The sequence below is a fragment of the Rhodovulum kholense genome, from assembly GCF_003053725.1.
Lineage (GTDB): Bacteria > Pseudomonadota > Alphaproteobacteria > Rhodobacterales > Rhodobacteraceae > Rhodovulum > Rhodovulum kholense.
Genome location: NZ_QAYC01000006.1, coordinates 111529 through 166944, shown reverse-complemented (window position 1 = coordinate 166944; position 55416 = coordinate 111529). Strand labels below are relative to the sequence as shown.

57 protein-coding genes and 2 pseudogenes (1 of these 59 only partly in view) are annotated in these 55416 nt (G+C 67.6%); 20 read left to right on the top strand and 39 right to left on the bottom strand.

Annotation, left to right across the window (positions count from 1 at the left end; genetic code table 11):
- Positions 1-420, top strand: the 3' end of a protein-coding gene (locus tag C8N38_RS10145) for an AraC family transcriptional regulator (RefSeq protein WP_158272335.1). Its footprint begins 594 nt before the window's first position; 420 of the gene's 1014 nt are visible here — the last part of the coding sequence; its start codon lies off the left edge, out of view; it ends in the stop codon at positions 418-420.
- Between the two features lie 45 nt (positions 421-465).
- Here C8N38_RS10145 and cysE read toward each other — a convergent pair whose 3' ends face one another.
- Both cysE and C8N38_RS10135 read right to left on the bottom strand, forming a co-directional pair.
- Complete coding sequence (cysE, locus tag C8N38_RS10140; protein ID WP_108026945.1) at positions 466-1287, bottom strand: serine O-acetyltransferase; 822 nt, start codon at positions 1285-1287, stop codon at positions 466-468.
- 149 nt (positions 1288-1436) lie between these two features.
- A complete protein-coding gene (locus tag C8N38_RS10135) occupies positions 1437-1745 on the bottom strand; it encodes a DUF7742 family protein (protein WP_108026944.1) in 309 nt (102 codons plus the stop codon).
- On the opposite strand from C8N38_RS10135, the gene C8N38_RS22295 reads away from it, so the two are divergent.
- Positions 1744-1863: a hypothetical protein gene (locus tag C8N38_RS22295; protein ID WP_371412527.1), complete on the top strand. Its 120-nt coding sequence runs from the start codon at positions 1744-1746 to the stop codon at positions 1861-1863. The two genes, C8N38_RS10135 and C8N38_RS22295, sit on opposite strands and share 2 nt — an antisense overlap.
- A gap of 293 nt (positions 1864-2156) precedes the next feature.
- On the opposite strand, the pseudogene C8N38_RS22290 reads toward C8N38_RS22295, so the two are convergent.
- From C8N38_RS22290 to C8N38_RS21875, 18 genes and pseudogenes are all read right to left on the bottom strand, one after another.
- A pseudogene (locus C8N38_RS22290) lies at positions 2157-2468 on the bottom strand (DUF2793 domain-containing protein); the annotation flags it as partial.
- The gene (locus C8N38_RS10125; protein ID WP_108026942.1) at positions 2461-6360 is read right to left on the bottom strand and encodes a baseplate multidomain protein megatron; all 3900 of its coding nucleotides are present in this window, start codon (positions 6358-6360) and stop codon (positions 2461-2463) included. The gene C8N38_RS10125 and the pseudogene C8N38_RS22290, both read right to left, overlap by 8 nt.
- Before the next feature lie 3 nt (positions 6361-6363).
- The gene (locus tag C8N38_RS10120; RefSeq protein ID WP_108026940.1) at positions 6364-6807 is read right to left on the bottom strand and encodes an NlpC/P60 family protein; all 444 of its coding nucleotides are present in this window, start codon (positions 6805-6807) and stop codon (positions 6364-6366) included.
- Complete coding sequence (locus tag C8N38_RS10115) at positions 6804-7691, bottom strand: DUF2163 domain-containing protein (protein WP_108026938.1); 888 nt, start codon at positions 7689-7691, stop codon at positions 6804-6806. The genes C8N38_RS10120 and C8N38_RS10115 overlap by 4 nt, the downstream gene beginning before the upstream one ends.
- Positions 7691-8323, bottom strand: coding sequence for a DUF2460 domain-containing protein (locus C8N38_RS10110; protein WP_108026936.1), 633 nt, complete (start codon positions 8321-8323; stop codon positions 7691-7693). The genes C8N38_RS10115 and C8N38_RS10110 overlap by 1 nt, the downstream gene beginning before the upstream one ends.
- Positions 8324-8338: 15 nt before the next feature.
- Positions 8339-9007, bottom strand: coding sequence for a phage tail tape measure protein (locus C8N38_RS10105; RefSeq protein WP_108026934.1), 669 nt, complete (start codon positions 9005-9007; stop codon positions 8339-8341).
- A gap of 3 nt (positions 9008-9010) precedes the next feature.
- Complete coding sequence (locus C8N38_RS10100; RefSeq protein ID WP_108026932.1) at positions 9011-9205, bottom strand: rcc01693 family protein; 195 nt, start codon at positions 9203-9205, stop codon at positions 9011-9013.
- The gene (locus C8N38_RS10095) at positions 9195-9527 is read right to left on the bottom strand and encodes a gene transfer agent family protein (RefSeq protein WP_108026930.1); all 333 of its coding nucleotides are present in this window, start codon (positions 9525-9527) and stop codon (positions 9195-9197) included. The genes C8N38_RS10100 and C8N38_RS10095 overlap by 11 nt, the downstream gene beginning before the upstream one ends.
- A gap of 2 nt (positions 9528-9529) precedes the next feature.
- A complete protein-coding gene (locus C8N38_RS10090) occupies positions 9530-9943 on the bottom strand; it encodes a phage major tail protein, TP901-1 family (protein WP_108026928.1) in 414 nt (137 codons plus the stop codon).
- A 23-nt stretch (positions 9944-9966) separates the two neighbouring features.
- Positions 9967-10377, bottom strand: coding sequence for a DUF3168 domain-containing protein (locus C8N38_RS10085; protein WP_108026926.1), 411 nt, complete (start codon positions 10375-10377; stop codon positions 9967-9969).
- Positions 10374-10715 (bottom strand): head-tail adaptor protein, encoded by a 342-nt coding sequence (locus C8N38_RS10080; protein ID WP_108026924.1) that lies wholly within the window; start codon positions 10713-10715, stop codon positions 10374-10376. The genes C8N38_RS10085 and C8N38_RS10080 overlap by 4 nt, the downstream gene beginning before the upstream one ends.
- Positions 10715-11311 (bottom strand): head-tail connector protein, encoded by a 597-nt coding sequence (locus tag C8N38_RS10075; protein ID WP_108026921.1) that lies wholly within the window; start codon positions 11309-11311, stop codon positions 10715-10717. Before C8N38_RS10075 ends, C8N38_RS10080 begins: the two co-directional genes overlap by 1 nt.
- A gap of 160 nt (positions 11312-11471) precedes the next feature.
- Positions 11472-12659, bottom strand: a complete 1188-nt coding sequence (locus C8N38_RS10070; protein ID WP_108026917.1) for a phage major capsid protein — start codon at positions 12657-12659, stop codon at positions 11472-11474.
- A 39-nt stretch (positions 12660-12698) separates the two neighbouring features.
- Complete coding sequence (locus C8N38_RS10065; protein WP_108026914.1) at positions 12699-13265, bottom strand: HK97 family phage prohead protease; 567 nt, start codon at positions 13263-13265, stop codon at positions 12699-12701.
- A 20-nt stretch (positions 13266-13285) separates the two neighbouring features.
- Entirely contained in the window at positions 13286-13528 is a 243-nt protein-coding gene (locus C8N38_RS10060) for a GTA head formation protein, RCAP_rcc01685 family (RefSeq protein WP_075785209.1), read from the bottom strand.
- A gap of 2 nt (positions 13529-13530) precedes the next feature.
- Positions 13531-14706 (bottom strand): phage portal protein, encoded by a 1176-nt coding sequence (locus C8N38_RS10055; protein ID WP_108026911.1) that lies wholly within the window; start codon positions 14704-14706, stop codon positions 13531-13533.
- Positions 14707-14852: 146 nt separating this feature from the next.
- Positions 14853-16154, bottom strand: a complete 1302-nt coding sequence (locus C8N38_RS10050) for a DNA-packaging protein (RefSeq protein WP_245895671.1) — start codon at positions 16152-16154, stop codon at positions 14853-14855.
- Entirely contained in the window at positions 16123-16479 is a 357-nt protein-coding gene (locus C8N38_RS21875) for a hypothetical protein (protein WP_245895657.1), read from the bottom strand. The genes C8N38_RS10050 and C8N38_RS21875 overlap by 32 nt, the downstream gene beginning before the upstream one ends.
- 377 nt (positions 16480-16856) lie before the next feature.
- On the opposite strand from C8N38_RS21875, the gene cutA reads away from it, so the two are divergent.
- Positions 16857-17165 carry a divalent-cation tolerance protein CutA gene (gene cutA / locus C8N38_RS10045; RefSeq protein WP_108026905.1) on the top strand — a complete coding sequence of 103 codons (309 nt, stop codon included), beginning with the start codon at positions 16857-16859 and terminating at the stop codon, positions 17163-17165.
- Between the two features lie 47 nt (positions 17166-17212).
- On the opposite strand, the gene C8N38_RS10040 is transcribed toward cutA, so the two are convergent.
- Both C8N38_RS10040 and C8N38_RS10035 read right to left on the bottom strand, forming a co-directional pair.
- The gene (locus C8N38_RS10040) at positions 17213-17473 is read right to left on the bottom strand and encodes a DUF6455 family protein (RefSeq protein ID WP_108026902.1); all 261 of its coding nucleotides are present in this window, start codon (positions 17471-17473) and stop codon (positions 17213-17215) included.
- 5 nt (positions 17474-17478) lie between these two features.
- Positions 17479-17748 carry a DUF6455 family protein gene (locus C8N38_RS10035; RefSeq protein ID WP_108026899.1) on the bottom strand — a complete coding sequence of 90 codons (270 nt, stop codon included), beginning with the start codon at positions 17746-17748 and terminating at the stop codon, positions 17479-17481.
- Between the two features lie 182 nt (positions 17749-17930).
- Here C8N38_RS10035 and C8N38_RS10030 point away from each other — a divergent pair, with 182 nt between their 5' ends.
- A complete protein-coding gene (locus C8N38_RS10030; RefSeq protein WP_108026896.1) occupies positions 17931-18170 on the top strand; it encodes a hypothetical protein in 240 nt (79 codons plus the stop codon).
- Between the two features lie 24 nt (positions 18171-18194).
- Here the strand turns inward: C8N38_RS10030 and C8N38_RS10025 are convergent, their stop codons facing one another.
- Positions 18195-18791: a lytic transglycosylase domain-containing protein gene (locus C8N38_RS10025; RefSeq protein WP_425440035.1), complete on the bottom strand. Its 597-nt coding sequence runs from the start codon at positions 18789-18791 to the stop codon at positions 18195-18197.
- A gap of 176 nt (positions 18792-18967) precedes the next feature.
- Here C8N38_RS10025 and ssb point away from each other — a divergent pair, with 176 nt between their 5' ends.
- Complete coding sequence (gene ssb / locus C8N38_RS10020) at positions 18968-19447, top strand: single-stranded DNA-binding protein (RefSeq protein WP_075785201.1); 480 nt, start codon at positions 18968-18970, stop codon at positions 19445-19447.
- Positions 19448-19485: 38 nt separating this feature from the next.
- Complete coding sequence (locus tag C8N38_RS10015) at positions 19486-20568, top strand: site-2 protease family protein (protein WP_108026893.1); 1083 nt, start codon at positions 19486-19488, stop codon at positions 20566-20568.
- A gap of 45 nt (positions 20569-20613) precedes the next feature.
- Here C8N38_RS10015 and lipA read toward each other — a convergent pair whose 3' ends face one another.
- Both lipA and C8N38_RS10005 read right to left on the bottom strand, forming a co-directional pair.
- A complete protein-coding gene (lipA, locus tag C8N38_RS10010) occupies positions 20614-21564 on the bottom strand; it encodes a lipoyl synthase (protein ID WP_108026890.1) in 951 nt (316 codons plus the stop codon).
- Between the two features lie 81 nt (positions 21565-21645).
- Positions 21646-22581 carry a LysR substrate-binding domain-containing protein gene (locus C8N38_RS10005; RefSeq protein ID WP_108027064.1) on the bottom strand — a complete coding sequence of 312 codons (936 nt, stop codon included), beginning with the start codon at positions 22579-22581 and terminating at the stop codon, positions 21646-21648.
- Between the two features lie 299 nt (positions 22582-22880).
- Here C8N38_RS10005 and C8N38_RS21870 point away from each other — a divergent pair.
- A pseudogene (locus tag C8N38_RS21870) lies at positions 22881-23103 on the top strand (IS5/IS1182 family transposase); the annotation flags it as partial.
- A 274-nt stretch (positions 23104-23377) separates the two neighbouring features.
- Here C8N38_RS21870 and C8N38_RS22285 read toward each other — a convergent pair.
- The 6 genes from C8N38_RS22285 to katG form a co-directional block, all read right to left on the bottom strand.
- Positions 23378-23506 carry a transposase gene (locus C8N38_RS22285; protein ID WP_425440034.1) on the bottom strand — a complete coding sequence of 43 codons (129 nt, stop codon included), beginning with the start codon at positions 23504-23506 and terminating at the stop codon, positions 23378-23380.
- A 143-nt stretch (positions 23507-23649) separates the two neighbouring features.
- The gene (locus C8N38_RS10000; protein WP_108026886.1) at positions 23650-24789 is read right to left on the bottom strand and encodes a sensor histidine kinase; all 1140 of its coding nucleotides are present in this window, start codon (positions 24787-24789) and stop codon (positions 23650-23652) included.
- Positions 24790-24792: 3 nt separating this feature from the next.
- Positions 24793-25257, bottom strand: coding sequence for a response regulator (locus C8N38_RS09995; protein WP_108027062.1), 465 nt, complete (start codon positions 25255-25257; stop codon positions 24793-24795).
- A complete protein-coding gene (locus tag C8N38_RS09990; protein WP_146176254.1) occupies positions 25254-27539 on the bottom strand; it encodes a PAS domain S-box protein in 2286 nt (761 codons plus the stop codon). The genes C8N38_RS09995 and C8N38_RS09990 overlap by 4 nt, the downstream gene beginning before the upstream one ends.
- Positions 27540-27593: 54 nt before the next feature.
- Complete coding sequence (locus C8N38_RS09985) at positions 27594-28235, bottom strand: response regulator (RefSeq protein ID WP_245895667.1); 642 nt, start codon at positions 28233-28235, stop codon at positions 27594-27596.
- Positions 28236-28600: 365 nt separating this feature from the next.
- Positions 28601-30808 carry a catalase/peroxidase HPI gene (gene katG / locus C8N38_RS09980; RefSeq protein ID WP_108026877.1) on the bottom strand — a complete coding sequence of 736 codons (2208 nt, stop codon included), beginning with the start codon at positions 30806-30808 and terminating at the stop codon, positions 28601-28603.
- A gap of 297 nt (positions 30809-31105) precedes the next feature.
- Between katG and C8N38_RS09975 the strand changes: the two genes are divergently transcribed.
- Together C8N38_RS09975 and C8N38_RS09970 are read left to right on the top strand one after the other, a co-directional pair.
- Positions 31106-31801, top strand: coding sequence for a M48 family metalloprotease (locus C8N38_RS09975; protein WP_108026874.1), 696 nt, complete (start codon positions 31106-31108; stop codon positions 31799-31801).
- A gap of 85 nt (positions 31802-31886) precedes the next feature.
- Positions 31887-32630 carry a helix-turn-helix transcriptional regulator gene (locus C8N38_RS09970; RefSeq protein WP_108026871.1) on the top strand — a complete coding sequence of 248 codons (744 nt, stop codon included), beginning with the start codon at positions 31887-31889 and terminating at the stop codon, positions 32628-32630.
- 301 nt (positions 32631-32931) lie between these two features.
- Here C8N38_RS09970 and C8N38_RS09965 read toward each other — a convergent pair whose 3' ends face one another.
- A complete protein-coding gene (locus C8N38_RS09965) occupies positions 32932-33471 on the bottom strand; it encodes an RSP_2648 family PIN domain-containing protein (protein ID WP_108026868.1) in 540 nt (179 codons plus the stop codon).
- Positions 33468-34676 (bottom strand): RSP_2647 family RNA methyltransferase, encoded by a 1209-nt coding sequence (locus C8N38_RS09960; RefSeq protein ID WP_108026865.1) that lies wholly within the window; start codon positions 34674-34676, stop codon positions 33468-33470. Before C8N38_RS09960 ends, C8N38_RS09965 begins: the two co-directional genes overlap by 4 nt.
- A 120-nt stretch (positions 34677-34796) precedes the next feature.
- Between C8N38_RS09960 and edd the strand changes: the two genes are divergently transcribed.
- Both edd and eda read left to right on the top strand, forming a co-directional pair.
- On the top strand, positions 34797-36602 hold the full coding sequence (gene edd, locus C8N38_RS09955; protein WP_108026862.1) for a phosphogluconate dehydratase: 1806 nt from the start codon (positions 34797-34799) through the stop codon (positions 36600-36602).
- A 63-nt stretch (positions 36603-36665) separates the two neighbouring features.
- Positions 36666-37307 (top strand): bifunctional 4-hydroxy-2-oxoglutarate aldolase/2-dehydro-3-deoxy-phosphogluconate aldolase, encoded by a 642-nt coding sequence (eda, locus tag C8N38_RS09950; RefSeq protein WP_108026859.1) that lies wholly within the window; start codon positions 36666-36668, stop codon positions 37305-37307.
- A 19-nt stretch (positions 37308-37326) separates the two neighbouring features.
- Here the strand turns inward: eda and ade are convergent, their stop codons facing one another.
- A complete protein-coding gene (gene ade, locus C8N38_RS09945; protein WP_108026856.1) occupies positions 37327-39024 on the bottom strand; it encodes an adenine deaminase in 1698 nt (565 codons plus the stop codon).
- Between the two features lie 152 nt (positions 39025-39176).
- Positions 39177-41279 carry a hypothetical protein gene (locus tag C8N38_RS09940; protein WP_108026853.1) on the bottom strand — a complete coding sequence of 701 codons (2103 nt, stop codon included), beginning with the start codon at positions 41277-41279 and terminating at the stop codon, positions 39177-39179.
- Between the two features lie 420 nt (positions 41280-41699).
- Here C8N38_RS09940 and C8N38_RS09935 point away from each other — a divergent pair, with 420 nt between their 5' ends.
- The 8 genes from C8N38_RS09935 to C8N38_RS09900 all read left to right on the top strand — a co-directional run bounded on the left by C8N38_RS09935 (position 41700) and on the right by C8N38_RS09900 (position 49564).
- Positions 41700-42503: a type 2 periplasmic-binding domain-containing protein gene (locus tag C8N38_RS09935; protein ID WP_146176253.1), complete on the top strand. Its 804-nt coding sequence runs from the start codon at positions 41700-41702 to the stop codon at positions 42501-42503.
- A 210-nt stretch (positions 42504-42713) separates the two neighbouring features.
- On the top strand, positions 42714-44309 hold the full coding sequence (locus tag C8N38_RS09930; RefSeq protein WP_108026847.1) for an ABC transporter substrate-binding protein: 1596 nt from the start codon (positions 42714-42716) through the stop codon (positions 44307-44309).
- A 34-nt stretch (positions 44310-44343) separates the two neighbouring features.
- Entirely contained in the window at positions 44344-45333 is a 990-nt protein-coding gene (locus C8N38_RS09925; protein WP_108026844.1) for an ABC transporter permease, read from the top strand.
- Positions 45326-46147: an ABC transporter permease gene (locus C8N38_RS09920; protein ID WP_108026841.1), complete on the top strand. Its 822-nt coding sequence runs from the start codon at positions 45326-45328 to the stop codon at positions 46145-46147. The genes C8N38_RS09925 and C8N38_RS09920 overlap by 8 nt, the downstream gene beginning before the upstream one ends.
- Positions 46144-46923, top strand: coding sequence for an ABC transporter ATP-binding protein (locus tag C8N38_RS09915; protein ID WP_108026837.1), 780 nt, complete (start codon positions 46144-46146; stop codon positions 46921-46923). The genes C8N38_RS09920 and C8N38_RS09915 overlap by 4 nt, the downstream gene beginning before the upstream one ends.
- Positions 46920-47699 (top strand): ABC transporter ATP-binding protein, encoded by a 780-nt coding sequence (locus C8N38_RS09910; RefSeq protein ID WP_108026834.1) that lies wholly within the window; start codon positions 46920-46922, stop codon positions 47697-47699. The genes C8N38_RS09915 and C8N38_RS09910 overlap by 4 nt, the downstream gene beginning before the upstream one ends.
- Entirely contained in the window at positions 47696-48817 is a 1122-nt protein-coding gene (locus tag C8N38_RS09905; RefSeq protein ID WP_108026831.1) for an aminotransferase class V-fold PLP-dependent enzyme, read from the top strand. Before C8N38_RS09910 ends, C8N38_RS09905 begins: the two co-directional genes overlap by 4 nt.
- 3 nt (positions 48818-48820) lie before the next feature.
- Complete coding sequence (locus C8N38_RS09900; RefSeq protein WP_108026828.1) at positions 48821-49564, top strand: HAD family hydrolase; 744 nt, start codon at positions 48821-48823, stop codon at positions 49562-49564.
- Positions 49565-49574: 10 nt separating this feature from the next.
- On the opposite strand, the gene C8N38_RS09895 is transcribed toward C8N38_RS09900, so the two are convergent.
- From C8N38_RS09895 to C8N38_RS09880, 4 genes are all read right to left on the bottom strand, one after another.
- Positions 49575-50081: a hypothetical protein gene (locus tag C8N38_RS09895; RefSeq protein WP_108026825.1), complete on the bottom strand. Its 507-nt coding sequence runs from the start codon at positions 50079-50081 to the stop codon at positions 49575-49577.
- A 72-nt stretch (positions 50082-50153) separates the two neighbouring features.
- Entirely contained in the window at positions 50154-51041 is an 888-nt protein-coding gene (locus tag C8N38_RS09890; protein WP_108026822.1) for a hydroxymethylglutaryl-CoA lyase, read from the bottom strand.
- Positions 51034-52980: a DUF2118 domain-containing protein gene (locus C8N38_RS09885; RefSeq protein ID WP_108026819.1), complete on the bottom strand. Its 1947-nt coding sequence runs from the start codon at positions 52978-52980 to the stop codon at positions 51034-51036. The genes C8N38_RS09890 and C8N38_RS09885 overlap by 8 nt, the downstream gene beginning before the upstream one ends.
- Before the next feature lie 61 nt (positions 52981-53041).
- Positions 53042-54646: a carboxyl transferase domain-containing protein gene (locus C8N38_RS09880; protein ID WP_108026816.1), complete on the bottom strand. Its 1605-nt coding sequence runs from the start codon at positions 54644-54646 to the stop codon at positions 53042-53044.
- A gap of 124 nt (positions 54647-54770) precedes the next feature.
- Here C8N38_RS09880 and C8N38_RS09875 point away from each other — a divergent pair, with 124 nt between their 5' ends.
- On the top strand, positions 54771-55370 hold the full coding sequence (locus C8N38_RS09875; RefSeq protein WP_108026813.1) for an OmpW/AlkL family protein: 600 nt from the start codon (positions 54771-54773) through the stop codon (positions 55368-55370).
- Positions 55371-55416: the final 46 nt, after the last annotated feature.

Sequence of the window (55416 nt, the reverse complement as noted above, 5' to 3'; positions counted from 1 at the left end):
GCGTCGGACATCATGCCAGCGGCCGCCGATCCCGTGGCCGGGGTGCGCGCCGCCATCCGGCTGGAGCTTTTGCGCGGGCGTCCCGGGCTCGACAGCGCCGCGGCCCGGCTCGGTCTGTCGCGGCGCAGCCTTCAGCGGCGGCTCGACCTCAGCGGTGAGACATGGAGCGCTCTGCTCGACACGGAACTGGTTCGCGAGGCCCAGAACCTGATGGCCAGCGACGGCCCCATCGCCGAGATCGCCGATCATCTGGGCTATGCCGACCCGGCGCATTTCACCCGGGCCTATCGCCGCTGGACCGGCTTTTCACCGCGCGCCCATCGCCGGATGCTCCTCAGCGCCGCCGCGCCCGCACCTGTACCAGATCAAACCGCTGATGGCTGCCCCGCGCGTTTCAGGCGGGAAGACAGGCAAGCCTGAGCGTCAAACCTCCCCGCTCGGGATCATCGGACCCGCACCCGTTTTTCAGTCCTCGCTGCAGCCGCAGCCGCCAAGCCGGTGATCCATCATGACCGAGGGCTGGTCGCAGCCCGCCTCGCCCACGATCCGCGCGGGCACCCCGGCAACGGTCGAACAGGGCGGCACGTCCTGCAACACCACAGACCCCGCCGCGATCCGCGAGCAATGGCCGACATGGATGTTGCCCAGAACCTTGGCCCCGGCCCCGATCAGCACGCCGTCGCCGATTTTCGGGTGACGGTCGCCATCGTCCTTGCCGGTCCCGCCCAGCGTCACCGAATGCAGCATCGAAACGTTGTCGCCCACCACGGCGGTCTCGCCGATCACGATGGAATGGGCATGGTCGATCATGATCCCCTGCCCCATCCGCGCCGCCGGGTGAATGTCGACGCCAAAGCACTCCGAAACACGCATCTGCACCAGATAGGCCATGTCCTGTCGGCCCCGCCGCCAAAGCCAGTGCCCCACCCGATAGGCTTGCAGGGCCTGGTACCCCTTGAAGAAGAGGATCGGCTGGATATAGCGATGGCAGGCCGGATCGCGGTCGTAGACCGCCGTCAGATCTGCCCGCGCCGCCCGGCCGAGCCCCGGATCGTCGGCATAGGCCGCATCGGCGATCTCGCGCAACAACTGCTCGGACATGTCGCCGGAGGAGAGCTTCATCGCAAAGCGGTAGGCCAGCGCGTCGTCGAACCCGGCATGGTGCAACAGGCTCGAATGCATCAGCCCGCCCAGCAGGGGTTCGGCGCGCACGGCCTCCTCGGCCTCGTCGCAGATCCGTTTCCAGACCGGGTCGAGTTCGGCAAGGCGCGGCTTGATCTCGGGCATGGGCGTTCCCTTTCGTGTGCGCCCCATCCTACAGCAGATCCGGCCCCGCTTCCAAGATCAAGCCGCACACGCGCGCAGACGTGACCGCGCCCGGCCCGCCCGGACGCCGAACCGACCTGCCGGCGCCCGTTTTCGCGGCGGCCTTCGGTTCAGCCCGGCTGCGGGAAGGCCGCCTTCCAGTCCCGCCAGGCCGCCAGCGCCGCGAAAACCTGCGCCAGGCAGCGACAATACTCCGGCTCGTCCAGTGAGGGTTCGGGCGGCAGCGCCCCGCGCTGAACCAGTGCCATCAGCGATCCGTTTCCCCAGCGCGGATGGCCGCGCCCGAACCGCTTGCGATAGGCATCCGCCGCCTCGGCCCGCAAGAGCATCGCCTGGATCGCCCCGGCACGGTCGGCCTGCGGCAAGGCATAAAGCGCCCGCGCCGCGGCCACTGCATCTCCATGAAGCACTGGACGCATCCCGCCGCCTCAGACGCTGGCCGGAATCGTCAGTTCGGCGAAATGGACGGCAAGCCGCACGGTGCCGCCGGAAAAGTCGCCGCCCTCGGGCGTCAGGGTCAGCGGCATCGGCGCGTAGCCCGTCAGGGGCGAGCCCAGAACCCCGTGCACATAGGAATTGAGCCCCAGGCCCAGGCCCGCGCCGAATCGGTTGTCCGATCCGTCCGCGCCCAGCCGCCAGGCGGAAAGCGTGCCCGAGATCGCCTCGATCACCCGCCCGGTCACGCCGAAAACGGTCGCATGGGACGGGATCACCACCCCCGTGTCCTGCGCCCCTCCGGGCGTCAGGACATGGTCGAACTCCAGCACCCGCAGCGCAATACCTGCGCCCGAGGCCGAAACCGCCGCGCCGATGGCGGCCCAGGCGCTGCCGGTCCAGCGCATGTCCGCGCCCGCATCGACCACATAGGCCCGCCAGCCGGGCAGCGGGGCGACGAAGACCCAGCCGCCATTGTCCTGCACCGCGATCCGGCCGTCCTTTCCCTCCCAAAGGCCCTCGCCCCCGGCCGGAACGCCCCAGGCCTGACCGTCCGGCGCCCCCATTGGCGGGGCCGAAACGGTGACGCTTTGCAGCCGAAGCTGCACCAGCGCGTCGAGCCGGGTCAGCGCCTCGTTCACGGTCACATGTTTCTGAGACTGCGCCGCCTGCAGCAGCGGAAGCGACAGGTTCGGGGTGTCAGCCATCGATCTCGATCCTCCGATAGGGTCCGGGTCCGAACTGCTCGGACAGTTGCGCCACCTCGAGGGCGTAGGGCGCTGTCATCCCGTCTGCCGCCTGCATGGCCGCGGTATAGGTCCAGCCTGTTGCGGCGACAGTTTCGGTCCGCAGCACCGCACCTTCGCCGGACTTCACCAGCACCGTATAAAGCTCGCGCTCTTCGCCCAGCGGCACCTCGACCGAGGCCCAACTGTCGCCGTCCACCCGCGTGCGGCGTACCCAGCTCAGCTTCAGATCGCCGCCGGGCGCTCGCACCGCCTTAAGATGACAGGGGGCATAGGGCCGAAGCCCGATCCCGTCGAAGGCCAGCCGGATATGGTCGTAGCTCGGGTCGTCATAGGCCCGCGTCCCGGGGCCGATCCGGTAATGCCGTGCAAGCCCCCGCGCCGACGCGGCAAGCGCGATCTGAGGCACCCGCGCATCAAGCAGCACGACGGTGCTTCCCACGGGCCAGATCTCGGGCATGTCGGCCTCGGTCCCGGCCTGCCCGCGAAGCCTCAGCCTCAGCTCGTAGGTTCGCGGCCCGATCAGTTCGGCTTCGGCGAACTGGAATACCTCCCAGCCCCCGGGTCCGCCCGCCCCGATCGCCGCGACATTGGCCCCGGCCAACAGATCGGCCTCGCCGACCGAGGCGAGACTGCCCGCCGCAAGCTTGACCCGAAGCGCGGGCCCCCGGTCCCAACGGCCGGGTTCGGCTGCCGCAAGCGGCGTCTCGGTCAGTCCGATCACTGCGGACCGGTCGAGCGTCGCGTTCAACGTGTAGCCCGCATCCTCGATCGCCGTGTAGACGTCGACCGTACCGGGCCAGGGGGTCGCGACCGCCGCGACATGGGGCGCATGGGGGACTTCCTCGCCGGTCAGAAGCGGCAAATCGAGGAAAACCGCATGCACCGGCACCGGCGCAACAAACGCGGCCTGGGCCACGCCGCGATCCTCGAAGCGCGGCGGCAGGTAAAGTCCCCGCTCGACCCGCACTGCCTCGATCTGCCGCGTATCCGCCAGATCGACCCGGTCGATCCGGTAGTCGCCGGATGGCAACTGCATCACATCGCCCGCCCCCACGGACAGCGTCGACAGCGGCAAGGCCAGCCGCACCCGATCGCGCGCCACTCGCGATTCCGACAGCCAGCGCTCGACGACGGCCTGCCCCTCGGCCGCAGTCAGAACCAGCGGCACTTCGCTGACAGAGACCGACCGGCTGGCCTCGTCGGGAAAGATCGCCTCGGCCGCCCGGGTCTCATAGGCGCCGTCGGCCTCGACAAAGGACAGGCGCACCCGTCCGGCGGTCTCGGCCCCCGGGGTCCGGCTGTGTTCGATATCGCCGGCCAGATCACCGGTCCGGGCCAGCTCGGCGGGGTCGAGGACGACCCCGGCCCGCCCGTCGCGATTGAAGAACACGATCCGGCCGTCGCGCTCGGCAGCCTCGATGCCATAGGCCAGCATCAAGGGCTGCAACGCCGACCGTGCCCCGGCCAGGTCGCTGACCGCATAGCCCCGTACCAGCCCGTAGACATCGGACACATCCAGATCGGTCACCCCCGAGGCGGTGCAGATCTCGCGGATCACGGCATCCAGAGCCTGCGCCGAAGCACGCCCGTTCAGCCAGTGCCCACGCCCGTAATTGTCGCCATCCGACCAAAGCGTCCGGTTCCCGGGAAACTGCGGATAGGGCCGCGCGTCCCAGGCCCAGACAAGCGCCCGCGACAGATCCACCATCGGCCCGCCGTAAAGCGGCGAAACCGGGTTCACCGCCGGGTCGGCCCAATAGCCCAGCAGCGCCCGCAGATACTGGTGCTGGATCAGGTCGTCGCGCGCGCCGGTCGAATAGGGCGGCAACGCGCTTTCCGAGGATTTGGCGTCGCTGAAAAGGTTGGGCGCGTTGGTCCCCTTGTCGACCGCCGGGCACCCGAGTTCTGTGAACCAGATCGGTTTCGATTGCGGAACCCAGGCCGTCGGCGTCGCACTGCGAACCCCATCGATCCGGTCGTGATGGGCGCGCTGCCACCAGCTGCGGATGTCCTTGTAGCGCCAGACCCAGGGCTCGCCATGGGTGCCATCGGTGATCGCGCTTCGGATCTGCGCATCGCGGGCGGCCTGCGAGGCATAATACCAGTCGAACCCTTCTCCACCCTCGATATTCGCGCGCAGATAGTCCAGATCGTGGATCGCGCCCCAGGCGGCATCGGCATGATCGTCGCCGTCGCGCCAGTCCGACAGGGGCATGTAGTTGTCGATCCCGATGAAGTCGATCGCCGGGTCCGCCCAGAGCGGATCGAGATGGAAATGCACGTCGCCCGGAGCGGTCTCGGGGTGATAGCCGAAATATTCGCTCCAGTCGGCGGCATAGCCGATCTTGCAGCCGGGCCCGAGGATGGCACGCACGTCCCCGGCCAGCGCACGCAGGGCATCAACCGCCGGAAATCGCCCGGACCCGCCGCGGATCGTCGTCAGACCGCGCAGCTCGGACCCGATGCAGAAGGCCGACACGCCCCCCGCCAACGCGCAAAGATGGGCATAGTGCAGGATGAAGCGTCGATAGCTCCAGTCATCGGTTCCGGCATAGGCAACGCTCTGTCCCGAGGCCGTAAAATCCTCCGGCCGTGCCGTGCCGAAGAACAGCGCAACCTCGTCTTCCGCGAACCGCGTGCCATCCGTGGTGAAGGGATGGGCAGGAGCGAAATTCAGCGTGATGCGGCCGCGCCAGGGCAAGGGCGGCTGACCTGCCGCGCCCGTATAAGGGTCGATCAGCGCATTGCCCGGCAGCTGGTCCATGAGGATGAACGGGTAGAAAACCGGGGCCTGACCGCGCGCCTTCAGCGCCTGGATCGCCTCGATCACGCTGGCATCGGCAGGTGTGCCACCATAGATCGGTCGCCCGTCGACATGGGGCACGATCTCGGCCGCGCTCCGGCTCAGACCCGCCACCCGCCAGGGCATAGGGTTGCCGTCGAAGCCGGTCTGTTCGACCTTCGGCCGAAGCCGCGCGACCGGCGCGCGCAGATCCGAAGCGAACCAGCTCACCACCAGCGAAACCGAGCCCACGTTGGGCAATTCGCCCTGCAGCATGTCAAGCGATGTGGCGATGTCGGTCTTGCCGCTTGGCGAATTGACGTTCGCCGATACCGCCTGACCCGGCCCGTAAGAGAAATGAACCGGCGTTGTCGCCAGGGCATATTCGCCGGTGCCCGGGATCAGCGACACGCCCTGCACCAGCGCGGGCAGATCGTCCGTCGTTCCCGCCGCCCGCCGCACGACCTCGAAGGACAGTTGCGGCACGCGGTTGCCGAAGCGCGCCAGCTCCATGTCCTCGATTACCACATAGGCGATGCCGCGATAGGCCGGAGCCCGGCCCGGCCCTTCGACCGCCTCGATCAGCGCATCGGGCAGCTGGTCTTCGGACCCGTCATAGACGCGCAGAGTCAAGGATTGCGGCTCGATCTCGGCGCCATCGGCCCAGATCCGGCCGACCCGGGCGATCTGGCCCTCGCAGAGTGCGATCCCCAGACTGACCGAATAGCTGTATTCCTTGACTTTGGGCTTGCTCGGCGCGCCTTTTCCGCCGCCATGCGTGCTGACCGTCTCGCGGAAGCGCGAGGCCCAGATCACCTGACCCGCCACCCGCGACCGCCCCCATAGCCGGCCGACGGCCGCGCCCTCGCTGGCGCCGGTCAGGCGAAACCTCTCGACCTTGCCGGTCTCGACCGCCTGCGATCCGCTGCCCAGAAGCTGCTGGTCGATCACCCGGCCCAGCGTGGCGCCCACGGCCCGTCCAAGAACCGCGCTCGACAGCCCCAGAACCGACCCGCCCAGCGCCGAGCCGGCTGCGGCTCCGGCCGCCGACAAAACGATCGTCGCCATGGGTCAGATCCCCTCGGGAAAGGCAAAGCGGGCCACGATCCGCCGCGCCCAGGGCTGGGAAAGCGAGCTTTCGACCACCCCGCGCCCCGAATAGGCGTGGATGAAACTCGGCGCCTCTTCGACCCGTCCCTGAACGCCCAGATGTTTGGCAACAGTGTCGTCGCGCATCCGGAACAGGATCACATCGCCCTCGGCAGCCTCTTCCAGCGGTTTGGCGATCAGATGCCGCCCGGCCGCGCGCCACAGGATCTCTTCGCCCTGAGGCTCGGACCAGTCCGGCGTATAGGGCGGCACTTCTTCCGGCTCGCGACCGTAAAGCGACCGCCAGACACCGCGCAGAAGCCCGAGGCAATCCGCCCCGGCGCCGCGCACCGATCCCTGATGCCGGTAGGGCGTCCCGATCCAGCGGCGCGCCTCATTGGCGGCGCGTTCTCCCATGATGGTCATGATTTCAGACTTCCCCCGTCGTTCAGCCCCGAGCGGGTCGGATAGCTCATCAGCCAGTCCTCGCCCGGAATATGCGGAAACCCTCTGAAGTTGAGGAAATTATCGAACTTGTCCCGGCAGGTCTCTGCCCGCCGGTCGCAGCCCGCGACCAGCCGCAGACTGTCGCCCGCCAGGACGGTGCCGCGGATCTCGGTCCAGAGCTCGATCACCCGGACCCCGCTTTCCTCGCGGTCTCCCTTGATCGCGCCCACCAGCCCCGCCGCTGGCCCCGACACCACCTCAAGTCGCCCCTGTTCGAACCAGCGCGGCGCAAAACCCGACAGTCCGGCGATCCGGAACAGGCGTCGTCCGGTCACGCTTGCCACAGGAACGACAGTCGAGAAATCGGGATGAGCGGTGTCGAAGCGGCAGGCCGCATCGCCCAGAACCGCCCCGCAGGGCGCCTGATAGACCAGACCCTGCGGCTGGTTCAGCCCCTCGGCCAGACCGCGCAGTTCGGCCTCGAAGGCGCCGGCCGTCCGGGTCATCTCGCCCAGCGTGCCGGTAAAGATCAGCGCATGCTGGACGGGATCGCGCCAGTTCACCATCCAGATCCTCAGCGCCGCGCCGTCATAGCGCCCGGCCGAAATGTCCTCTTCGGTGATCGCCTCCGAACTCAGCGCCGAGACTGCCGCCGAGTTGTCGACCGAAAGGCCGGTGGTCTGGCTCAGCGCCCGTGCCGTCATGCCGGTATCGGCGCGGAAGGTGATGCCCGCGAAGGCCAGATCGCGGTCGTGATCGGTAAAGCCCATGACCACGCCGTCCTGGCGCGTCAGCGCCCAGGCCCTGGCAAGCGTCGTTGCGCCACTTTCCAGATGGGCCTGCAATGTCGCCGACAGCGGCATCAGATCCGCAGCTCCACGACCGGGACCGAGGGGACTTCGCCCGCCCGGAAACTCTCGACCGAGGTCTGGATCCGATCGGTATCGAACCGCACCGGCACGTCGAACTCGAACCCGGCGGTCACCACCGCGCCCATCGCCGGGGGCTCGGCCAGCGTCACGATCCCGGTCGAGGCCTCGACGCCGAAATCGACCGGGGCGAACAACGTGCGTCCGTCGACCGCGACGGTCACCGTACCGGCCACCGGCTTGGCGATCGGGCGCACATAGGACTGGCCGCCCGAAGCATAGGTTTTCCTCAACTGAAACTGGACGGTGTCGGCATCGCCGATCCCGATCACCTGATCGCCGGAACCAACCTCGCCCGACGGACGGCAAGACTTGTAGTCGGACCAGTCCTTCCAGCGGAAGCCGTAAAGCTGGCCGCGCCGTGCCTCGAAGAAGGCGACCAACTGCTCGACATCGTCGAGCGAACTCATTGCGACACCGGCATCGTAGCGCCGCCGCGCATGTTCCCAGGGGGTGTTGCGTTCCTCATAACCATTGGCCAGCGTCACGATCTCTGTTCGGCGCTCCGGACCGCCGACCGACCCGAAACTCAGATTGGCCGGGAAGCGGACTTCATGAAATGCCATGGGCTCTGTCCTCCTTCACCTGTTTCGCTGGCCGCGCGACAGCAGGCGGCTCATTTCGGCCGCGATTTGGCTTTGGCTGCGCGCGAAGCCCTGAACGTCAGGCGTGCTGATGTTCATGACGATCTGAATCGGGCGCGACGACCCGCTCCCGTCCGACCGGACCCCCAACCGGCCATCGGCCCCGCGCGACAGCGGCAGGATCGCTTCCGGCCCCGCCTCGCCCATCAGTCCGGTCGCGCCCCGCATCGGGAAATAGGTCGCCTGGCCGACGATGCCGCCCGAGGCAAAGGGAATGACCCGACCTTGCGAGAAGGGCGCACCCCGGGCAAAGGGAAGTGCGGCGCCCAGAAGCCCCTCGATACCGCCGGCAAGCAGGCCGCCCAGCTGGTTCTGCACCGGCTTGACCGCCGCAGCATAGGTCGCATTCGCAACCGAGTTTGCGACCGATTTCAATGCATCCGACAGTTTCATCCCGTCGAAGACCAGCCCGTCGAAAGCCCCCCTCAGGCCGCGACCGATGGCATTCGACAACGAACTGACCTCGCGGTTCGTCAGCGTCAGCGAGTCCCGCATCCGCACAAGTTCCACCTCGAAGGCCGCGGCCGTACCGCTCGCTCCCCCCAAGGTCGTCTCCAGCGCGTCCAGTTGCGCCTCGAAAGCCTCGATATCCTCAGGCTCGGCCATGGCCTATCCTTCGTCCCGCAGTTTATCCGGAAAGGCGCGGGCCAGTTCCTCCAGCCGCGCACGGCTCATGGGGGCAGGCCCGCCTTCGGCCCCCAGCATCAACATCAGTTCCGCGGGTGTGAGCTCCCAGAACTCGGAGGGTCTCAGACCGAGACCGCGAATGCCCGCCCGCATCAGGCCGCCCCAGTCAAAGCCCATCTTGCTTTGCCTCCGGCAAGGTGAAGGCCCGGGCCAGAAGCTGCGCGGCGGCCTGGGCCGCGGCGATCGGACCGCCGCCGATATCGGCTTCGGCAAGGTCGGCGGTCGTGCCCTTCCAGCCGCCTCCCCGAAGCCCGGCCAGCAACAGCGCAATCACGTCGCGCGTCGCGAAATGCCCTTCCTCGTAGCGCTCGATCAGGGTCAGCAGGGTGTCGGCGCCCAGCGCCGCCTCCAGCTCGGCCAAGGCACCAAGCGTAAGCTTGAGAACCTGCCGTTCTCCGTTGACCATCAGCGCGACTTCGCCTGCATGGGGGTTTGGCATGCTTACATCGCCGTAAAGTTGAGGACACCGGCCGAAGCAAGCGTCATTTCATAGGTGGCTTCGCCATTGTGGCTGCCGGCATATTCCAGGCTGCTGACCTGAAACCGTCCCTCGACAATCCCGAAGTCCGGGATCACCAGCTGGAAGACCGGCATCAGACCCTCGAAGAAGACCTCGCGGGCGCGAGCGTCGGTCTCGGCATCCTTGAAGACCCCCGATCCGGTGATGGCGGCCGACTTGACCCCCGCGCCCGACAAGAGCTCGCGCCACCCGCCCTGGCTTTCCAGACTGGTCACGTCCACCGGCTCGGCGTTGAAGCTGATGCGCGAGGCCCGCAGACCCGCAAAGGTCGAGAAATCTCCCGCGCCCGAGATATCGACCTTGATGAGAAGATCCTTGCCGTTCTGCGCCGTCATTTCGCGTACTCCAGGTATGTCATTCAATCGTCCTCGACCCGGACGGAAAACCGCAGGTCGATGCGGCGCTGATCCTGCGCGCCGACACGTCGGGCGCGGGCGCGGTCGAACCAAAGTCCGACCACCCTGCCCCGAGCCAGCGCCAGCGGCGCCTCGGTCAGGGCATCGGAAATGGCTCCGGCAGCGGCCTTCGCCCGGGCGAAGCCGGCCTCTTCGCTGACGACCGAGATCGTCACAAGATGCAGCGCGCCGTTTGCGCCCTTGTCGGAGGCATCGCGGACCTCTTCCGGTCCGAGACTTACATAGATCGGCGGAAGACGGCCCGCGGGCACGGCGTCATAGACCGCCTCGCCCACGATCGCGGACACGGCGGCATGCCCCGAAATCCGCTGAAAGATCGCGGCCTGCAAGGCGGCCGCCACGCCATAGCTCATGCCGCCAACTCCTCTTCGGCAAGGCAGGCCAGATAGTGCCCGCGCGCGTCATGCTCGGTCACCGCACGGATGCGGAAGAGCCGCTGTCCCTCGCGGAACCTCTGACCGGCGACGGGCCGTTCCGGCGCGCCCGGAGGCGCGCCGCGGACCACGATCCGGTACAGCACCCGCGACAAGGCCAGCTCTTCGCCGACCTGCTCGCCCCCGCTGCGTACGGCAACCTCGGCCCACAGCGTGCCGCGGGTCACCCAGGTTTCGGAAAAGCCTCCGGCACCATCGGCGACCTGCACCGGCACCTCCAGCGCCAGGCGGCGGCTCAGGATCGGCGACCGCGCCATCACGCGCCCCCCGGTGTCAGCCGCAGCCTGCGCCAGCGGTCGGTCAGGGCTGCGATCCCGAAGGGCATCGCGCCGCCGCCGACGGTCTGCTCCAGCCGGTTCTCGTAATAATGGGCTGCCAGCAGCAGCACGGCATGACCCAGATCCTCGGGCACCGCCGCCCAGTCGGGACCGAAGCCCGCCTCGAAATCGATCTCGGCGCTGCCCTCGAAGGGAATGCCGGGCATCGCGCCGCCCGTGCCCCGCACCACCGGCAGATGCGCATCGGCCAGCAAGTGATAGCGCTCGGGGGCGACCGGCACCGCCACGCCGCCTCGGTCGACGATCCGGATCTCGGTCACCGCCCGCACCGGAGCGACCGGCAAGGACTGACTGCCGCCCCGGCGCCAGCCATAAAGCACATAGCTGAAACTTCGGGAAATCAGCACCTTGCCGGTCCGCGCCTCGATGGCCGCCAGCGCCGCGCGCAGCAGCGTCTCCAGATAGGCATCCTGATCCCCGGCATCGGCAAAGCCGGTTCCGAGGCGCAGATGCGCCTTGAACTGCGCAAGCGGAAGCGCCGCAGCCGCCACCGTCGTCTGCTCTATCAGCATCATCTTTTCCGTCTCTCCGCTGTCGCTCGACGCGAGGTTGACGCGCGCCGGCCCGTCCCGCTCCGATGGAGGGAGCACCGGGGCGGGCCCCGGGGGGCCGGCGCGCATCTCACCGGCCCGGTACCGGGGCCGGGTTTGCTGGTGGGGACCCGATCCGCCGGTGTCAGGCGACCGAGAACTTCAGCACCTTGATTGCGGCGAAGTCGCTGACATCGCCGCCCACGCGCTTGGTGGCGTAGAAAAGCACATGCGGCTTGGCCGAGAAGGGATCGCGCAGCACCCGCAGATCGGGGCGCTCGGCGACGGTATAGCCGGCCTGGAAGTCGCCAAAGGCAATGGCCGTCGCGTCCGGCGCGATGTCGGGCATGTCCTCGGCGATCAGCACCGGATAACCCAGCAGCCGCGCGGGCTCGGCCGCGGCCAGACCGTCCGACCACAGGAACCGCCCGTCCGCATCCTTCATCTTGCGCACCGCGCCCGCGGTCTTCGAGTTCATCACGAAGCTGCCATTCGCCCGATAGACCGCGCCCAGCGAATAGACCAGATCGAGGATCGCGTCCGAAGGCGCGCCCACGTCGAAATCGCCATCGGCGCCGGTCGCGACATAGCCCAGGCTTCCCCAACTCCAGCTCGCCTCGGCGACCTTGGGATGGCTGAGAAACCCGCGCGGCTTGTCGGTCCCGTCGCCCAGAATGAAGGCCGCGGCCTCGGCCCGCGAGAACTTGTCGGCAATCCGGCCAGCCAGCCAACCCTCGATATCGAAGGCACTGTCGTCCAGCAGGCGCTGGCTGACCTTCGGCATCGCCGACAGTTCGTGCAGCGGGATCGTCACCCGCTCGATCTGTGGCGTCCCGGTCTCGACCTGGCTGCCGGTCTCGCTCGACCAGCCCGAGCCGGTATCCGAATGATCGACCAACACGTCATAGGAACTGGCCTCGACCGTCACCACCTGGGCAATCGACCGGATCGAGGCCGTTGCGGTCAGCACCGACTTGATCGTACTGGCCGTCTCGGGGTCGATCAGATAGCCGCCCTCGCCGGCGACGGCCGTCGACATGGCCTTGCCCTCGAATTCGAGCCCGCGCAGCGCATCGTCGTCTCCAGACCTCAGATAGGCGCCGAAGGCCTTCTTGTGGGGCACCTCGATCTCGACGGCGCGGGACAGGGCGGGACGACCCGCCGTGACTTGTGATTTCCGGTCGAACATGGTCAGTCGCTCTTCCTGTTGCTTGAGTCTCGATTTCACTTCCGACTGGAAGCCCCTGAAATCGATCAGGAAGTCCTCCAGAGCTTCACGCATCTCCATAGCGGGACCATGGGCCCGCCCGGCCTTGATTTCGGTCTCGGTCATGTTGGCAGTCCTGTCTGGGAATGAGACTTGAAGAGGGGGCTAGCCTTCGGCCAGCATCCGGCGGGCGCCCGCAAAGGCCTCCGCCAGGTCGCGCAAGAGCTCCTCCGCGGTGCCCTCCGCCTTGGTGCCGACACGCGCGTCGGCCAGCATCGGAAAGGTCACCAGCGACACCTCCCACAGCTCCAGCTCGGCCAGCAGACGGTGCCCGCTGTCATCCTTGCCGGCGCGCTTGGTCCGATAGCCGATCGACAACCCGTCGATGGCACCCGCCGCGACCAGCGCCACCGCCTCGCGGCCCCGTGTCACATCGGTCAGGATACGGCCCTTGACATACAGCCCGCGGGCATCCTCGCGCACCTCGTCCCAGACGCCGATCGGCTCGCAAGGGTCGTGCTGCCAAAGCATCTTCACCCGCCGACCTTCGCTGCCCATCTGCCGCAGGCAGGCTGTGTAGGCGCCGCTCTGGACGATATCGCCCCCGTAATCGGCGGCGCCGAACACCGAGGCATAGCCCTCGATCACCGCGCCGTCCTTCAGCGCCAACGGCAAGGCATCGTTCTTGCAGAACTTGCGTTCGAGCGCGATGCCATTTTCGTACTCCTTCATCACCTCTGTCCTCTTCGCTTCTAAGGCGTCGAAATGGCGGACAGGATCGAGGCGATACCCTCGGCCAGGATCACCGCCACGATCCCGTAGACCGTCAGCCACATGCGCTTTTCGATCTGGTCCAGCATCTCCTCGATGCGTTTCAGGCGGTATTCGAGGGCGCTCCAGCGCTCCTCCATCACCCGCTCGCTGGCCTCGATCCGGATATGCGTCGCGTCGAACGGGGCGTAGAGAAACCGCGAGCCGGACCGTTGCCCGGCCACCCTCACCTGCCCTCCGGCCGCCTCGGCAGGCCGAGCAGCGCGCGTTTCTCGTCCTCGGTCAGGAAGTCGGCTTCGGAGATTCTCTTCCATTGCGTATCCCGCTCTGCGGCCAGCGCCGGCACCTGATCGAGATCGGGCCGGAGCGCGACCGCGCCGCCGTCGAAATGGGTCAGGAACTCGGCCACCGCTCCGGCGACCTTGGCCACCAGCGGGACCACGGTCAGCCGGTAAAAGGCACGGTTTGCCTCCTGGTAATTCGCGTAAGTTGCCTCGCCCGGAATGCCCAACAACATGGGCGGCACACCGAAGGCCGTGGCAATCTCGCGGGCCGCGGCCTCCTTGGTCTTCTGAAACTCCATGTCCGAGGGCGAGAACCCCATCGGCTTCCAGTCGAGCCCGCCCTCCAGCAACATCGGCCGCCCGGCATTGGCCGCGCCCTGATGATAGGACAGCATCTCGTCCTGCAGCCGGGCATATTGTTCCTCGCTCAGCGTCGACTGACCGTCGCCGCCGTGATAGACGATTGCCCCGGAGGGCCGCGCGGCGTTGTCCAAGAGCGCCTTCGACCAGCGCGAAGCAGAGTTGTGCACGTCGATGGCCGTGGCGGCCGCCTGCATCGCCGACAACCCGTAATGGTCGTCCTGCGGATGGAAGTTCTTGATGTGGCAGATCGGCGGAACCGCCCCGGTCATGTCGAACCGGTGCTTGCGCGCGCCCACCATGTAGTCATAGGCGACCGGCCAGCCATCGGCCCCCGGCACCAGCCGCATCCGGTCCGACCGCAGCACATGCAGCTCGAACGGCAGCCCGCCCTCGCCGCCCACGGCCTCGAGATAGCCGTTTCCCGACAGCAGCAACTGCCCGTAAAGCGCCTCCAGCAATTCGGCGCGTCCCTGCGCCGGGTTCGGCCGCTTCAGCAACTCCAGCACGGGATGCGCCTCGTAGCGTCGCTCGTCGTCCTGGCAGATCAGCGGCAGCGCCGCCGCGGATTCCGCGATCAGCTTGACCGCGCGAAAGCCCACGGGATTGCCGTTGAACCCGGACCTGATCAGCGAACTGGTGTCGCGGGGCGTCCAGGCCGCGCGCCCCGCCCCCGCCCAGGCGATCACCGGGCCGGTGGCCGAGGCCTTGGTTTCGGGCAGTCGTTCCGCCGCGCGGCGGAAAAGTTTGAATTTCATTGCAGATCATCCTCCGATTTCCGTCGGCTCCGCCGACGACCGGCCCAAAAGCAGCGGCGAAGACCCGGGACAGTCCCCGGTTAGGTCCGAACATGGTTCGACCGGCGCCGGGCCGCGGCCCGGCCCGCAAGGACGGGTGTGCCGAATTAGAGCCCGCGCACCCTCGGCCGCCGCCACTGCGCCGCCGGGGCGATCATCAGGTCGTTGATCGCCCAGACCAGCGCATCCACCCGGTCCGGGCTGCCCTTGCCCTCGTACCCCCGCGCCGTCATGTGGCACATCTGCTCTTCCAGAACTTGCAGACCCCGCAGGTGCCTGACCCGGCCTTGCTCGTAAAGCGCGGCCACCGGCTCGGCCCGGGCGATCTTGCCCCGCGTCGCGCGAACCGCGCGGAAAGGCACCATGGGGTCGAGCTGGCGGATCACCGTCTCGACCAGATCGCCGCCCTGGTTCACCTCGGCGACCAGCCGTTCGGCGCCAAAGCGCTCCATCGCCTCGATGGCGACCGTCGCCCAGGCCGTCGGGGCGACGCCGCCGATGCTGACATCCTCCAGCACATAGGCGCACCAGGTCTGCGGCGGCCCCTGCATCCTGACCCCGGCCACCACAATCCCGCATTCGTCCGAGCTGTCCCGGCTCGTGACCGGCGGATCGACGGCAACCACGATCCGGTCCAGCGGCGGCGCCTCGTCGACCCTCAGCGCCTCGATCCGGCTCAGCGTCCAAAGCGCGCTGTCCGCTTCGTCAAGAAGCACGCCGTCAAGTTCCTGCCGCCCGAGCCGGGTGCCCGCATAGCGGGTCCGGACCGCCTCGAGGAACGAGGCCGCCAGATTGGCCCGGTTGGCCTCGGTCGGCGCGTGGGTGACCACGGTCGAGGGGTTCGCGAGGATCGACTTCAGCACTGCCACGTTGCGCGGCGTCGTCGTCACGCATTGCCGCGGAGCCTGCCCCAGCCGCAGCCCGAACTGCAACATGTCCCAGGTCTCTTCGGCCCGCTTCCATTTTGCCAGCTCGTCCGACCAGGCGGCATCGAATTGCGGCCCACGCAGCGAATCCGGGTCATGCGCCGAAAACACCTGCGCCACCGCACCATTCGGCCAGACCAGCCGCCGCCGCGTTGCTTCCCAGTTCGGCCGCCGGTCGGGAGGCGAACAGGCCAGAATGCCGCTTTCGCCGAACACCATGACCTCGCGGGCCTCGTCGACGGTCTCGCCGACCAGGGCCACCCGCCGGGCCCGGCCTTCGTCAAGCGGCCTTGCGCCCTCGACCTGCGACCGGACCCATTCAGATCCGGCCCGCGTCTTGCCCGAGCCCCGGCCGCCCATGATCACCCAGGAGCGCCAGTCGCCTTCGGGCGGCAGCTGATGCGGCAACGCCCAGAACTCGAAGAGATATGGCAGCGCCAGCAGCGCCGAGTCATTCAACCCCTCCAGAAAGGCGGCCTGCATCTCGGGTGTCGCGCAGGCGATCCAGTCGGCGCCCGACTTCAAGGCGTGCCTGTTCAAGATCAAGCGCTTGGATTCCGCCTTCAGACCCGCTTTCTGCATTCAGCCGCCTCTCAACCCGCTGCCGTTCGTCGAACGCCGTCTGTGCCGCCTTCCCGAGATCGTTCAACGCCCCGCGCAGCATGCGGGCACGCTCGGAATTGCCGGCCTCGATTTCCTCGATCAGTTCGTTCAGGGCGCGGATCGTGCGCCTGTAATGTTCTTCTGCTTCCTCAAGCAGCGCCCACGCCGCCGCGCCGCCCGCTTCAGGAGAGGGATCATTTGTCATCGCATCTGCCTGATTGGTCCGCCCAGCGCAGGAAGAAGACAACAAAAAGGCGGCCTCCGGGGGTCCCCCGGGCCGCCAAACCCACGTCTTCCAGCATGTCCGAAGGTATACCCCAGACCGCTCGCAGAGTCAAGAAGTTTAATGCTAACAAGAGGTTAACATTGCATAACCCGGCATGGTCCGGGCAGGTGTCCCGCAAACCGCCTTGCGTCCGATGCCCCATGCCCCAAGACCGCCCGCATCCGTCAACCGGAACGCGGACCGGGCTTCACGCACCGGCCCGGCACGAACGCCCCCGCCCCTGCTTGTCGAATGGTATCGGGCCACGAACGCCCCTATGATGGCGCTCTCAATCCTGACAGGTTCGGAAAAACGAAATGATCCACGTCGTCACGACCTGCCCCGACATCGACAGCGCCCGGGCCATCGCGCGTGCCGCACTCGACGGCAGGCTCGCGGCCTGCGCCAACATCCTGCCCGGCGTGGTCAGCCTGTTTCACTGGCAGGGCCGCATCGACGAAGAGCCCGAACTGCAACTGACGCTGAAGACCGACGACCGGCACCGCGCCGCGCTGGTCGCGCTGATCGCCGAAAGCCATCCCTACGACCTGCCGGTCATCACCTGGGAAACGGTCGAAACGACGCCCGAGTCCGCAGCCTGGCTGACCGCCGAAACGACAGCCTGACCGCCGGGCGCGCGCAGCAAGTCCGGTAGGCGTCCGGTCCGGCAGCCTCAGGCGGGTTCCTTCAGCGCCTCCAGACGGACACCCACGGCGCACCACCCGGGCAGCCGGTCGGCGCCGGTCACCTGATGGCCCATCCAGCGCATGCACTCCTCGGCGCGGCCGCAATGGGCGCAGGCCGCCACCAGTTCCGAATATTCGCCCCGCCCCAGTTGCCCGGACCGGAGAGCATCATTGAGATTGACCCCGATGGTGCGCGCCATCCCCTGGGTCAGCCAGAAATGTTTCGACAGCCTGCCCTGGTCTTCCATCGCCCTCAGGCGGACACCAACCGTGCCCGCATCGCCTCCAGAAGATCCTTGTTGCGGCAGAACCCCGGCGTCTCGTCGGCCCCGGCATCGTGAGACCCGAGCCAGCCCTTGCATTGCGAGGGATCGGTGCAACCGAGGCAGCGCGAGACGGTATCTTGCATGTCTTCGGGGGTCCAGCGACCGGCCATGGTCTCTTCGTCAAGATCCACGCCAAGCACTTCTGCCATCTTTTCAACCAGATGGGCGTGTTCGTCGTATTTGGTTTGACCCGACATCGAAGGTCTCCTGTCGATTTCGAATTGATGGAACTAGACCGCAAGAGCCCGCGGGGCGCCTTGATGCGTGTCAAATCGGGGCCCGGGCCGGACCACGGACGCAACAGCGGCGCTGTATACGTATCGGCCAATGCCGACCAAGACCGCTTCACAAGCCGACCGCTGACGGCTAGCCTTGCGCCATGTTCAGCATCGAGCACGATTTCGACGCCACAATCATCACCCTGGTCGACGAGGGTCCGCAGCATCTGCAGGAGGACGTGACGATCACGGCCTTCGAGGATTGCGTGACGGTCGAACAGCTGGACCCGCACACCGACAGGGTCCAGAAGATCACCCTGTCACTGGCCCAGCTACACGAGCTTGGCGCGGCCCTCGACCTGCCCGAAGGGGTCTACCGGATTGCCTTCGACCGCGACTAGGTCCAGCGTCAGATGTGGGCCGGTTCAGCTGCCCCAGATCCGCCGGACATAGGTCTGCGTCTCCTGGAACGGCGGAACACCGCCGTGCTTTTCGACAGCTTCCGGCCCGGCATTATAGGCAGCAAGCGCCAGCCGCCAGGATCGGAACCGGTCGAACTGCCGCCGCAGATAGCGCGCGCCGCCGTCGAGATTCTGATGCGGGTCGGTCGGATCGACCCCAAGCCTGCGGGCAGTGTCCGGCATCAGCTGCGCCAGCCCGATGGCGCCCTTGTGCGAGACCGCGCGCGTGTTCCAGCCGGATTCCTGCTGCACGAGCCGCAGGAACAGGTCCTCCGGCACACCGTGCTTGCGCGCCGCATCGCGCGCCACATCCACGAACGCGCCCCGGTAGCGGCCCGAATAGAGCAGGCTCCCCTGCGAAGGCGTATGCACGCGATCGGGTTGCAGACGAACCGAATTCGAATACTGCTGGGCGGCACGACCGTCGAGCACCCGGGTCTGGGACTTGAAAAGCGTCAGGCGCGCTTTCGACGACACGACGGACTCGGCCTGACCCTGCGTGGCATGCGAGGCAGATGCAGCCAGAACCGCCAGCGCGATCGCTGCAAGCCGTGGCTTCACTCTCGTCCCTCCCCCGTCTTGGGTGTTTTCGCGCCCGGGACTATAGGAATAAAATGCCGCGCTGGCCAGCCCGCCCGTCGCCGCGGACCGGCCGGATGCGCCGTCGCTATGATCCCCCTCCGGGGTGGTGTAAACGGGGACACGATGGAACACCAAGATTCGAAAAGAGGGCACGCATGGCAGGTTCGGTGAACAAGGTCATCCTGATCGGCAATCTCGGGCGCGACCCAGAGGTGCGCAGCTTCCCCTCGGGAGGCAAGGTCTGCAACCTGCGGATCGCGACGTCGGAAAACTGGAAGGACCGCAATACCGGCGAGCGGCGCGAGCGCACCGAATGGCATTCGGTCGCGATCTATTCCGAGCCGCTGGTCCGCGTCGCCGAGCAATATCTGCGCAAGGGATCGAAGGTCTATATCGAAGGCCAGCTCGAGACCCGAAAATGGCAGGACCAGTCCGGCCAGGACCGCTACACGACCGAGATTGCCCTGCGGCCCTACCGCAGCGAGCTGACCATGCTCGACGGCCGCGACGGCGGGGGGAGCGGCGGAGGCAATTATGGCGGCGGCAGCGGCGGGTACGATCAGGGCGGCAGCCGCGGCGGCGACTATGGCGGCCCCCAGCCTGCGGGCGACTTCGATGACGAGATCCCGTTCTGAGCCATAGCCGGGATACGGAGTGAAGGGAGCCTGCGCCGATGACCTGGTCCTATCCTGTCGGGCAGGTATTCGGGTCCGAAATCAGGATCCACGCGACCTTCTTCCTGCTTCTAGCCTGGATCGGCGCCGCCGCCTGGATCGCGGAAGGGCCGATCGCGGCGGCGGCAAACCTGATCTTCTTGCTGGCTCTCTTCACTTGCGTCGTGGCCCATGAATTCGGCCACGCGCTGACCGCCCGACAGTTCGGCATCGCGACACCCGACATCACGCTGCTGCCCATCGGCGGGCTCGCCCGCCTCGACCGGATGCCCGAGCGGCCGGGGCAGGAAATCGCCGTCGCACTGGCGGGGCCAGCCGTGAACCTGACGATCTGGCTGCTGCTGATCGTTCTCGGCGCCAGGACGGAAATGACCGGGGCGATCGCTATCGAGGATCCGGCGGCGGGGTTCTGGACCAAGCTCGCGACGGTGAACCTCTTCCTCGCGCTCTTCAACCTGCTTCCTGCCTTTCCGATGGATGGAGGGCGGGTGTTTCGCGCCTTGCTGGCAATGCGCCTCGGCCGGGTCGCTGCCACTCGATTCGCGGCACGTTCCGGCCAGGCGCTGGCCTTCGGCTTCGGGTTTCTCGGGCTCATCACCGGCGATGCCGTGCTGGTGCTGATCGCCATCTTCATCTTTGCCGCCGCCGGGGCCGAAAGCGCGGATGTCGCGCTGCGGGACATGGCACGGCATCTGCGCGCCCGCGATGCCATGATCACCGATTACGAGGCGCTGCAGCCGTCCGACACGCTTCGGGCGGCCTCCTCGACGCTGATCCGGACCGCGCAGCACGAGTTTCCCGTGGTCGATGCGGGCGGAGGCCTGCGCGGCATGCTGACCCGGAGCGTTCTCTTTCAGGCGCTCTCGGAGGGGCGCGATACCAGCCCGGTGGCCGAAAACATGGCGCGCGGCATTCCGACCGTGCCCCTGGCCGCCCCGCTCGATGCGGCGCTTGACGCCCTGCAGGATACGGGCGCACCGGCCGTCGCTGTCACGGACCCCTCCGGACGAATGATCGGGTACATCACGCGCGAGAATATCGGCGATCTGATCGTGATCTGCGGACGCGACCGCCACCGCTGACGCCGCGAAAATTCTGCGAATTTTCGGCGCACCGCCCGGCGCGCGCTATCCTTGCGCCAGCCGCGCCTCGCGCGCCGCGCGCAACCTGGCGAAATCCTCGCCCGCGTGATAGCTCGACCGCGTCAGGGGCGTCGCTGAAACCATCAGGAACCCCTTGCCATAGGCTGCCTTCTCATAGGCCGCGAATTCCTCCGGCGTCACGAAGCGGTCGACCCCGTGATGCTTGGGCGTCGGCTGCAGGTACTGCCCGATGGTCAGGAAATCGACATCGGCCGCCCGCAGGTCGTCCATCACCTGATGTACCGCCTGGCGGTCTTCGCCGAGCCCGACCATGATCCCCGACTTGGTGAACATCGCCGGATCGATTTCCTTAACCCGCTGCAGCAGCCGGAGCGAATGGAAATAGCGCGCCCCCGGCCGAACCTCGGGATAAAGCCCCGGCACCGTCTCGAGATTGTGGTTGAAGACATCGGGCCGCGCCGCGACTACCGTCTCGACCACCCCGGGCCCGCATTTCAGGAAATCCGGGGTCAGCACCTCGATCGTCGTCTCGGGGGCCCGATGGCGCACGGCGCGGATCGTCTGCGCAAAATGCTCGGCCCCGCCGTCCTCAAGATCGTCGCGATCGACCGAGGTGATCACGACATGCCTCAGCCCCAGCTTCTGGACCGCATCCGCCACCCGGCCCGGCTCGAAGACGTCCAGCGCGTCGGGTCGGCCCGTGGCAACGTTGCAGAAGCTGCAGCCGCGTGTACAGATCTCGCCCATGATCATCATGGTCGCATGGCCATGCGCCCAGCACTCGCCGACATTGGGGCATCCAGCCTCTTCGCAGACGGTGGACAGGCCATGTTCGCGGATCACACGGTGGGTATCGCGATACCCCTCTCCTCCGGGCGCACGCACCCGGATCCAGGCCGGTTTCTTCGGCTGGGGGGCATCGGGACGGCGGGCTTTTTCGGGATGGCGTTCGGCCGGGTTCTTCAGGTCGCGCAACTGGGATCTCCCTGACGGGACGGGTCACCCTGTCTTAGGCTCTTGTCACGGCGAAGGCAACCGGCCGCCCCGACGCCCGGCTCATCGCCCCACGGCCGCGCGGGCACTGTCGGTCAGGCTCCGGCCTGCCTCGGCCAGGATGGCCGCCAGCGCCTCGAACCAGCCGTCGTCGCGCGAGAGCCGCCGACGGACCAAGCCCAGCCGCCGCGCCGGCTCGGGCGAGGCAAAGCGGTGCACCGCCAGCGACGGGCTCGCCGCCCGTTCCGAGGCAAGCGCGATTTCGGGCAGGAACGTCAGCCCGAACCCCTCGGCCGCCAAACCGCACAGCGTGGCCAGCGACGAGGCCCCCAGATCGACCCGAGTCTCGTCGCGCCGCATTCCGCAAACCTCAAGCGCCTGATCCGCAAGGCAATGCCCCTCATCAAGCAGCAGCAACCGGTCGGGATCGAGCGATGCCGGCCGCACGCCTTCGGTCCCGACGCCCAAAGCCGCGATCTGCCGCGCCGATCCGGCCAGCAGGAAACGATCCTCGAAAAGCACTGCCTCGACCAGATCGTCGCGTCCGGCCGGCAGCGCCACCAGCGCGGCATCCAGCCGGCCCTCTTCGAGATCGGCCAGCAAGCGGTCGGTGCGCGCCTCGCGGACACCGATCTCCAAGGTCAGGTTCTGGGCCCGGATCAGCGGCAGCGCCTTCGGCAAGAGATAGGGCGCCACCGTCGGAATGAGCCCCAGGCTCAGCCGCCCGCCGAGCCCACGCTGCCAGCGGGCAGCATCCCTCAGGGCGCTAACCTCCTGCATCACCCGCTGCGCATGCCGCAAGAGGTCGTGACCAGCCGGGGTCAGAACGACGGCACGGGGCTGCCGCTCGACCAGCTGGACGCCAAGCTCGGCTTCGAGATCGCGGATCTGCACCGACAGGGCTGGCTGGCTGACATGCACGACCTCGGCCGCCCGACCGAAATGCCGGGTCTCGGCTAGCGCGATGAAATAAGTCAGCTGGCGAAGCGTGATGTTCATGACCAAGGCCTATCAAACCGGCGGTACAACGCAACTCGGTCCGGTCGTGGCGAGAGCATGCCGGAAATGCCACACGCCTCCGCCTCCACCGGCGCACAGCCGAAAGGATGGCTATCCCGCGTCAGTCCTGGCGTCCGCTGGATCGGAGCTGACAGACTGAAATCAGGCAACAGCCCGGCCGATCTGGGCATCCGCCAGCTTTCGCCATATTTTTCAATATACTGTGCGGCAGGCGCGAGGTGATTTCGCGCGTTTGTGCTGAAACAGGTTTGACCGATTTCGGCCCCGTTAAAGAGCACGAAGGCGGGCTGAACTCGAAGCTGCACATGGTCCGCGACGCATTGGGTCGGCCGCTGACCTTCTTGCTGTCGCCCGGCCAGATGAGCGGCGCGGGTTATGCTGCAGGCCTTGCCGCCTGCCAAAGTGCTTATGGGTGATAAGGGTCATGACGCCGACTGATTCCGTTACGCCATTGAAGACAAAGGAATTGCCGCCTGCATCCCGGCACGGCCTGGGCGCAAGGCCTCTCTGATCCGCCCCGGGCTTACCGCAGAGTAAAACACGCAAAGGATAAGCCCTATGACGACGAGACGATTCACCCCCGCCTATCCGGCTGAGCTACGCGAGCGTGGCGTTCGCTGTTTCGTGAGAACCGCGCTGATTATGCCAGTGACAGCGCGGCATACCGTGCAATCGCGCCCAAGCTTGGCTGAACGCGCCCCGGTCGGTGATGGGGCAGGTCATGCAGCCGCGCCCCAACGGAACGGCCTTTCGTCGCGCCATATTTGGTGCATGATCACCGCCAGCTTCCTCGCGACGGCGAACTGATGCCGTGGCGCCGGCAGATGTCGTCGACCTCCGCTCCAACCTCGTGCCCCTTCAGCCCACCGACGACCTTCTCTGCAGAGAAGCGTTTTCGCTTCACGGGTCTTCCTCCTTCATCCAGTCAAAGGTGGAAAATTCCAGGTCGCAATGGCCCGGACATCGGGGGGAAGGTCAGTTCGCGGCTTTCCCGTTCCCCGGGCCAGCCAAATGGCGGACGTTCACGTAGCGTCCGTCTTCCGCGCCTCAGCGCGAGACCGTTGCATCGCTCGGACGCCGGGACCAGATTCTCGAGGCGATCCCATCGACAGGCGCGTTGGCTCCAGGCACGCGAAACCGCATCAGCGTTCCGCCATAGGGGTTTGCTTCGCACCAGATGCGGCCGCCATGCCGCTTGACGATCTTCTGGCACGTGGCCAGCCCCAACCCGGTCCCGGGCTTGTCAGTCGCCCAGGACAGACGTTGAAACGGCTCGAAAATGCGCTGCCGGTATTCTTCGGGGACCCCGATACCGCGATCCGCGACTTCGAAAAGCACATCTCCATTGTCGAGCCGCCGGGCCGAGATCCGGATTTCGGGGGGATTCTCGCCGGAATACTTGATTGCATTGGACACCAGATTCTGCAGAAGCTGAGCCAGCATCGCGGGGCTGCAAAATACATCGAACTCCGACAGATCGACATCGACCCTTGCACCGCTTTCGCGAATATCCTGATCCAGGAATGAAAGCGCATTATCGACAAGCTCGGTGGCGCGCACCGTCTCGAAGACTGGATTGATGTCCATGCGAATATGATCGGCCAACGTTTCAACCAGCTGAGACATCTGAGTTGCTGTCTTCTTCATCATTACCATGAGCTTCTGCAGCTCCGCGGATTGAAGCTCGCCCAATTCCTCGTCGAGCTGTTCACAGATGAAGCGGATGCTGCGGATCGGCGCACGGAAGTCATGAACCAGCACATTCGAGAATGTCAGCAATTCCTGCCGCTGTTCTTCGACTCTCTGCGCGAGACGCACCATTTCGACTGCCCGGACCAGCATCCTCTCAAGCCCGGACTGATTGATCCGGGACTTCGGGGTATAGTCGGCGGCCCCTGCAAGAATTGCGGACTTGGCGATCTGCTCGTCGCCCTGACCTGTCATGAGAATGAAGGCGGCGCCGGGCCATTTCTTTCGCAGGGTCTCAAGCCCGTCCAGCCCGTTCTCCCCGGGAAGAACGTAATCTATGAAAACCGCATCGAGGGCCTCCGAGCTGTTTTCGAGCGCCGCATGCACCAATTCCGCTTCGCAAATGGATCGGCACATCCCGGATCGTTCCAACAACCGGCGAATGAGTTTCCGGTCGCCAGCGTCGTCATCGATGATCATGACATCCAGATCGCGCATCTTCTAGTCCTCGCTGAGGCGAATATCCGGAAAGCTCACTATATTCCAGAAGCGATCCAGAGTCTCTATGAGTGAAGCAAAGTCGCGTCCGGCCTTTTGCTTGAGAATATAGCCGGAAATACCCGCCTCATAGGCAATGCGTTTGTCGTCATCGTCATTCGACGTCGTCAGCACAAAGACCACGACTTGCCTGAGGCTGCGGTCATTTCGCAACTCCCGCAAGAATTCGAGGCCGTTCATCCTTGGCATCCGGATGTCGGCCAGCACGATATAGGGAGAGGCGGGAACCGGGCGGGAAACGCCGCGCATGATAGACAGCGCTTCTACACCGTCAACGGCGCGGGTCAATGTCGCTTCGATTTGCGAGCGGTTCAAAGCCCGGCGTACAGCCTTGGCGTCACCGTCGTCATCCTCGACGATCAGAAGGTTCAGCGGCGTCCGGCCAAGGCGATCAGCATCCTGCGTCATGCCGCGCGCCACGCCGATTTGCCCGACTTCGCACAGACCTTCGGCCAGACCACGTGCATTGTCGTGCCGCGACCGCCGTCGCTTTCGATCCGAACTTGCCCCCCAGCGATCCGCACGTATTTCAGGACCATCGCGAGCCCCATCCCGCTGGCCTCGACTTCGTCGCGGGGACGCAATGTCTGGAACATTTCAAAAACCTTCTTGTGATAGGCTGGCGGAATGCCAGGGCCGTCATCGCTGACCGACAGGCAATAGGCGTCATCCGTTTCGCTGCCCGAAAGACGAACGAGCCCGGTCGACCGGTCATGGTGCTTTAACGAATTCCCCAGAAGATTCAGCAAGATCGTCTTGATCGGCATATTCGGAATATGCAGCTTGTCGAAATCGGGCGTCACTTCGAACGTGAATCCCTCGGGAAGGTTCAGGAGCCCGCGCAACTCGCTGGCAAGCTCCCTGCCCTCGACGATCTGGGCCTTTTCTTCGATCCGGCCAATCCGCGAATGGTTCAAGAGATCGTCCAGAAGCCGCTCCATCCGCGCGACCCGGCTGCGCAGCAGGTTCATGCTGTCGCGGGTGTCGTCGTTGAGGTAGGGCGCCAGATCTTCCTCGAGCCAGGCCGAGGCATTGTCGATGACGCGAAGCGGCGCCTTCAGATCGTGCGAGGCGAAATAGGCGAAGGCATCGAGATCGGCATTCGAACGTTCCAGCGCCTGAACGAGCGCCTCGCTCCGGGCCTGCGCCTCGCGCCGGCTGGTCACGTCGCGCAGAACGCCAATGAACCGCGTTCTGCCGGCATGGCTTGTGCTTGCGACCGAGATCTCGACGGTGATCGCGGTGCCATCCTTGCGCCGTCCGGGCATCTCGCGCCCGGCGATCAGACGCTGCGGCGTCGCCTCACCGATCCGCCTGCGCATCATCCTGTCGTGTTTGACGGCCTCTTCTTCACTCATCAGCATGCACACGTTCCGACCCAGCAGTTCGGAGGGTTCGTATCCGAAGATCCGGGCCAAGGCGGCATTGGCCTCCTCGATGACACCCTCCTGATTTATGGTGATCAGCCCATCCGCCGCCTCGGCGAAAATCGCGTTGAGTTTCGCCGATTTCTGAAAAAGTCGTTCGTTGAGCTTGACGACGGCGCGGGCCAGTTCTGCGACCTCGTCGTTACTGTCGGGGATGAGGCTCCGCAGATCGTCGCCCGGCTCGCTGGCACGCAAGCCGCGGGCCAGCCGGTTCAACGGCTTCGTCAGCCGGTTTCCGAACAGCCAGGCCACGAGGCCGGCCAGGATCGACAGCACGATGCCGACCGCAAGCCCATAGACAAGCTGCTGACGGATCGGCGCGAAAAGATACGGGGTCGGCAGTTCGGTCACGACAAAGATGTCGGTCCGCAGAAGCAGATGATCCCCCCGGCTCAGCGAAGCCGCGCTGAGCCCGGTGACATTGATCGCCCGTTGCCAGCCGATCTTGGTCGCCCGCGTCGACCCGGACGGTGCGATGCCGCCAAGGTCCGGCAGATCCTCGGCACGCCAGCCCGGAGTGCCATGAAATCGCAGCGGCCCGGGTCCGGTAACCGGATCGTAACGCATGAAATCGCCGGATGCCGTCATGGCCGTGACGGCATACCCGTCCGCCGGATAAAGATCTGCGGCCCGCAGGATCGATGCGAAATCGGCATTGATCACCAGCGCTCCGACGGCGCGACCATCGGGGCCAGGCACCGGCACGACAAGACGAATCGTCGGCGGCCCCTCTTCGCGGCCATATTCCCGGTTCAGGGTGACCCGCGAGAAGAACGGATGCCCGGCATCGAGCGCGGCTTCGTCGGCCAGATAGGGTTCGTCTCCCTTCGACTGCAACGCACTGCGCCGAACGACTTCCGTGCGGTCGCTGACCCGGTTCACGCGCACGACTTCGCGCCAGTTGTCGTCCCGCCCGATATAACGCATCTGCGAATAGTGCGGCCGGGTCCGCAGGACGGAATCGAAGACCGCCTCGAGCCGCCGACGCCAGTAGATGTCCGGCGGCTCCTTGACCGTCTGATCGTGCAGTCCCTGACCCGTGGCCGTCACCACACCGTCGATTTCCGGAAGGGTCGCGATGTTGCGGCCGTCGGACGCCATCAGATCCAGTTGCTGCAACAGCCGTTCTGCAAAGAACCCGCCGGCGAATTCCATCCGCGACACTGCGGCGGTGCGATACCACTGGACGCCGAACAGGTTCACCGCAGCGAAGAATAGACTTGCCACAAGGACGACGAAAAAGGCCATCAGGGCGAGTTTCACGCCCAGACTGATCTGCCGGCCGGCGATGACCTGACTCGTTTCCAACGGTCTACCCTATCTCAACAGTCGTTCCGTCTTCGGTTGGGCCTCGAGAGCGAGAATGGTCTTCATGTTCTCGAGATATTCGAACAGGTCGAGGCAGGCCCGCTCGGCCTCGGCGACCTCCTTGCGGATCTCGGAATGGCCCTCGACAGACTGGGTCACCACACGGATCTTGCGCAGCATGCCCGACAGTATGCCACGAATATCGGCCGCGCAGGCGGCCGAAAACCGTTCGAGCATCTGTTCCACCTCGACCCGCGCCTCGCGTTCGTGCAAGATCGCGGCCCGGTAGATTTCGCGCTCGATCGCGGCCGTCACCGCGCGGCGGATCATCGAGATGGTGAGTTCATCCTTCACCAGATAGTCCGAACAGCCCGAGCGCATTGCCTCGGCGACCGTGGCCGGGTCGTCGGAACTGGTGATCATGATGGCGATGGCCTTGGACTGATCGGGATGAGCCTTGAGCAGTTCGAGCGCGTCGAGCCCGGTTTCCATCTTCAGATCGTAGTCGAGGAAGACCATGTCGTAATGGGTTTCGTCCAGCGCGGCACGGAAATCGTGGATGCTTGCCGCTTCGCGCACCCGAAACTTGAGCCCGGCGCGCAGGCACAGTTTTTTCAGGCGCAGCCGGTCGATCTCGTTGTCGTCGAGCATGAGCACCACAAAGCTCCGCTCGGCGGGACGACGAGGCACAGGTAGACTGTCCGTTGGCATATTCGTCATGTCAGGAAACCTTGATCACGAGCCAGGAAACAGGCGATCTGTCAGCGATCGGCATCCTTGGCGGAACACTACTTGCATGATTTGCGCCGCGGGTTAACGTTACGTAAAATAGCGATCCATTTCACCAGAAAACCGCATTGGATAAACTGAATTCGCTGCAAAAGGCCGAAATTGGCCCCACTCGCTTCACATACTTGAAACGGGCAAGGAAAAGGGCCGGAGAGCGGCGCCACCGCTCTCCGGCCCCCGGGGAGGACGGGTCCGCCCGAACCCGCCCGCCAGCGGCATACGTTCGGTCAGGCCAGATCGAACCGGTCGGCATTCATCACCTTCGCCCAGGCCGCGGCGAACGCCTCGGCAAAGGCCGGACCGGCCTCATCCTGAGCATAGACCTCGGCCAGCGCCCGCAACTGCGAGTTCGACCCGAAGACCAGATCGACCCGGGTCCCGGTCCATTTCACCGCGCCGCTCGCCCGGTCGCGGCCCTCGAACAGGGTCTCGTCGGCATCGGTCGGCACCCAGACCGTACCCATATCCAGAAGGTTGACGAAGAAGTCCGTCGTCAACTGCCCGGGGCGGTCGGTAAAGACGCCATGCGCGCTTTGCCCGGCATTGGCGCCCAGCATCCGGAGCCCGCCGACCAGAACCGTCATCTCTGGCGCGTTGAGGGTCAAGAGTTGCGCGCGGTCGATCAGCATCTCTTCGGCGGTGACGCTATAGGCCCCCTTCTGGTAGTTGCGGAACCCGTCGGCGACCGGTTCCATCACCTCGAAGGACTCGGCATCGGTCTGCTCGGCCGTAGCATCGGTGCGGCCGGGCGCGAAGGGCACCTCGACCGGATGCCCCGCATCGGCTGCAGCCTTTTCCACGGCAGCCGACCCGCCCAGCACGATCAGATCCGCCAGCGAGACCCGCTTGCCGCCCGAGGCCCGCGCGTCGAAGTCCGCCTTGATGCCCTCGAGCACCCCCAGCACCCGCGCCAGCCGCTCGGGCTCGTTCACCTCCCAGTCCTTCTGCGGCGCAAGGCGGACGCGCGCGCCATTGGCGCCGCCCCGCTTGTCCGACCCGCGGAAGGTCGAGGCCGAAGCCCAGGCGGTCGAAACGAGCTCAGCCACCGTCAGGCCCGAGCCGAGGATCTTGGCCTTCAGCGCAGCGATATCGTCCGCATCGATCAGCGGATGATCGGCCGCCGGCACCGGGTCCTGCCAGATCAGGTCTTCGGAGGGCACCTCGGCGCCGAGATAGCGCGATTTCGGTCCCATGTCGCGATGCGTCAGCTTGAACCAGGCCCGTGCGAAGGCATCGGCGAACTCGTCGGGGTTTTGGTGAAAATGGCGGGCGATGGGCTCATAGATCGGGTCCATCCGCATCGCCATGTCGGCGGTGGTCATGATGATCTTTCGGTTGCGCTCGCCGGTTTCCGGGTCGGGGGCGTGATCCTCGGGCTTCAGGCCCTTGGGCGTCCACTGCCAGGCCCCCGCGGGGCTTTTCGTCAGCTCCCAGTCATAGCCGAATAGCACGTCGAAATAGCCCATGTCCCAGGTCGTCGGATTGGGCGTCCAGGCGCCCTCGATGCCGCTGGTGATCGCATCGGCCCCCTTGCCGCTCCCATGCCGGCTGAGCCAGCCGAGCCCCATCGCCTGCAGCGGCGCGGCCTCGGGCTCGGCGTCCAGAAGGCTGGCATCGCCCGCCCCATGGCATTTGCCGAAGGTATGCCCGCCCGCGGTCAGCGCGACGGTCTCGTAGTCGTTCATCGCCATCCGCGCGAAGGTCTCGCGGATGTCGCGGCCCGAGGCGACCGGGTCCGGATTGCCGTCCGGCCCCTCGGGGTTGACGTAGATCAGCCCCATCTGCACCGCGGCCAGCGGGTTCTCCAGCTCGCGATCGCCCGAATAGCGGCTGTCCGGCTTGTCGCTGGTCGCCAGCCACTCGCGTTCCGAGCCCCAGTAGATGTCTTCTTCGGGCTCATAGACATCCTCGCGCCCGCCGGCGTAGCCGAAGGTCTTCAGCCCCATCGATTCCAGCGCGACATTGCCCGCGAGGATCATCAGATCGGCCCAGGAAATGGCGTTCCCGTATTTCTTCTTGATCGGCCAGAGCAGCCGCCGGGCTTTGTCGAGGTTGACGTTGTCGGGCCAGCTGTTCAGCGGCGCGAAACGCTGGGTCCCGGAGCCGCCGCCCCCGCGCCCGTCGGCGGTACGGTAGGTGCCCGCGCTGTGCCAGGCCATGCGGATGAAAAGCCCGCCGTAATGGCCGTAATCGGCCGGCCACCAGTCCTGGCTGTCGGTCATCAGCGCGTGCAGGTCGGCCTTGACCGCCTTGAGGTCAAGCGCCTCGAAGGCCTTGGCATAGGAAAAGCCCGGAAGCATCGGGTTTCCGGCGGTCGGGTTCTGGTGCAGGATTCTCAGGTTCAGCTGGTTCGGCCACCAGTCGCTGTTCGACTGCCCGCCCATCGTCGTGTGCAGCACCGGGCATTTGCCCGCGGGCCTATCGTTTCCGTCCATCTCGTCCTCCGGGTCGTTCGTTCGAGGGTCAAATCCGAATGCGGAGGAGCCTGGACGGGGCCGCAAGCGCCCGCAGCGACCGGCTTGCCCGGCCGCGGCATCCGCGGACCTTGTCCGCTTCCTCCCTGCAGACGTTTTACCAGAGTCGCGCGATACATGGAATTTAGCATTAATGATATTTGCGATAGGATCGGCTTATAGACCTAATGCTACGCGCCCGCTTCGCGCCCCGATGGGACCAGTGCGAATGGGGCCAGTGCGATTGTTTCGGGCGCGCGGCGTCCCATATCTCGGGGGATGCTGAAACTGACCCCGATCCTTCTGGCGGCGCTCTATGCGCTTGCAATGTACCGGTTCTCGGCCTGGCGGACCGGGCGCGAGCTCGATGCCCGGTCCTCGGAGCTGGCCGATCCCGCGTTGAAGGCGCTAACCGACCGGATGGCCCGGGCGCTCGACCTGCCGCGGATCCGCGTCGACATCTACGAGATTGCGCCGGTCAACGGGCTGGCCGCGCCCGACGGGCGGATCTTCATCACCCGCGGCTTTCACGACCGCTACCGGGCGGGCGAGGTGACCGCCGAGGAGCTGGCCAGCGTGATCGCCCATGAACTGGGCCATGTCGCGCTTGGCCACAGCCGCCGCCGAATGATCGACTTCTCCGGCCAGAATGCCATGCGGACCGCGCTGGCCATGGTTCTGGGCCGGTTCCTGCCCGGCATCGGCGTCTATCTGGCCAATGCTCTGGCCTCGCTCCTGGCCGCCCGGCTCAGCCGTCAGGACGAATACGAGGCCGATGCCTATGCCGCGGCGCTCTTGACCAAGGCCGGGATCGGGACCGGTCCGCAGAAGACGCTCTTCGAGAAACTCGACCGCGTCACCCAAAGCCGGGGCGGCGCCATGCCTGCCTGGCTGATGAGCCACCCGCGCACCTCGGACCGCATCGCGGCGATCGAGGCAATGGAGACCCGCTGGGCTCCGGCGAGGACGACGTAGCGTCGACTCCTGAAACATGTATCCTTAATTAACTTTTTACCCTGGCTCTGCTAGGTCCGAGTCCTGTTGCCCAGAGTTGCGAGTCATGAGTTTCGATACCCAAGGCCTCGACTTTGCCGGAACGCTGCGCGCGCAACGCTCGTTCGACGCGGCCTGGCAGGTTTTCAACGATCACCTGTGCGCGCATGGCGTGTCGCATGCCATCTATGCGCAGGTGCCGTCGGTCCGCGTACGGTCGATCTCGCGCGAGATGATCTATCGCTCGACCTATCCCGAGGGTTTCACCCAGCGCTATGCCTCGGAAGGAATGGTCGATCACGATCCGCGTGCGCATTACTGCGAATCCAACGCCGAGGCCCCGCTTGTCTGGAACCGTCCCGGCGACAAGCTTGCAGTCGATCCCGGGGCGCGCGACGTGCTGGATCTGTGCGAGGATTACGGCCTGAGCTTCGGGATGACGCTGCCGCTCAGCCACCGGTCGCCGTTGAACCGGGCCGGCATGGGTCTTTCCTTCGCCGCGCGCACGCAGGCCGAGGCCGAAGACATCGTTGCCGACAGCGCGGGCGCGATCCTCAGCACGGCTGCCCTCTTCCATGCCCTGGCGCAGACCCCTGACATTGCCGCAGACATGATCCGGTTGTCGCTGCGCGAACGGGAATGCCTGCTCTGGTCCGCGGCCGGGCTCCGCAACAAGGAAATCGCGTTCCGGCTGTCGATCTCCGAAAAGACGGTCGAGCATCACATGGCCTCGGCGATGAAGAAGCTGCATGCGCTTAACCGGACCCATGCCGTGGCCCGCGCCCTGATCCTTGGCCTGATCGCCCCCTGACCTGCCGTGACCTCACGTGCATGAGGGAAAATCCCCAATTCCCGCCGGGCGTGGCAAAGGCATATTTGGACCACCCTTTTTCAGGGGGCGGTGGATCGGTCGGATCGTGTCCGGTGGGGGCCATGGGCCTATCGTGTCTGGTCGTCGTGTCAGGCCGATATGGGATCGCGTCCGGGACCGGCACCGCAGGAGAGAGCGATCTCTCTTCATTTTTCGGCCTTTGGCCACATGTGCGGGAAGCGGTGGAGAGTGGCCGGCGCTTCCCGCTTTTCCCTTTGCGAGCGTTGCCGCGGGCCGTGGCTCAGCCCAACGCCTTGCCCAGACGGGGCAGCCGCGCCCGCTTGAGCAGCGCGCGCAGGGCCATCGGCTCGCCCGCCATCCGTTCGGCAGCGGCATGGACCTCGGCCACGGCCCGTTCGACAGGACCCGGATCGGCCAGCCACAGATCCATCAGGAACCCGTCCGGCGCGGCCCGGACCAGCCCCTCGGCCTCCAGCAGATGGCCGGGAAAGTCGCGCGCGTTGAAGGTCAGGATCGCATCGGCTCCGCCTGCCACGGCGGCCGCCAGCACATGCACGTCGTTCGGGTCGGGCAGCCAGAGCCGCGCCTCGAGCGCCGCCTTCGGCGCCACCTCGGCCCCTGGCCAGGCGGCGCGCAAAAGTGCGATCTCGGCCCGGGCCTGCGCCTCGCCGGTCGGGCCGATCTTGCGCGCGGCCCGGGCCCATTCCTCGAGGATGCGGGCCGACCAGAGCGGCGTGAACAGCCCCTGCCCCGCGACCTTCAGCACCACCTCGCGCAGCACGGTCGGATAAAGGACGCAGGCGTCCAGCAGCACCTTCATTCGGTCAGGCGGAAGGCCAGCGCCTTCAGATAGCCCGACTCGGCAAGATGCGGCAGCACAGGATGGTCGGGCCCGGCGAAGCCCGTGTAAAGGATCTGCCCGCGTCGCCCGGCCTTGCCGATGCCGCGCGCGCTGGCAGCCCGGAATTTCGCCAGATCGGCGGCATGCGAACAGGAACACAGGACCAGATACCCGCCCGGCGCCACCAGCCCCGCCGCCAGCCGCGCCACCCGCTCATAGGCCCGAAGCCCGGCATCGAGCGCCGATTTCGACGGCGCAAAGGCGGGCGGATCGCAGACCACCAGTTCGAACTGCGCGCCCTCGGCGCCCAGCGCCGCCAGCGTGTCGAAGGCATCGCCCTTCCGGGTCGCAAACCGCCCGGCCAGCCCCGAGGCCTCGGCCCCGGCCTCGGCCAGCGCCAGCGCGGGCTCGGACCCGTCGACCGCAAGCGCGCTTTCGGCACCGGCCGCCAGCGCCGCGAGGGCAAAGCCCCCCACATGCGAAAAGACGTCCAGCACCCGGCCGCCCTTCGCCAGCCCCGCCGCGAAGGCATGGTTCGGCCGCTGGTCGTAGAACAGCCCCGTCTTCTGTCCGCCGGTCAGATCGGCCATGTAGGTCGCACCGTTCATCGGAACCGGCACCGGCCCCTCCAGCGCACCTTGCAGCATCAGCGTCTCTTCGGGCAGCCCTTCCAGCCCCCGCACCCGGCCCGAGCCGTTCTTGACCACGGTCTCGACGCCCGTGACCTCAACCAGCGCAGCCACCAGCGCCTCCAGCCGACTCTCGGCCCAGGCGGCATTCGGCTGCACCACCGCAGCCGCGCCGAAACGGTCGATGACGACCCCGGGCAGCCCGTCGGCCTCGGCATGGGCCAGCCGGTAGAAGGGCGCATCGTAAAGCCGTTCTCGCAGCGCCAGTGCCGCCCCGATCCGGGCCGCGAACCAGGCCTGATCCACCACCGCCTCGGGGTCGCGGTCGATCACCCGCGCCACGATCCGCGACAGCGGATTGACCGCCGCCAGCCCCAGCGGCCGCCGCTCGGCATCTTCCAGAACCGCCAGCGTTCCGGGCGCCAGCGCCTTGGTGCGCCGGTCCATGACCAGCTCGTCGCAATAGACCCAGGGAAAGCCGTGGCGGATGGCGCGCGCCTCTGCCTTGGGCAGCAGGCGGATCGTGGGATAATCGGTGCTCGGTTCGGTGCTCATGGGCCTCTCCTACGGCCTGACGGTGGCGGCGGGAAGGGGAATCGCGCGGCCCGCCCGCCCTTTCCCCGTTAGCGCTAACGTTCTATATCGGACCTTATCCACCCGCGAGAGGAGACCGCCATGCCGCTTCACCCCGTGCTCGAAGAGGTCACCCGGGCCATCGTCCGCCGCTCGGCCGACAGCCGCGCCGCCTATCTCGACCGGATCGCCCGCGCGGCCGATCAGGGTCCCGCCCGCGCCCATCTGACCTGCGGCAACCAGGCCCATGCCTATGCCGCCTCGGGCGCGGCCAAGGACCTCCTCGCCGAAGGCCGCGCCCCCAATCTCGGGATCGTCACGGCCTATAACGACATGCTCTCGGCGCATCAGCCTTTCGAGCGGTTCCCCTCCCTGATCCGCGACGCCGCACAGAAAGCCGGAGCCACCGCCCAGGTCGCGGGCGGCGTGCCCGCCATGTGCGACGGGGTCACCCAGGGCCAGACCGGGATGGAGCTGTCGCTGTTCTCGCGCGACGTGATCGCGCTCTCGGCGGGGGTCGCGCTCAGCCACAACTGCTTCGACGCGGCCGTCTTCCTCGGCGTCTGCGACAAGATCGTGCCGGGCCTCGTGATCGCCGCGGCGAGCTTCGGGCATATCCCGGCCGTCTTCCTGCCCGCGGGCCCGATGACCTCTGGCCTGCCCAATGACGAGAAATCCAAGGTCCGCCAGAAATACGCCACCGGAGAAATCGGCCGCGACGCGCTGATGCAGGCCGAGATGGAAAGCTATCACGGCCCGGGCACCTGCACCTTCTACGGCACCGCCAATTCCAACCAGATGCTGATGGAGCTGATGGGGCTGCACCTGCCCGGCGCCAGCTTCGTCACCCCGAACACCGCCCTGCGCGACGCGCTGACGGTCGCGGGCGCGCAACGGGCGATCGAGATCACCGCCCAGGGCAACCAGTACACGCCCGCGGGCCGGGTGCTGGACGAACGCGCCTTCGCCAATGGCATCGTCGGGCTGATGGCGACGGGCGGGTCCACGAACCTCGTGCTGCACCTGCCCGCCATGGCCCGCGCGGCGGGCATCCTGCTCGACATCGAGGATTTCGCAAGGCTGTCCGAAGTCACGCCGCTGATGGCCCGGGTCTATCCGAACGGGTTGGCCGACGTGAACCATTTCCACGCGGCGGGGGGCCTCGGCTACATGATTGGCGAGCTGCTGGCGGCCGGTCTCCTGCACCCCGACACGCTGACCGTCGCGGGCGAGGGGCTCGCGCGTTACACCCGCGAGCCAAAGCTCGTCGATGGGACCCTCACATGGACCGAAGGCGCGGGCGAAAGCCTCAACGACAAGATCCTGCGCCCCGCCGCCGACCCGTTCCAGGCGACAGGCGGCCTCCGCGCGCTCAGCGGCAACCTGGGTCGCGGCATCATCAAGGTCTCGGCCGTCTCCCCGGAACGCCACGCGATCGAGGCGCCCGCGCGCATCTTTCACGACCAGGAGGAGGTCAAGGCAGCCTTCAAGCGGGGCGAATTCACCTCCGACACCATCGTCGTCGTCCGCTTCCAGGGCCCGCGCGCCAACGGGATGCCGGAGCTTCATGCCCTGACCCCCACCCTGTCGGTCCTCCAAGACAGGGGTCTCAAAGTCGCCCTCGTCACTGACGGGCGGATGTCGGGCGCCTCGGGCAAGGTCCCGGCCGCGATCCATGTCACCCCCGAAGCGGTCGATGGCGGCCCGCTCGCGCGGCTCCGGGACGGCGACCTGATCCGGCTCGACGCGCCCGCCGGTCGGCTCGACGTGCTGACCGAAGGCGCGCTCGACCGCACCCCCGTCACCCCCGACCTCTCGGCCAACGAGACCGGATTGGGGCGCGAACTCTTTGCGGCCTTCCGGGCGCATGCGAAATCCGCGACCGAAGGCGCGGGGATCGTTGTCTAGCCGCTTCTTCTTGGCCTAAATACCCACCGAACCGTCAGAATTCCGCGCGAAAGGACCGCCAGAATGACCCCCCATGCCGCCAGCGAGATCACCGAGGCGCTCTGCCGCAAGGCCCCCGTCATCCCGGTGCTGGTGATCGAGGATGCCGCCCTTGCCCGTCCGCTGGCCGAGGCGCTGGTCGCAGGCGGCCTGCCGGTGCTCGAGGTTACGTTGCGCACCCCGGCCGCGCTCGACGCGATCCGCGAGATGGCGGGCGTCGAGGGCGGCGTGGTCGGCGCGGGCACGCTGCTAACCCCGGCGGATGTCGAGGCCGCCACGGCCGCGGGCGCCCGGTTCGGGGTCTCGCCCGGCTCCACCCCTGCGCTTCTCGATGCGGCGCGGGCGGGCGACCTGCCGCTTCTGCCGGGTGCCGCGACCGCCTCCGAGGCGATGGCGCTTCTTGAAAAGGGCTACAGCGTCCAGAAGTTTTTCCCGGCCGAAACCGCCGGCGGCGCGGCGGCCCTGAAAGCGCTGGCCAGCCCGCTGCCGCAGATCCGGTTCTGCCCGACGGGCGGGGTCAGCCTCGCCAATGCCGCCAGCTATCTGGGCCTGCCGAACGTGCTGTGCGTCGGCGGCTCCTGGGTCGCGCCGAAGGACAAGGTCGCGGCGGGCGACTGGGACGCCATCGTGGCGCTGGCCCGCGAGGCCGCCGCCCTGCCGCGCTGAGCGCCCGCGGGGGGCGCCGCTAGCCGATGATCTCGAAGGCCTCGACATCGACGAGGCCGCGATCGGTGATCTTCAGCGCCGGGATCACCGGCAGCGCGATGAAGGCCAGCTGTAGGAACGGCTCGTCCAGCACCACGCCAAGGCCCTTCGCCGCCGCGCGCAAGTCCTTCAGCCGCGCCTCGACGATCTCGAAGGGCTCAAGGCTCATCAGCCCCGCGACCGGCAGCGCCAGCTCGGCCAGCACCGTCCCGCCCTCGGCCACGACAAAGCCTCCCTCGATCTCGGACAGCCGGGTCGCGGCCAGCGCCATGTCGGCCTCGGATACGCCCACCGCGACGATGTTGTGATGATCGTGACAGACGGTCGAGGCAATCGCCCCCCGCTGCAAACCGAAGCCGCGCACGAAGCCGACCGCGATATTGCCGTTCCTGCCATGCCGCTCGATCACGGCCACCTTGGCCAGATCGCGCCCCGGATCGGCGCGCTTTTCACCGCCCTCGGGCGGCACCTCCTCGATCAGATGCTCGGTCAGGATCTTGCCCGGCAGGATGCCGATGACATGGGTCTCGGCCGCGTTCGAGGTGGCGCGGAAGCTGGCGGCCGTCACCTTCGGCGCCCTGACCGACCCGCGCCCGACCGGCGCCACCTCTTCGCGCGCGGCGAAAGCCTCGGCCGAGGCGACCCGCCCACCCGCCAGAACCAGCCGCGCCCGGCACTCCGCCAGAGCCTCCAGAGCCACGATATCGGCCCGCTTGCCCGGCGCGATCTGGCCGCGATCCTTCAGCCCGAACGCCTCGGCCGCCGACAGCGAGGCCGCCCGGTAGGCCGCCAGAACCGGTATGCCCTGCCCGATCATCCAGCGGATCATGTGATCGAGATGGCCCTGCTCGGCGATATCCAGAGGGTTCCGGTCGTCGGTGCAAAGACACATATAGGGCGAGGTCCGTTCGCTCAGCAGCGGCGACAGCGCCACCATGTCCTTCGAGACCGATCCCTCGCGGATCAGCACCCGCATGCCCTTCTGCAGCTTTTCGCGTGCCTCTGCAGCACTCGTCGCCTCATGCTCGGTGCGGATGCCCGCCGCGATATAGGCGTTCAGATCCTTGCCGGACAAAAGCGGCGCATGGCCGTCGATATGGCCGCCGCGAAACGCCTCGAGCTTGGCCAGAACGCCCGGGTCCTGCATCAGAACGCCCGGATAGTTCATCATCTCGGCCAGACCGATGACCTGGGGGTGATCCTTTAGCGCGACCAGCGCCTCGGCCTCGATCCGCGCGCCCGCGGTCTCCATCTCGGTCGAGGGCACGCAGGACGACAGGTTGACGCGAATGTCCATCACCGTGCGGGTCGCGGCCTCAAGGAAATAGTCGATGCCCTCGACCCCGATCACATTGGCGATCTCGTGCGGGTCGCAGATTGCCGTGGTCACGCCGCGCGGGCAGACGCAGCGGTCGAATTCCAGCGGCGTCACCAGCGAGCTTTCGATATGCAGATGGGTGTCGATGAACCCCGGCACCAGCGTCAGCCCCGAAACGTCGAGCACCTCGCGCCCCTCATAGGCGCTGCCGATGCCGACGATGGTGTCGCCGCAGATCGCGACATCGCCCGGCACCATCTCGCCGGTCACCAGATCGAGCACCTGCCCGCCTCTCAGCACCAGATCGGCCGGAACAAGCCCGCGCCCCTGGGCGATCAGATCGGAAAGCGGCTGGGCCATGGGCGACTCCTTGGCATGGGACTGCCGGAAGGGTCGCAAGCCCGGGTGACACAATCAAGACGCGAAAGAACCGGCCCACCGCACGGCATCGCAGAAAGGCTGCGGGCGCGAGCACTCGCGGCTCTGGTCGGCCCGGCGCAGGCGCACGGCCTCTATCCGGCCGCCCGGGTTCCGGTCAGGCGCGGCGGCTGCCAACGCTCGAGCAGACCATTGACCCCTTTCGAGGTCCCGACCCAGATCGCGCCCGACAACACCGCCGACAGGCCCAGCGCCAACCCCATGAGGACCCCGCCCGGCACCTCCGCTCCTCCCTGCGCCTCGCTCAGTTCCGATGCAATCCAGGCCTCGGCCAGCTTGACCCCGACCGCGACCAGCAGCAACAGGCCCCCGACCTCCCGGCCCCGGATGACCCCACCCCGCGCCCTGGGGTCGAGCGCCCTCAGTGCCGCAGCGCTGACCAGCACTCCCCAAAGAGCCGACACTGGCGCATAGGCCAGCGCCTGCACATAGATGAAGGGAAAACGGCCGGAAAAGCCGCAGATCGCGATCAGAAGCGAAACGCCCAGCACCAGTACCGACCAGATCATCAGGAAGGACAGCAGATAGTCCTGCGGCCGCATCCGGTCGTGATGCTCGGCACCGCTTTCGGCCTGTCGGCCATGGGCCAGTGCGCTGCCGACATAGCACCCCTGCAAGAGCGGCCAGCAGATGAAGAACAGCCCCAGGATCAGCCAGACGGGCCGTTCGGGATCCGAGATCCCTTTCCACGTCGCGAACGGCCCTCCGGCAAAGGGCAGCTTTCCGCTGAGATACAGCACCGCCAGCACGAAAAGCAGCACCATGGGGAAGGCCAGCCCGAGCCAGAGGTTGAAATCGACGCCGATCCGGGGTCGCAGCCCCAGCAGACCGAAAAAGCGCTTGCAGCTCGAATAGGGCGCCGCAAGCCCGATGCAGATCGCAAAGCGCAGCGTCTCGTCCCAGAGGTCCTCCAGCTTTTCGCTGAGATCGCGCAGCCGCTCGCTTTGCACCTCCATGCTCTTGGCGCAGAGCGGCACGAGGCCGCGCAGGCTGGCGATCTGGCGGTGCAGGTCCTCGATGGTCTTCTGCACGTCGTCGTCGGCACCGGCGGGCGGGGCGAAGCCCGCCCCTGCGCTGGACGGCTCGGTCTCGACGATGCGGTTGAACTCGGCTTTCAGCACCGGGATCACGTCGTCGAGCCGGGACACCGGTATCGACGTAAGGGTAGCGCCGATCTCTTTCAGCCCCGCGGCATGACCAAGCCGCTCCCGAAAGGCCGGAAGATGCTCACCGGCCACATGCTTCAGCAGCAGATTGGCGACACGAACCACCTGGGTGTCGATGGCAGCCACTTCGGCCCGGATGCGCTCGACCTTGTCGACCAGCTGGCCGCGCAGACGATCATGTTCTGCCAAACGCGCGGCGACCTCTTCGGGCAGTTCGCCCCGGGTCATGCGCCACAGGATGAACTCGATCCGGGCCAGCCGCTCCAGCCGCTTCTGCGCCAGATCGCGGGCGGTGGGGTTGAGGTCGATCTCGTCATAGGCGGGCAGGTCCTCGCGCTGGCGGAACTGCATCAGGAATTCGTCCGCGAAGCGGCCCGAAATCGGCTCGGCGGTATCGGGTCGGCTGAGTTCCTCGAACAGCTGCTCGGCCTGACGCGGAATGAGTGCGTTGTTCTGGAAAAGCCCCCGCAGGCGGCGCTCCCAGTCCGAAGAATAGAACGCGACGACGATGCCGACCGCGGCAGCAACCGACCAGCGCGTGTCGCCCCCCGGCGAGACCGACAGCAGGACCTTGTCGACTTCGCTGAGGAATTCGTTGTCGGGCATCAGCGGAAAGACCAGCGTCATCGCCTGGTCTGCCACCGTCGGAAAGAACACGAGAACAAGAAAGAGGCCCGTGATCACCAGACCATAAAGCACGGCCCAGGCGCGAAACCGGAACCGGGTGGTGAAATAGCGCGGGCCGTGTTCGGGAAATCCGACCGGTCCGCGCGCCCGGGATGGCCAGCCGTTGAACCGGAAGGCGAAAGCCCCCCAAACGACGAGGCAGGCCGACCACAGGACGACCGTATCCGCCGCCAGTCCGTCTTCCGGCAGACCGGCGCCCGCGCTTCTGAGGATATTGACCGATACCGCCCGCAATTCGCTTTCGATAAGCGTCAACTCGCTGGAATGGCCGACAACAATGACCGCGGCCGAAACGGCGATAATCCAGAAAATCCAGACAAACATAGGATGACCTCAAATATCTTTTGTCCGGTCCCCGCAGCTTTGTTTATCATGATTCCAGATCTTTCAGAATGTCCAATTGCCAAGGGAGGCAGCCCCATGCCTCGATCTCGCAAAGCACCTTGTGAACTTCTTTCTGCACTGTTCTGCTTTTCAAGCGTTTTTCTTTTCGCGTCGCTCGGCGCGGCAGCAAATGCCCAGCCGGCCGGTGCGCTCTGTTCGGGCACGATCCGGGTCGGACTGCGCAAGGACGCCCCGCCCTTTTCGTATCGAATCGCGCGCGACATGGTGCCCGACGATCCGCGCCTGGACTGCGGTCACTCCGATGGCGGGCTTCTCGAAGGGTATGCCGGCTACACGGTCGCGCTGTGCCGGGCCTACCTCTCGCAACTGCGCTCAGGATGCCCTTCGGGAACGCCCGAGGTGACCGTCGTCCCGGTTCCGGTCGGCGACCGCTATGCCGGGCTCGCCGCGGACGATCCGCCCTTCGACATCCTTTGCGGGGCGACCACGGCGACGGTCACGCTTGGCGCCTCGGTGCCGCATTCGCCCTATACCTTCCTGACCAGCACCTCGGCGCTGGTCAACGCACGCTTCAGCGAAGGACAGCAGCAGTCCTGCCGGGTCGGCGTGGTCACCGGCACGACCTCGGCGCCGGGCATGCAGGACCGGGTCTCGCGGCCGCGCCGACTGGAAACATGGGAGGTCTTCACCGGGCGCAACCCCAGCTGTCGCGAGGACTCGCTGGATCGTGCGCGCGAATTCCGCAGCACGGCCGACGCCATCCTGGCCCTGAAAGAGACCGGCGCAGGCGGCATCGACGTGCTGATCGACGATCATCACATCCTGACCTGGTACTGGCAGAACCTCGACCACCTTGCCGGGTCGATCCGCCTGCCCGACGACCTTGCCGCCCGCTACACCGCGCTCGAACGCCAGGACGGGCAAGAGGGTGCCTGGTCGATCTCGGCCTTCCGCGACACGCTGCAACTGATCCCGGCGGCGATCTCGATCGAACCCTATGCCGTGCTCGGGCCCCCGCGCTCGGCCGCGCTGATCGCCGATTTCAGCCGGTTCCTGACCGCGGAACAGCTGGATCGCGACAGCCACTATACCCAGCTTCTGCGCCGCTGCTTCGGCCGTCAGGTCGACAGGACCTTCTGGTTCCTGATGGATTTCCAAAGCAAGGTCCGGGATGGCAACCCGCTCGACCTGGCCCCGAACTGACCGCGACCTGCCCCAGGGTCGCCGTTTCGCGCGGCGGCCGCGGGGTACCCGCCAACTGCCGCTTTTCTGGGCGCGTGCGCCGGACGCGGGCCCGGAGAACACGGCAAGCCCCGGGCCGTCCCAAGCGCTCTTGCGTCCTGCCCCGGACGGTGACAGCCTGCGGCTGGGCGGCACCGCCTCTGCGTCTTCCGAAAAGAACGGATGTTTCTAATGCTTGCCACGATTTCCCGACGCGGCGTCCTGACCGGCACCGCCGCCCTGCTTGCATCCACGGCCCTGCCCCGCCTCGCTCTGGCCCAGGGCGGCGGACGGCTGATCGTCGCCGCCGACAGCGAGCCCAGGCAGCTGAACCCGGCCATCGTTGCCTCGAACGGCGTCTTCTTCATCTCGTCGAAGGTGATCGAACCGCTGGCCGAAGCATCCTACGACGCGGGCGGCCTGAAACCGCTGCTGGCGACCGGCTGGGAGGGCTCGGAGGACGGGCTGTCGATCACCTTCACCCTGCGCGAGGGCGTCAGCTGGCATGACGGCACGCCCTTCAGCTCGGCCGATGTGGCCTTCTCGGCGATGGAGGTCTGGAAGCCCCTGCAGAACATCGGACGGTCGCTGTTCGCCAATCTCGAGGCGGTCGAGACCCCGGACCCGCTGACCGCCATCTTCCGCTTTTCCAAACCGACGCCGCTGCAGCTGATCGCGAACGCGCTTCCGGTGGTGTCCTCGGTGCTGCCGAAACATGTCTATGAGGGCAGCGACATCGTCGAGAACCCGGCAAACCGGGCGCTGATCGGCACCGGCCCGTTCAAATGGGGCGACTACCGCCCCGGCGAATACTACCTGCTGACCCGAAATGACAGCTATTGGGGCGAGGGTCTGCCCCATCTCGACGACATCGTCTTCCGGGTCCTGCCCGACCGCGCCGCCGCCGCAAGCTCGCTCGAAGCGGGCGAGGTGCATCTGGCGGCGTTCTCCTCGGTACCGCTGGCCGATCTGGACCGGATCGCCAAGGTGCCCGGACTGTCGGTCGTGACGAAGGGTTACGAGGCGCTGACCTATCAGCTGATCGTCGAGATCAACCACCGGACCGAGGAACTGTCGAACCTGAAAGTCCGGCAGGCCATCGCACACGCCATCGACAAGGACTTCGTGCTGGACACGATCTTCCTTGGCTATGCCGAAAAGGCCACCGGCCCGGTGCCCGCCAACGACCCGACCTTCTACACCCCGGACGTTACGACCTACCCCTTCGACATCGCGGCAGCCAAGGCCCTGCTCGACGAGGCCGGCTATCCCGAAGGGCCGGGCGGCACCCGGTTTTCGCTGCGGCTTCTGCCCGCGCCCTATTTCGCCGAGACCCGGCAGTTCGGCGACTATCTGCGCCAGGCGCTGGCCGCCATCGGCATCGACGCGCAGATCGTGCCCCATGACGCGGCGGGCCATATCAAGGCGGTCTACACCGATCACGCATTCGATCTGGCCATCGCGCCCACCGTGTTCCGCGCCGACCCGGCCATTTCGACCACCATCCTGGTGCGGTCGGGCCAACCCGATGGCGTGCCCTTCTCGAACCAGGGCGGCTACGCGAATCCCGAGCTCGACGCGCTGATCGACGAGGCGCTGGTGACGCTCGACCGGGACAAGCGCGTCGCCCTTTACAAGGACTTCCAGCGGATGGTCACCGCCGATCTGCCGCTGATCAACGTGGCCGACTGGTCCTTCACCTCGGTCGTGGCGGACAGCGTGACCGGGGTCGCCACCAACCCGCGCTGGGTCGTCTCGAACTGGGCGGAGACCGGCCTTTCGGAATGAGACAGGCACGGCCAATCGCCCGTGAGACAGTCTGATGGCGCGGCTCGGCCGGGTCGTTCTGGCGCGTCTTGCGGGCAGCGTGCCGGTGCTGCTGATCGTGCTGGTGGGCGTGTTCCTGCTTCTCGACAGCGCGGGCGGGGATGCGGTCGACGCCTATCTGCTGTCGATGGGCGGGGGCGATGCGCAGATGGCGGCCGAGCTGCGCACCCGCTACGGGCTGGACGGCTCGGCGCTGAGCCGGCTTCTCTTCACGCTGGGCCAATATGCACGGGGCGATCTGGGCTGGTCCATCGCGCTGAACCGCCCCATCGGCCCCGTGATCGCCGAGCGGCTGCCGAACACGCTCTGGCTCATGGGCAGTGCCACGGCGCTGTCCTTCCTGCTGGGCTCGGCTCTCGGGGTGCTGGCAGGACGCCGCCCCGGATCTCTCCTCGACCGGGTGCTGTCGGGCGGGTCGCTCTTTCTCTATTCGATCCCCAGCTTCTGGCTGGGTCTGGTGCTGGCCGTGGTCTTTGCGGTGCAGCTGCGCTGGCTGCCGGTCTCGGGGATCGAGACCATCGCCTCGGGCAAGGCGGGGCTGGCCCGCGCCGCCGACATCGCGCGGCATCTGGTGTTGCCGGTCGCGGCCCTTGGGATGATCTATCTGGCGCTCTTTCTCAGAATCATGCGCTCGGGCATGGCCGAGGCCTGGGGGCAGGACTTTACCCTCGCGGCCCGGGCGCGCGGGCTGCCCGACTGGCGCATCACCCTCAACCACGCGGCACGCAACGCCCTTCTGCCGCTGGTGACCATGCTGGGCCTGCAATCGGCGGCGATGCTGGGCGGCTCGGTGGTCATCGAAAGCGTCTTCGCCATTCCCGGCTTCGGCCGGCTTGCGCAAGAGGCGGTCGCGGGCCGCGACGCGCCCTTGCTGCTGGCGGTGATCCTGACCTCGGCCTTGATGGTGGTGATCGCGAACCTGCTGGTCGATCTGGCCTATGGCTGGCTCGACCCGCGCGTCGGGTCTGGAGCGGGCCATGACTAGACCCTTCCTCCGCCGTCCCGAGGCGCTTCTGGGCGGGGCGATCCTGCTGGCGCTGATCCTGATCGCGGGTTTCGCGCCGCTGATCGCGCCGGGCGATCCGCTGGCCATCGCGGGCCGCCCGCTGATCCCGCCCTTCACCGATGCGGGCCTGCCGCTTGGCACCGACCGGCTGGGCCGGGACCTTCTGGCCGAGCTGATCCACGGCGCGCGCACCTCGGTCGCGGTGGGGCTTTCGGCCGCGCTGGTCGCGGTCTTTGCCGGCATGACGGTCGGCACCGCGGCAGGCTTTGCCGGGGGCGCCATCGAGGCCGCGCTGATGCGGATCGTCGATGCCTTCCAGATCGTGCCGGGCTTTCTTCTGGCGCTGGCTTTCGTGTCGGTCGCGGGGCCGTCGCTTTGGGTCGTGGTGCTGGCCATCGCGCTTGGCGCCTGGACCGGACCCGCGCGGCTGGCCCGCGCCCGCGTGCTCAGCCTGCGCGAATCCGACTTCGTTGCCGCGGCAAAGGTCATGGGCATGTCTCCGGCCGAGATCGCCTTTCGCCAGATCATGCCGCTGGCCCTGCCACCCGTCCTGGCCGTCGCCTCGGTGATCGTCGCGGCGGCGGTGCTGACCGAGGCGGCGCTGTCCTTCCTCGGGCTTGGCGATCCGAATTCCGTCACCTGGGGGGCGATGATCGCCGAAGGGCGCAACCAGCTCCGCTCCGCCGCCTATCTGTCGATCATCCCGGGCATCGCGCTGGTGCTGACGGTGATCTCGACCTATCTGGTCGGCGAGGCGCTCACCGACAGTCTGACAGGGCGGGACAAGCGATGACCCTTCTGCTTGGCCTCACCGGCCTGTCGGTCCACTATCCCGGCGCCAGCGCCCCGGCGCTGGCCGATCTAGGGCTGGCGCTCTTCGAGGGCGAAAAGCTGGCCATCATTGGCGAATCCGGCTCGGGCAAGTCGACGCTCGCGCGCGTCATCGCCGGGCTGCTGCCCCCCGGCAGCCGCATCGAGGGCCGGATCGACTGGGGCGGCGGCCCCACGCCCCGGCCGGGCCGCGACATCGGCTATGTCTTTCAGGACCCGGGCGGCAGCCTCAACCCGCTGCTCTCGGTCGGGCGCCATCTGACCGAGGTGCTGCGCACCCACCTGCCGCTGACCGCACGCGACGCCCGCGCCCGCGCCGCCGAGCTTCTGGACACCGTGCAGATCCCCGACCCGGCCCGGGCGCTGAACGCCTATCCGCACCAGTTCTCGGGCGGGCAGCGTCAGCGCATCGCCATCGCGCTGGCCATAGCCGCGAGGCCCAGGCTGCTGATCGCCGACGAGGCGACCAGCGCGCTCGACGTCCTGGTGCAGGCCGAGATCACCGCACTCTTGCGGGCATTGTGCGACGCGAAGGGCATGACGCTTCTTTTCATCACCCATGACATGGCGCTGGCGGGCCAGCTGGCCGACCGGATCGCGGTGATGCATGCCGCCCGGATGGTCGAGATCGGCCCTGCGGCCCGGGTCCTGCGCGCCCCGCGCGAAAGCTATACCCGTTCTCTGCTGGCGGCCCATCTCGATCTGGCAAGCCCCCGCCTTGTCGGAGAGGCGCGATGACCCTGCTCGTGGCGCGCGGCCTGACCAAGACCTATCCCGGGGCCCGCCGCATCCGGGCGCTTGACGATGTGTCGTTCGAGATCGCGCCGGGCGAGACGCTCGGGCTGATCGGCCCCTCGGGTTGCGGCAAGTCCACGCTCGCGCGGGTGCTGACGCGGCTGACCGAGCCCGATGCGGGAACGATCCGGTTCGGCGGGCAGGATTGGGGCGCGCTCAAGGGCCGCGCGCTGCGCCGCGCCAGGGGCGCCATGCAGATGGTGTTTCAGGACCCGGGCGCGGCCTTTCATCCCCGCGCCACGGTGGCGGGCGCGCTCTGCGAGCCGCTGCGCCTTCATGCCATCGCGCCCCGGTCCGACTGGCCCGATCACGTCGAGCTGCTGCTGACCCAGGTCGGGCTTTCGCCCGAGCTTGCGCCCCGTCCGCTGAGCGCCCTGTCGGGCGGCCAACGCCAGCGCGTCGCCATCGCCCGCGCCATCGCCCCCCGCCCGAAACTGATCGTTCTGGACGAGGCGGTCTCGGCGCTCGACGCCTCGGTCCGCGCCCGCGTGCTGGACCTGCTGGCGCAGTTGCAGCGCGACATGGGGCTCGCCTATCTGTTCGTCAGCCACGATCTGGCGGTGACACGGGCGCTGTCGCACCGGATCGCGGTGATGGAGGCCGGCCGCATCGTCGAGACCGGCCCGGCCGAGGCGCTGCTGGCCGCTCCCCGGACCGAGATCCTGCGCCGCCTGATCGCGGCCGTGCCGACTATTCACACCGAAAAGGTTCCGTCATGAGTTCCCGCCGCCCTGCCCCCTTGCCCCCGTCCTGGCTGCCGCTGCCCGACGCCCCGGCCTTCCCGGCCGACGGATATGCGCCGCTGGCCGATGCCATCGGGCGGCTGATGGGCACGACCAATGACGTGCTGCTGGTGCAGGGCGAGGCGATGGTCGCGCTCGAGGCGGCGGCCAGTTCACTGGGGCGGCCGGGGGTCCGGGCGCTGAACGTCGTGACCTCGCTTTACGGGCGCTGGTTCGGCGGCTGGCTGAGGCGCGCGGGCGCCGAGGTGACCGACCTCGCGGGCGCGGCCCCGGGCCATCCGGCAACGGCCGGGGCGGTGGCGCGGGCCCTGGAGGCCGGGCACTACGATCTGGTGGCGCTGGTCCATGCCGAAAGCGCGACCGGCATCCTGAACCCGCTGGCCGAGATCGTGTCCCTGGCCAAGGCCCATGGCGCGCTTGTCGTGGTCGATGCGGTCGCCTCGCTCGGCGGGCACCCGGTCGAGGTCGACGCGCTGGGGATCGATATCGCGGTGATGGGGCCACAAAAGGCGCTGGGGGGACAGGCCGGGACCTCGGCCATCGCCATATCGCCCGTCGCCTGGGACCGGATCTCCGCCCCGGGCGAGGCGCCCTCGATCCTGTCTCTGGCCGATCTGCGAACGCTCTGGCTCGAACCCGGCCGGGGCGCGCTGCCGGGCACCCCCTCGGCGCTGGAATTCCACGGCCTCGCCCAGACGCTGGCCCGGGTCGAGGCCGAAGGCATGGCCGCGATCCGCGCCCGCCACGCGCGCGCCGCCGCCGCCGCCCGCACCGGGGCCCGCGCGCTGACCGGGGCCGAATGGGTGGCGCCCGGCCAGGCCTCGAACCTTGTCACCGCCGCCGCCCTGCCCGAGGGCCTTTCGGCCGCCGAACTGTTGACCCATGTCACCGGCGACGCGCTCACAGCGGGCGTGGGTCCCGCGGGCGAGCGGCTGGTGCGGCTCAATCACACCGGCCCGCGCGCGCGACTTGAAACCGTGCTGGGCGATCTCGCCACCCTTGGCGCGGCGCTGGCCGCCGCAGGCCATCCGGTCTCCACCGGCGCGGCGCTTTCGGCCGCCGAAGCCGCCTGGCGCGAGGCGGAAACGGCCTGAGCCATGCGCCCGCCCCGGACCATCCTGATCGACCTCGACGACACGTTGCTGACCGCCTACCGGCAGCCGGAACGGACCTGGGCCGCGATCATCGCCGAACATGCCGATGCGCTGGGCGAGCATTCGACCCGCTGGGTCACCGCCGAGGTGCTGGACCGGGTGCTGAGCTTTCTTGCCGATGAGGAGGGCCGCAAGCTCTGGCGGCTTGAAGGCGACGCGACGCGGCGGCGGGTGGTGCGCTCGGCCTTCCACCGGCTGAACCTCGCCCGCCCCCCCGGGTCCGAGCCGCTCCACGGGGTCGATGCCGACCGTATCGCCGACCGGTTCGAAACCTATCTCGAAGAGGCGATCACGCTGAAGCCAGGCGCGCGCGAGATGCTGGCGGGGCTTGCCAAGGCCGGGCTGCGGCTGGGGCTTCTGACCAACGGCACCCGCGCGCGCCAGCGCGCCAAGATCGCGCGTTTCGGGCTGTCGCCCTTCTTCCGTGCGATCCAGATCGAGGAAGAGGCGGGGTTCGGCAAACCCGACCCGCGCGCCTATCTGCGGCTGCTGGCCCGGCTCGATACCCCGCCCCGCGAGGCCTGGATGCTGGGCGACGACCCGGTCTGGGACGTCGCTGCGCCGGCCGCGCTGGGCCTGACCGCGATCCTCTACGACGAAACCGGCCGCGCGCCCCTTCCCACGGGCGCGGCCGCCCGGATCGACCGGCTCGACGCTCTTCCGCGTCTTCTCAAGCAGGTCGCCTGAGGCCGCCCGCTCAGGCCGTGGCGGGATGGTGCGGCGCGTCGGCCCCCAGACAGTCGGGCGTCGCGCGCCATTCCGGGCCGAACAGCACCGGCCCGGCAAAGAAACAGATCGCGGGCAGATCCGCAGGACAGGGGCCAAGCGCCACGCGCGGCACGAAGGGCGGCAGGTCCCAGACAGCTCCGGCCTCGGTCAGCGCGCGCCAGCGCGCCTCCAGTTCGGGCGCCCCGAAGACCAGATCGACCGCGCCCGCCGCACCGCGTTCGAAGCGCGGCCGTTGCGGGGTGACCGCGATCCGGTGCGGATCCGGCTCGAAGACCCTGAGGCCCCAGTCGACCGGGGTCGCGCTGTGCGCCAGCGTCACATGCGGGTCGTCGGGCATCGCCTCGAGCCCAAGCTGGCGCAGGACGGGCCGCAGCACCTCGCGGTTGAGGATCGAGCGGCGCAGGTGCAGGGGATGGGCGCCGCTGCGCGTTTCGCGCTGGGCGGCAAAGGGACAACGGCCGGCTGTGTGTTCCATGGAGCGCTCCATTTCCGAGTCGCATCATGCGGCCTGGACGGAGCTTTCATGGATGCGATAAATCGCCCCGTTTCAAGAGGCTGCCCCAAGGGGGGCAGTTCCGGGCGGGCCACCGCGCATGCGCCGGGCCAGCGCCGCCGCCTCGCTCAGCCGCGCCGGGTCGAGCCCGGTTTCGACCCCCAGATCCGCCAGCCGCGCCGCCACCTTCTCGGTCGCGGCATTGCCGGGCGCGCCTTTCGCATAGGGGCAGCCGCCCAACCCGCCCACGGCGGCGTCGAAGACCCGAAGCCCGGCCTCCAGCGCCACCTCGATATTGGCCATCGCCTGCCCGCCGGTGTCGTGGAAATGCCCCGCCAGGCGCGTCGGCGGGGCGACGGTCAGAACGGCGTCGAGCATCGCGGCAACCGTCTGCGGCGTGCCCCGGCCGATGGTCTCGCCCAGGCTGATCTCGTAACAGCCAAGCGCCAGCAGCCGGTCGGCCAGCGCCGCGACCGCCCCGGGTGGCGTCGGCCCGTCATAGGGGCAGTCAGTCACGCAGGAGATATAGCCGCGCATCGGCAGCCCGTCGGCCTTCGCCGCCGCCGCGACCGGGGCAAAGCGGCGAAAGCTCTCCTCGATCGAGGCGTTGATATTGGCGCGGCTGAACCCTTCGGAGGCCGAGGCGAAGATCGCGATTTCGTCGGCCCCCGCGGCATGGGCGCGCTCGTAGCCGCGGATGTTCGGGGTCAGCGCCGCATAGCGCACGCCCGGCACGCGACGGAGGCCCGCCAGCACCTCGACCCCGTCGGCCATCTGCGGCACCCGGTCGGGTCGCACGAAACTGGCCGCCTCGATCCGCCGGAACCCCGCCTGGCTGAGCAGATCGATCAGCGCGATCTTTTCGGCGGCGGGAATCGCCCGGGGTTCGTTCTGCAACCCGTCGCGCGGCCCGACCTCGAAGATCTCGACCCGCTCAGGCATCGTCGCCCTCCGGCTGAAGGCGGACCAGCGCGACCCCGGCCTCAACCTGCGCGCCCGGCGCGGCCAGCACCTCGGCCACCACGCCCTCGCGGGGCGCGGCCAGCGTGTGTTCCATCTTCATCGCCTCCAGCACCGCCAGCGGCTGGCCCGCGGCGACGCGGTCGCCCACGGCGACGGTTAGCGCCTTGAGAAGCCCCGGCATCGGCGCCTCGATGACATCCGCTCCGGCGCCCGCCGCCGTCGCGCGGTCCAGCGGATCGACGGGCGTGAAGCTGAACGTGCCCTGCGCGCCCGCGAAGACATGGATCGCACCGCCCGCCCGCAGAACGACACCGGGCAAGGCCCCGTCGATCCGCCAGCCGCCGGAATCGCGGCGGGCCTCAAGCACTGCCTCGCCGATCTCGACCGTCGCGCGATCGGGGCCGTCGAACAGCAGCGAGCCGGTGACCTCGTCGCCGTCGCGGCCGAGCGTCACAGCGCGCCTGAGCGGCGCCCAGAGGGTGAAGCCCGCGAGCGGGCCGTCGGGCGGGGACGCGGCCTCCAGCAGCGCCGCCGCCTCGACCGCGCGGACGGGCGGCGGGCTTTCGGCAAGACTTTCGATGTCCCGCTCGATCAGCCCGGTATCGACCTCGCCCCGGGCAAAGCCCGCATGGCGCGCGAGACGCCCGAGAAAGGCGAGGTTGGTGGTCGTGCCCGCGACCTGCGTATCGTCAAGCGCCCGGGCCAGTCGGTTCAGCGCGACAGCGCGCGTCGGGCCATGGGCCACGATCTTGGCGATCATCGGGTCGTACCACGGGCTGATCGTGTCGCCCGTTCGCACGCCGGTATCGGCGCGGATGCCGGGCGGAAAGGCCAGATGCGCCAGCGTGCCGGTCGCGGGCAGGAACCCGGCAGGCACGTCCTCGGCGTAAAGCCGGGCCTCGAAAGCATGCCCCGCCAGCGGAATCCGGTCTTGCGTCAGCGGCAGGCCTTCTCCGGCGGCAACGCGCAGCTGCCATTCCACCAGATCGAGCCCGGTCACGGCCTCGGTCACCGGATGTTCGACCTGCAGCCGCGTGTTCATCTCCATGAACCAGAACCGGTCGGGGCGGAGTCCGTCCGAGCCGTCGACGATGAACTCGACCGTGCCCGCGCCGCGATAACCGATGGCGCGCGCCGCGCGCACGGCGGCCTCGCCCATGGCGGCGCGCATCTCGGGCGTCATGCCGGGCGCGGGCGCCTCTTCGATCACCTTCTGATGGCGGCGCTGCAGCGAGCAGTCGCGTTCGAAAAGATGAACCGCGTCCGTGCCGTCGCCGAAGACCTGAACCTCGATATGGCGGGGAGCCTCGATCAGCTTCTCGATCAGCACGGCATCGTTGCCGAAGGCGGCCCTCGCCTCGGACCGGGCCGAGGCCAGCGCGGCGGCGAAATCGGCCGGGCGGGCGACCTTGCGCATGCCCTTGCCGCCGCCGCCCGCCACGGCCTTGATCAGCACCGGCCAGCCGATGGCCTCGGCCGCGCCCTCGAGATGGGCGTCGTCCTGATTGGCGCCGTGATAGCCGGGCACGACCGGTACGCCCGCCTGTTCCATCAAGGCCTTGGCCGCATCCTTCAGACCCATGGCGCGGATCGCGTCTGCCGAGGGGCCGATGAAGGTCAGGCCTGCAGCCTCGACCGCGTCGACGAAATCGGGGTTTTCCGAGAGAAACCCGTAGCCCGGATGGATCGCCTCGGCCCCGGTTTGCAGCGCGGCCTCGATGATCCGGTCGGCCCGAAGGTAGCTGTCGGCGGGCGCGGGCGGGCCGATGGCGACCGCCTCGTCGGCCAGCGCCACATGGGCGGCACGCGCGTCGGCCGTCGAGTGGACGGCGACAGTGGCGATGCCAAGGCGCCGGGCGGTGGCGATGACCCGGCAGGCGATCTCGCCGCGATTGGCGATCAGGATCTTGCGGAACATGCCGTGCCTTTCGTTGCGGGCGTCGGGATTTGGGTATTTTTGCCAAGAAGAAGCATGCGCGTCACATCCGGAAGACGCCGAAGCGGGTTTCGGGGATCGGCGCGTTCAGCGCGGCCGACAGCGACAGGGCCAGTACCACGCGCGATTTGCGCGGGTCGACGATGCCGTCGTCCCAAAGCCGGGCCGAGGCGTAAAGCGGGTGGCTTTGTTCCGCGAACATCTCGATCGTCGGGCGCTTGAAGGCGGCCTCGTCTTCGGGCGTCCAGGTCCCGCCCGCCCGTTCGATGGCGTCGCGTTTCACTGTGGCCAACACGCCCGCCGCCTGTTCGCCGCCCATGACCGAGATGCGGGAATTGGGCCAGGTCCACAGGAAGCGGGGCGAATAGGCCCGGCCCGCCATGCCGTAATTGCCCGCGCCGAAGCTGCCGCCGACCAGCATGGTGATCTTCGGCACCGCCGCGGTCGCGACCGCCGTGACCATCTTGGCGCCATGGCGCGCGATGCCCTCGTTTTCGTATTTGCGCCCGACCATGAAGCCGGTGACGTTCTGCAGAAAGACCAGCGGTGTGCCGCGCTGGGCGCAAAGCTCGATGAAATGGGCGCCTTTCTGGGCGGCCTCGGAAAAGATCACGCCGTTATTGGCGACGATGCCCACCGGGCAGCCCATGACATGGGCAAAGCCCGTCACCAGCGTTTCGCCGAAACGCGGCTTGAACTCGTCGAAGCGCGAGCCGTCAACGATGCGCGCGATCACCTCGCGGATGTCGTAGGGCGTGCGCAGATCGGCGGGCACGACGCCAAGGATCTCTTGGGGGTCAAAGGCCGGGTCCTCGGGCGTTTCCCAGCGCACGGTCGCGGGCCGGTCGCGGTTCAGGTGCCGGACGGCGCGGCGGGCCAGCGCCAGCGCATGGGCATCGTCCTCGGCCAGATAGTCGGCCACGCCCGACAGGCGGGTATGCACGTCGCCGCCGCCCAGATCCTCGGCCGAGACGACCTCGCCCGTCGCGGCCTTGACCAGCGGGGGCCCGGCAAGAAAGATCGTGCCTTGATCGCGGACGATGACGGTGACATCGGACATGGCGGGCACATAGGCGCCGCCCGCGGTGCAGGACCCCATGACGACCGCGATCTGCGGGATGCCCGCCGCCGACATCTGCGCCTGATTGTAGAAGATGCGCCCGAAATGGTCGCGGTCGGGGAAGACCTCGTCCTGGTTCGGCAAATTCGCCCCGCCGGAATCGACGAGGTAGATACAGGGCAGATGGCATTCGGCCGCAATTTCCTGGGCGCGCAGGTGCTTTTTCACCGTCATCGGGTAATAGGTGCCGCCCTTCACCGTGGCATCGTTGGCCAGCACCATGACCTCCAGGCCTTCGACCCTGCCGATCCCTGCGATGGCCCCGGCGCAGGGCGCGGCGCCGTCATAAAGCCCATGGGCCGCGGTCGCGCCAATCTCGAGGAAGGGACTGCCGGGATCGAGCAGGTTCGCCACCCGCTCGCGCGGCAGCATCTTGCCGCGCGCGACGTGGCGGGCACGCGCCGCCTCGCCGCCGCCCGCGGCAGCCAGCGCCGCGGCCTCGGCGATCTCGCGCAGCGCCGCGAGATGGGCCGCGCGGTTGGCCTGAAACACATCGGATGCGGGAAGGGCGGCGGATCTCAGGCGCATCGCGTGTCCTCCGCGCACCATTGTATGCAGCACCATACCGCGAATTGATACAAGTCAAGGAAATCCGCCCCGATCCGCCCCATGGACGCGAATGATTCAAATTCCAACTCTAAGGATCGCTGCAATGAAGACCTCCCTGTTTGCCATTGCCATGACCGCAGCCGCTCTGGCCGGGTCCACCGCAGTCGCGCAGTCCAAGGGCGACTGGACCCTCGGCCTCGGGCTCGGCTACGTTCTGCCCAAGGACGACAACGGGACCCTTGCGGGCGCCGATGCGGATGTGGGCGACAACGCGCGTCCGACCATCACCTTCGAGTATTTCTTCGCCGATAACTGGGGCGTCGAGGTGCTGGGCGCGCTGCCCTTCAAGCACAACATCCATATCGAAGGCGTGGGCGACGCGGACACGCTGCAACTGCCCCCGGTGGTGTCGCTGCAATACCACTTCGTGACCAGCAGTTCGGTCACGCCCTTCCTCGGCGCCGGTCTGAACTACACGACCTTCTGGGATACCGACAGCGCGCTTGGCGATGTCGATATCGACGACTCCTGGGGGCTCGCGCTCCATGCTGGCGTCGATTACGCGATCGACGAACGTCACGCGATCCGGGCCGATGTGCGCTGGATCGATATCGACAGCGACGTCAAGCTGAATGGCTCGAAAATCGGGACCGCCCATATCGACCCCTGGGTCTTCGGCGTGTCCTATATCTGGAAGTTCTGACCCGCCCGGGCCAGTCCGCGCCCTGCCCGGATCGTTCCGGGCGGGG

Bases quoted from the DNA above. Each gene is read 5' to 3' on its own strand.
- cysE (WP_108026945.1), bottom strand. From the start codon at position 1,287: ATGCCCGAGATCAAGCCGCGCCTTGCCGAACTCGACCCGGTCTGGAAA.
- C8N38_RS10135 (WP_108026944.1), bottom strand. From the start codon at position 1,745: ATGCGTCCAGTGCTTCATGGAGATGCAGTGGCCGCGGCGCGGGCGCTT.
- C8N38_RS10125 (WP_108026942.1), bottom strand. From the start codon at position 6,360: ATGGCGACGATCGTTTTGTCGGCGGCCGGAGCCGCAGCCGGCTCGGCG.
- C8N38_RS10120 (WP_108026940.1), bottom strand. From the start codon at position 6,807: ATGACCATCATGGGAGAACGCGCCGCCAATGAGGCGCGCCGCTGGATC.
- C8N38_RS10115 (WP_108026938.1), bottom strand. From the start codon at position 7,691: ATGCCGCTGTCGGCGACATTGCAGGCCCATCTGGAAAGTGGCGCAACG.
- C8N38_RS10110 (WP_108026936.1), bottom strand. From the start codon at position 8,323: ATGGCATTTCATGAAGTCCGCTTCCCGGCCAATCTGAGTTTCGGGTCG.
- C8N38_RS10105 (WP_108026934.1), bottom strand. From the start codon at position 9,007: ATGGCCGAGCCTGAGGATATCGAGGCTTTCGAGGCGCAACTGGACGCG.
- C8N38_RS10100 (WP_108026932.1), bottom strand. From the start codon at position 9,205: ATGGGCTTTGACTGGGGCGGCCTGATGCGGGCGGGCATTCGCGGTCTC.
- C8N38_RS10095 (WP_108026930.1), bottom strand. From the start codon at position 9,527: ATGCCAAACCCCCATGCAGGCGAAGTCGCGCTGATGGTCAACGGAGAA.
- C8N38_RS10090 (WP_108026928.1), bottom strand. From the start codon at position 9,943: ATGACGGCGCAGAACGGCAAGGATCTTCTCATCAAGGTCGATATCTCG.
- C8N38_RS10085 (WP_108026926.1), bottom strand. From the start codon at position 10,377: ATGAGCTATGGCGTGGCGGCCGCCTTGCAGGCCGCGATCTTTCAGCGG.
- C8N38_RS10080 (WP_108026924.1), bottom strand. From the start codon at position 10,715: ATGGCGCGGTCGCCGATCCTGAGCCGCCGCCTGGCGCTGGAGGTGCCG.
- C8N38_RS10075 (WP_108026921.1), bottom strand. From the start codon at position 11,311: ATGATGCTGATAGAGCAGACGACGGTGGCGGCTGCGGCGCTTCCGCTT.
- C8N38_RS10070 (WP_108026917.1), bottom strand. From the start codon at position 12,659: ATGACCGAGACCGAAATCAAGGCCGGGCGGGCCCATGGTCCCGCTATG.
- C8N38_RS10065 (WP_108026914.1), bottom strand. From the start codon at position 13,265: ATGAAGGAGTACGAAAATGGCATCGCGCTCGAACGCAAGTTCTGCAAG.
- C8N38_RS10055 (WP_108026911.1), bottom strand. From the start codon at position 14,706: ATGAAATTCAAACTTTTCCGCCGCGCGGCGGAACGACTGCCCGAAACC.
- C8N38_RS10050 (WP_245895671.1), bottom strand. From the start codon at position 16,154: ATGCAGGCCGCCTTTCTGGAGGGGTTGAATGACTCGGCGCTGCTGGCG.
- C8N38_RS21875 (WP_245895657.1), bottom strand. From the start codon at position 16,479: ATGACAAATGATCCCTCTCCTGAAGCGGGCGGCGCGGCGGCGTGGGCG.
- cutA (WP_108026905.1), top strand. From the start codon at position 16,857: ATGATCCACGTCGTCACGACCTGCCCCGACATCGACAGCGCCCGGGCC.
- C8N38_RS10040 (WP_108026902.1), bottom strand. From the start codon at position 17,473: ATGGAAGACCAGGGCAGGCTGTCGAAACATTTCTGGCTGACCCAGGGG.
- C8N38_RS10035 (WP_108026899.1), bottom strand. From the start codon at position 17,748: ATGTCGGGTCAAACCAAATACGACGAACACGCCCATCTGGTTGAAAAG.
- C8N38_RS10030 (WP_108026896.1), top strand. From the start codon at position 17,931: ATGTTCAGCATCGAGCACGATTTCGACGCCACAATCATCACCCTGGTC.
- ssb (WP_075785201.1), top strand. From the start codon at position 18,968: ATGGCAGGTTCGGTGAACAAGGTCATCCTGATCGGCAATCTCGGGCGC.
- C8N38_RS10015 (WP_108026893.1), top strand. From the start codon at position 19,486: ATGACCTGGTCCTATCCTGTCGGGCAGGTATTCGGGTCCGAAATCAGG.
- C8N38_RS10005 (WP_108027064.1), bottom strand. From the start codon at position 22,581: ATGAACATCACGCTTCGCCAGCTGACTTATTTCATCGCGCTAGCCGAG.
- C8N38_RS10000 (WP_108026886.1), bottom strand. From the start codon at position 24,789: ATGCGCGATCTGGATGTCATGATCATCGATGACGACGCTGGCGACCGG.
- C8N38_RS09995 (WP_108027062.1), bottom strand. From the start codon at position 25,257: ATGACGCAGGATGCTGATCGCCTTGGCCGGACGCCGCTGAACCTTCTG.
- C8N38_RS09985 (WP_245895667.1), bottom strand. From the start codon at position 28,235: ATGCTCGACGACAACGAGATCGACCGGCTGCGCCTGAAAAAACTGTGC.
- katG (WP_108026877.1), bottom strand. From the start codon at position 30,808: ATGGACGGAAACGATAGGCCCGCGGGCAAATGCCCGGTGCTGCACACG.
- C8N38_RS09975 (WP_108026874.1), top strand. From the start codon at position 31,106: ATGCTGAAACTGACCCCGATCCTTCTGGCGGCGCTCTATGCGCTTGCA.
- C8N38_RS09970 (WP_108026871.1), top strand. From the start codon at position 31,887: ATGAGTTTCGATACCCAAGGCCTCGACTTTGCCGGAACGCTGCGCGCG.
- C8N38_RS09965 (WP_108026868.1), bottom strand. From the start codon at position 33,471: ATGAAGGTGCTGCTGGACGCCTGCGTCCTTTATCCGACCGTGCTGCGC.
- C8N38_RS09960 (WP_108026865.1), bottom strand. From the start codon at position 34,676: ATGAGCACCGAACCGAGCACCGATTATCCCACGATCCGCCTGCTGCCC.
- edd (WP_108026862.1), top strand. From the start codon at position 34,797: ATGCCGCTTCACCCCGTGCTCGAAGAGGTCACCCGGGCCATCGTCCGC.
- eda (WP_108026859.1), top strand. From the start codon at position 36,666: ATGACCCCCCATGCCGCCAGCGAGATCACCGAGGCGCTCTGCCGCAAG.
- ade (WP_108026856.1), bottom strand. From the start codon at position 39,024: ATGGCCCAGCCGCTTTCCGATCTGATCGCCCAGGGGCGCGGGCTTGTT.
- C8N38_RS09940 (WP_108026853.1), bottom strand. From the start codon at position 41,279: ATGTTTGTCTGGATTTTCTGGATTATCGCCGTTTCGGCCGCGGTCATT.
- C8N38_RS09930 (WP_108026847.1), top strand. From the start codon at position 42,714: ATGCTTGCCACGATTTCCCGACGCGGCGTCCTGACCGGCACCGCCGCC.
- C8N38_RS09925 (WP_108026844.1), top strand. From the start codon at position 44,344: ATGGCGCGGCTCGGCCGGGTCGTTCTGGCGCGTCTTGCGGGCAGCGTG.
- C8N38_RS09920 (WP_108026841.1), top strand. From the start codon at position 45,326: ATGACTAGACCCTTCCTCCGCCGTCCCGAGGCGCTTCTGGGCGGGGCG.
- C8N38_RS09915 (WP_108026837.1), top strand. From the start codon at position 46,144: ATGACCCTTCTGCTTGGCCTCACCGGCCTGTCGGTCCACTATCCCGGC.
- C8N38_RS09910 (WP_108026834.1), top strand. From the start codon at position 46,920: ATGACCCTGCTCGTGGCGCGCGGCCTGACCAAGACCTATCCCGGGGCC.
- C8N38_RS09905 (WP_108026831.1), top strand. From the start codon at position 47,696: ATGAGTTCCCGCCGCCCTGCCCCCTTGCCCCCGTCCTGGCTGCCGCTG.
- C8N38_RS09900 (WP_108026828.1), top strand. From the start codon at position 48,821: ATGCGCCCGCCCCGGACCATCCTGATCGACCTCGACGACACGTTGCTG.
- C8N38_RS09895 (WP_108026825.1), bottom strand. From the start codon at position 50,081: ATGGAACACACAGCCGGCCGTTGTCCCTTTGCCGCCCAGCGCGAAACG.
- C8N38_RS09890 (WP_108026822.1), bottom strand. From the start codon at position 51,041: ATGCCTGAGCGGGTCGAGATCTTCGAGGTCGGGCCGCGCGACGGGTTG.
- C8N38_RS09885 (WP_108026819.1), bottom strand. From the start codon at position 52,980: ATGTTCCGCAAGATCCTGATCGCCAATCGCGGCGAGATCGCCTGCCGG.
- C8N38_RS09880 (WP_108026816.1), bottom strand. From the start codon at position 54,646: ATGCGCCTGAGATCCGCCGCCCTTCCCGCATCCGATGTGTTTCAGGCC.
- C8N38_RS09875 (WP_108026813.1), top strand. From the start codon at position 54,771: ATGAAGACCTCCCTGTTTGCCATTGCCATGACCGCAGCCGCTCTGGCC.